57 protein-coding genes and 2 tRNA genes (2 of these 59 only partly in view) are annotated in these 55,157 nt (G+C 59.9%); 28 read left to right on the plus strand and 31 right to left on the minus strand.

Annotated features, from left to right (window positions below):
- From LAB08_RS05600 to recX, 6 genes are all read left to right on the plus strand, one after another.
- Positions 1 to 42, plus strand: the 3' end of a protein-coding gene (locus LAB08_RS05600) for a putidacin L1 family lectin-like bacteriocin (RefSeq protein ID WP_096513141.1). 789 nt of this gene lie to the left of the window's left edge; 42 of the gene's 831 nt are visible here — the last part of the coding sequence; the start codon falls outside the window, past its left edge; it ends in the stop codon at positions 40 to 42.
- Positions 43 to 209: 167 nt separating this feature from the next.
- Positions 210 to 557, plus strand: a complete 348-nt coding sequence (locus LAB08_RS05605) for a phage holin family protein (RefSeq protein ID WP_096513140.1) — start codon at positions 210 to 212, stop codon at positions 555 to 557.
- Positions 558 to 737: 180 nt separating this feature from the next.
- On the plus strand, positions 738 to 1,307 hold the full coding sequence (locus LAB08_RS05610) for a glycoside hydrolase family 19 protein (protein ID WP_096513139.1): 570 nt from the start codon (positions 738 to 740) through the stop codon (positions 1,305 to 1,307).
- Between the two features lie 80 nt (positions 1,308 to 1,387).
- Complete coding sequence (locus tag LAB08_RS05615; protein ID WP_096515546.1) at positions 1,388 to 1,888, plus strand: CinA family protein; 501 nt, start codon at positions 1,388 to 1,390, stop codon at positions 1,886 to 1,888.
- An 83-nt stretch (positions 1,889 to 1,971) separates the two neighbouring features.
- Positions 1,972 to 3,030 carry a recombinase RecA gene (recA, locus tag LAB08_RS05620; RefSeq protein WP_096513138.1) on the plus strand — a complete coding sequence of 353 codons (1,059 nt, stop codon included), beginning with the start codon at positions 1,972 to 1,974 and terminating at the stop codon, positions 3,028 to 3,030.
- Positions 3,031 to 3,038: 8 nt separating this feature from the next.
- Positions 3,039 to 3,506, plus strand: coding sequence for a recombination regulator RecX (gene recX, locus LAB08_RS05625; protein ID WP_096513137.1), 468 nt, complete (start codon positions 3,039 to 3,041; stop codon positions 3,504 to 3,506).
- A 42-nt stretch (positions 3,507 to 3,548) separates the two neighbouring features.
- On the opposite strand, the gene LAB08_RS05630 is transcribed toward recX, so the two are convergent.
- Entirely contained in the window at positions 3,549 to 4,667 is a 1,119-nt protein-coding gene (locus LAB08_RS05630) for an LOG family protein (protein ID WP_096513136.1), read from the minus strand.
- 489 nt (positions 4,668 to 5,156) lie between these two features.
- Between LAB08_RS05630 and LAB08_RS05635 the strand changes: the two genes are divergently transcribed.
- Positions 5,157 to 5,357, plus strand: coding sequence for a hypothetical protein (locus tag LAB08_RS05635; protein WP_096513135.1), 201 nt, complete (start codon positions 5,157 to 5,159; stop codon positions 5,355 to 5,357).
- Here LAB08_RS05635 and LAB08_RS05640 read toward each other — a convergent pair whose 3' ends face one another.
- Positions 5,358 to 5,783: a PA3611 family quorum-sensing-regulated virulence factor gene (locus LAB08_RS05640; protein ID WP_096513134.1), complete on the minus strand. Its 426-nt coding sequence runs from the start codon at positions 5,781 to 5,783 to the stop codon at positions 5,358 to 5,360.
- A 186-nt stretch (positions 5,784 to 5,969) separates the two neighbouring features.
- Between LAB08_RS05640 and LAB08_RS05645 the strand changes: the two genes are divergently transcribed.
- The 3 genes from LAB08_RS05645 (at position 5,970) to LAB08_RS05655 (ending at position 7,991) form a co-directional block, all read left to right on the plus strand.
- Positions 5,970 to 6,713 carry a tRNA-uridine aminocarboxypropyltransferase gene (locus LAB08_RS05645; RefSeq protein ID WP_096515544.1) on the plus strand — a complete coding sequence of 248 codons (744 nt, stop codon included), beginning with the start codon at positions 5,970 to 5,972 and terminating at the stop codon, positions 6,711 to 6,713.
- 190 nt (positions 6,714 to 6,903) lie between these two features.
- Entirely contained in the window at positions 6,904 to 7,554 is a 651-nt protein-coding gene (gene erdR / locus LAB08_RS05650) for a response regulator transcription factor ErdR (RefSeq protein ID WP_096513133.1), read from the plus strand.
- 74 nt (positions 7,555 to 7,628) lie between these two features.
- Positions 7,629 to 7,991, plus strand: coding sequence for a diacylglycerol kinase (locus tag LAB08_RS05655; RefSeq protein WP_095197038.1), 363 nt, complete (start codon positions 7,629 to 7,631; stop codon positions 7,989 to 7,991).
- Here the strand turns inward: LAB08_RS05655 and LAB08_RS05660 are convergent.
- Entirely contained in the window at positions 7,988 to 8,914 is a 927-nt protein-coding gene (locus LAB08_RS05660; protein ID WP_096513132.1) for a LysR family transcriptional regulator, read from the minus strand. The genes LAB08_RS05655 and LAB08_RS05660 overlap by 4 nt on opposite strands.
- 133 nt (positions 8,915 to 9,047) lie before the next feature.
- Here LAB08_RS05660 and fpr point away from each other — a divergent pair, with 133 nt between their 5' ends.
- Complete coding sequence (gene fpr, locus LAB08_RS05665) at positions 9,048 to 9,827, plus strand: ferredoxin-NADP reductase (protein ID WP_003443014.1); 780 nt, start codon at positions 9,048 to 9,050, stop codon at positions 9,825 to 9,827.
- A gap of 131 nt (positions 9,828 to 9,958) precedes the next feature.
- Here the strand turns inward: fpr and tsaA are convergent, their stop codons facing one another.
- The 6 genes from tsaA to rimO form a co-directional block, all read right to left on the minus strand.
- Complete coding sequence (gene tsaA, locus LAB08_RS05670; protein ID WP_096513131.1) at positions 9,959 to 10,657, minus strand: tRNA (N6-threonylcarbamoyladenosine(37)-N6)-methyltransferase TrmO; 699 nt, start codon at positions 10,655 to 10,657, stop codon at positions 9,959 to 9,961.
- A gap of 185 nt (positions 10,658 to 10,842) precedes the next feature.
- Positions 10,843 to 11,613 carry an SDR family oxidoreductase gene (locus LAB08_RS05675; RefSeq protein WP_096513130.1) on the minus strand — a complete coding sequence of 257 codons (771 nt, stop codon included), beginning with the start codon at positions 11,611 to 11,613 and terminating at the stop codon, positions 10,843 to 10,845.
- Between the two features lie 177 nt (positions 11,614 to 11,790).
- The gene (locus LAB08_RS05680) at positions 11,791 to 12,261 is read right to left on the minus strand and encodes a YehS family protein (protein WP_096513129.1); all 471 of its coding nucleotides are present in this window, start codon (positions 12,259 to 12,261) and stop codon (positions 11,791 to 11,793) included.
- A 75-nt stretch (positions 12,262 to 12,336) separates the two neighbouring features.
- On the minus strand, positions 12,337 to 13,047 hold the full coding sequence (locus LAB08_RS05685; protein ID WP_096513128.1) for an rRNA pseudouridine synthase: 711 nt from the start codon (positions 13,045 to 13,047) through the stop codon (positions 12,337 to 12,339).
- A gap of 185 nt (positions 13,048 to 13,232) precedes the next feature.
- Positions 13,233 to 13,706, minus strand: a complete 474-nt coding sequence (locus tag LAB08_RS05690; RefSeq protein WP_096515541.1) for a GNAT family N-acetyltransferase — start codon at positions 13,704 to 13,706, stop codon at positions 13,233 to 13,235.
- A gap of 127 nt (positions 13,707 to 13,833) precedes the next feature.
- On the minus strand, positions 13,834 to 15,171 hold the full coding sequence (rimO, locus tag LAB08_RS05695; RefSeq protein ID WP_096513127.1) for a 30S ribosomal protein S12 methylthiotransferase RimO: 1,338 nt from the start codon (positions 15,169 to 15,171) through the stop codon (positions 13,834 to 13,836).
- Between the two features lie 289 nt (positions 15,172 to 15,460).
- Between rimO and LAB08_RS05700 the strand changes: the two genes are divergently transcribed.
- A complete protein-coding gene (locus LAB08_RS05700) occupies positions 15,461 to 17,362 on the plus strand; it encodes a potassium transporter Kup (RefSeq protein WP_096513125.1) in 1,902 nt (633 codons plus the stop codon).
- Positions 17,363 to 17,615: 253 nt separating this feature from the next.
- Here the strand turns inward: LAB08_RS05700 and LAB08_RS05705 are convergent, their stop codons facing one another.
- The 4 genes from LAB08_RS05705 to LAB08_RS05720 form a co-directional block, all read right to left on the minus strand.
- Complete coding sequence (locus LAB08_RS05705; RefSeq protein WP_096513124.1) at positions 17,616 to 18,911, minus strand: virulence factor family protein; 1,296 nt, start codon at positions 18,909 to 18,911, stop codon at positions 17,616 to 17,618.
- Positions 18,911 to 21,553, minus strand: a complete 2,643-nt coding sequence (gene mprF / locus LAB08_RS05710) for a bifunctional lysylphosphatidylglycerol flippase/synthetase MprF (protein ID WP_096513123.1) — start codon at positions 21,551 to 21,553, stop codon at positions 18,911 to 18,913. The genes LAB08_RS05705 and mprF overlap by 1 nt, the downstream gene beginning before the upstream one ends.
- Positions 21,554 to 21,831: 278 nt before the next feature.
- A tRNA-Met gene (locus LAB08_RS05715) sits at positions 21,832 to 21,908 on the minus strand.
- A gap of 219 nt (positions 21,909 to 22,127) precedes the next feature.
- A tRNA-Met gene (locus LAB08_RS05720) sits at positions 22,128 to 22,204 on the minus strand.
- Between the two features lie 301 nt (positions 22,205 to 22,505).
- Between LAB08_RS05720 and dinB the strand changes: the two genes are divergently transcribed.
- A complete protein-coding gene (gene dinB, locus LAB08_RS05725) occupies positions 22,506 to 23,570 on the plus strand; it encodes a DNA polymerase IV (RefSeq protein WP_096513122.1) in 1,065 nt (354 codons plus the stop codon).
- Between the two features lie 84 nt (positions 23,571 to 23,654).
- Here the strand turns inward: dinB and LAB08_RS05730 are convergent, their stop codons facing one another.
- The 4 genes from LAB08_RS05730 to LAB08_RS05745 all read right to left on the minus strand — a co-directional run bounded on the left by LAB08_RS05730 (position 23,655) and on the right by LAB08_RS05745 (position 28,442).
- On the minus strand, positions 23,655 to 24,608 hold the full coding sequence (locus tag LAB08_RS05730; protein WP_096513121.1) for a hypothetical protein: 954 nt from the start codon (positions 24,606 to 24,608) through the stop codon (positions 23,655 to 23,657).
- Between the two features lie 17 nt (positions 24,609 to 24,625).
- A complete protein-coding gene (locus LAB08_RS05735) occupies positions 24,626 to 26,341 on the minus strand; it encodes a proline--tRNA ligase (protein ID WP_096513120.1) in 1,716 nt (571 codons plus the stop codon).
- Between the two features lie 143 nt (positions 26,342 to 26,484).
- Positions 26,485 to 28,044 (minus strand): AmpG family muropeptide MFS transporter, encoded by a 1,560-nt coding sequence (locus tag LAB08_RS05740; protein WP_096513119.1) that lies wholly within the window; start codon positions 28,042 to 28,044, stop codon positions 26,485 to 26,487.
- 44 nt (positions 28,045 to 28,088) lie between these two features.
- The gene (locus LAB08_RS05745; RefSeq protein ID WP_096513118.1) at positions 28,089 to 28,442 is read right to left on the minus strand and encodes an MGMT family protein; all 354 of its coding nucleotides are present in this window, start codon (positions 28,440 to 28,442) and stop codon (positions 28,089 to 28,091) included.
- A gap of 189 nt (positions 28,443 to 28,631) precedes the next feature.
- Between LAB08_RS05745 and LAB08_RS05750 the strand changes: the two genes are divergently transcribed.
- A complete protein-coding gene (locus LAB08_RS05750; RefSeq protein ID WP_096513117.1) occupies positions 28,632 to 29,639 on the plus strand; it encodes a DUF481 domain-containing protein in 1,008 nt (335 codons plus the stop codon).
- A 187-nt stretch (positions 29,640 to 29,826) separates the two neighbouring features.
- On the opposite strand, the gene LAB08_RS05755 is transcribed toward LAB08_RS05750, so the two are convergent.
- Positions 29,827 to 30,036 carry a cold-shock protein gene (locus LAB08_RS05755; RefSeq protein WP_002554837.1) on the minus strand — a complete coding sequence of 70 codons (210 nt, stop codon included), beginning with the start codon at positions 30,034 to 30,036 and terminating at the stop codon, positions 29,827 to 29,829.
- Positions 30,037 to 30,388: 352 nt separating this feature from the next.
- Between LAB08_RS05755 and dcd the strand changes: the two genes are divergently transcribed.
- Positions 30,389 to 30,955, plus strand: coding sequence for a dCTP deaminase (dcd, locus tag LAB08_RS05760; RefSeq protein WP_007940589.1), 567 nt, complete (start codon positions 30,389 to 30,391; stop codon positions 30,953 to 30,955).
- Between the two features lie 108 nt (positions 30,956 to 31,063).
- A complete protein-coding gene (locus LAB08_RS05765) occupies positions 31,064 to 31,273 on the plus strand; it encodes a hypothetical protein (RefSeq protein ID WP_095197445.1) in 210 nt (69 codons plus the stop codon).
- Positions 31,274 to 31,388: 115 nt separating this feature from the next.
- Here LAB08_RS05765 and LAB08_RS05770 read toward each other — a convergent pair whose 3' ends face one another.
- The 6 genes from LAB08_RS05770 to LAB08_RS05795 form a co-directional block, all read right to left on the minus strand.
- Complete coding sequence (locus LAB08_RS05770) at positions 31,389 to 32,153, minus strand: ABC transporter ATP-binding protein (RefSeq protein ID WP_096513116.1); 765 nt, start codon at positions 32,151 to 32,153, stop codon at positions 31,389 to 31,391.
- A gap of 13 nt (positions 32,154 to 32,166) precedes the next feature.
- On the minus strand, positions 32,167 to 33,303 hold the full coding sequence (locus tag LAB08_RS05775; RefSeq protein WP_096513115.1) for a succinylglutamate desuccinylase/aspartoacylase family protein: 1,137 nt from the start codon (positions 33,301 to 33,303) through the stop codon (positions 32,167 to 32,169).
- 27 nt (positions 33,304 to 33,330) lie between these two features.
- Positions 33,331 to 34,041: an ABC transporter permease gene (locus LAB08_RS05780; protein ID WP_096513114.1), complete on the minus strand. Its 711-nt coding sequence runs from the start codon at positions 34,039 to 34,041 to the stop codon at positions 33,331 to 33,333.
- The gene (locus LAB08_RS05785) at positions 34,038 to 34,766 is read right to left on the minus strand and encodes an ABC transporter permease (protein ID WP_096513113.1); all 729 of its coding nucleotides are present in this window, start codon (positions 34,764 to 34,766) and stop codon (positions 34,038 to 34,040) included. The genes LAB08_RS05780 and LAB08_RS05785 overlap by 4 nt, the downstream gene beginning before the upstream one ends.
- Before the next feature lie 56 nt (positions 34,767 to 34,822).
- Positions 34,823 to 35,605 carry a transporter substrate-binding domain-containing protein gene (locus tag LAB08_RS05790; protein WP_096513112.1) on the minus strand — a complete coding sequence of 261 codons (783 nt, stop codon included), beginning with the start codon at positions 35,603 to 35,605 and terminating at the stop codon, positions 34,823 to 34,825.
- Between the two features lie 330 nt (positions 35,606 to 35,935).
- Positions 35,936 to 38,386, minus strand: coding sequence for a penicillin acylase family protein (locus LAB08_RS05795; protein WP_096513111.1), 2,451 nt, complete (start codon positions 38,384 to 38,386; stop codon positions 35,936 to 35,938).
- 220 nt (positions 38,387 to 38,606) lie between these two features.
- On the opposite strand from LAB08_RS05795, the gene LAB08_RS05800 reads away from it, so the two are divergent.
- Positions 38,607 to 39,158, plus strand: coding sequence for a cysteine hydrolase family protein (locus LAB08_RS05800; RefSeq protein WP_096513110.1), 552 nt, complete (start codon positions 38,607 to 38,609; stop codon positions 39,156 to 39,158).
- 133 nt (positions 39,159 to 39,291) lie between these two features.
- Here the strand turns inward: LAB08_RS05800 and LAB08_RS05805 are convergent, their stop codons facing one another.
- The 4 genes from LAB08_RS05805 to LAB08_RS05820 form a co-directional block, all read right to left on the minus strand.
- Complete coding sequence (locus tag LAB08_RS05805) at positions 39,292 to 39,492, minus strand: SEC-C metal-binding domain-containing protein (protein ID WP_034146774.1); 201 nt, start codon at positions 39,490 to 39,492, stop codon at positions 39,292 to 39,294.
- Positions 39,493 to 39,497: 5 nt separating this feature from the next.
- Positions 39,498 to 39,983, minus strand: a complete 486-nt coding sequence (locus LAB08_RS05810) for an LEA/WHy family protein (RefSeq protein WP_096513109.1) — start codon at positions 39,981 to 39,983, stop codon at positions 39,498 to 39,500.
- 122 nt (positions 39,984 to 40,105) lie between these two features.
- Entirely contained in the window at positions 40,106 to 40,582 is a 477-nt protein-coding gene (locus tag LAB08_RS05815) for a YchJ family protein (protein WP_096513108.1), read from the minus strand.
- Between the two features lie 4 nt (positions 40,583 to 40,586).
- Entirely contained in the window at positions 40,587 to 41,084 is a 498-nt protein-coding gene (locus LAB08_RS05820) for a DUF6231 family protein (RefSeq protein WP_096513107.1), read from the minus strand.
- Positions 41,085 to 41,274: 190 nt separating this feature from the next.
- Between LAB08_RS05820 and LAB08_RS05825 the strand changes: the two genes are divergently transcribed.
- From LAB08_RS05825 to LAB08_RS05840, 4 genes are all read left to right on the plus strand, one after another.
- Positions 41,275 to 41,970: a PA1041 family peptidoglycan-binding anchor lipoprotein gene (locus LAB08_RS05825; protein WP_096513106.1), complete on the plus strand. Its 696-nt coding sequence runs from the start codon at positions 41,275 to 41,277 to the stop codon at positions 41,968 to 41,970.
- A gap of 89 nt (positions 41,971 to 42,059) precedes the next feature.
- Complete coding sequence (locus LAB08_RS05830; RefSeq protein ID WP_096513105.1) at positions 42,060 to 42,773, plus strand: PA1041 family peptidoglycan-binding anchor lipoprotein; 714 nt, start codon at positions 42,060 to 42,062, stop codon at positions 42,771 to 42,773.
- Between the two features lie 147 nt (positions 42,774 to 42,920).
- Positions 42,921 to 43,199, plus strand: a complete 279-nt coding sequence (locus LAB08_RS05835; protein WP_096513104.1) for a DUF1145 domain-containing protein — start codon at positions 42,921 to 42,923, stop codon at positions 43,197 to 43,199.
- The gene (locus tag LAB08_RS05840) at positions 43,192 to 43,950 is read left to right on the plus strand and encodes a hypothetical protein (RefSeq protein ID WP_096513103.1); all 759 of its coding nucleotides are present in this window, start codon (positions 43,192 to 43,194) and stop codon (positions 43,948 to 43,950) included. The genes LAB08_RS05835 and LAB08_RS05840 overlap by 8 nt, the downstream gene beginning before the upstream one ends.
- Before the next feature lie 51 nt (positions 43,951 to 44,001).
- Here the strand turns inward: LAB08_RS05840 and LAB08_RS05845 are convergent, their stop codons facing one another.
- Positions 44,002 to 44,466 (minus strand): CopD family protein, encoded by a 465-nt coding sequence (locus LAB08_RS05845; RefSeq protein WP_096513102.1) that lies wholly within the window; start codon positions 44,464 to 44,466, stop codon positions 44,002 to 44,004.
- A 99-nt stretch (positions 44,467 to 44,565) separates the two neighbouring features.
- Between LAB08_RS05845 and dinG the strand changes: the two genes are divergently transcribed.
- The 5 genes from dinG (at position 44,566) to pdxH (ending at position 52,467) form a co-directional block, all read left to right on the plus strand.
- The gene (gene dinG / locus LAB08_RS05850) at positions 44,566 to 46,710 is read left to right on the plus strand and encodes an ATP-dependent DNA helicase DinG (protein WP_096513101.1); all 2,145 of its coding nucleotides are present in this window, start codon (positions 44,566 to 44,568) and stop codon (positions 46,708 to 46,710) included.
- Between the two features lie 95 nt (positions 46,711 to 46,805).
- Complete coding sequence (locus LAB08_RS05855) at positions 46,806 to 49,319, plus strand: beta-galactosidase (protein WP_096513100.1); 2,514 nt, start codon at positions 46,806 to 46,808, stop codon at positions 49,317 to 49,319.
- Positions 49,320 to 49,544: 225 nt separating this feature from the next.
- Positions 49,545 to 50,690, plus strand: coding sequence for a serine hydrolase domain-containing protein (locus LAB08_RS05860; RefSeq protein WP_096513099.1), 1,146 nt, complete (start codon positions 49,545 to 49,547; stop codon positions 50,688 to 50,690).
- A 115-nt stretch (positions 50,691 to 50,805) separates the two neighbouring features.
- The gene (locus tag LAB08_RS05865) at positions 50,806 to 51,795 is read left to right on the plus strand and encodes an OmpA family protein (RefSeq protein WP_096513098.1); all 990 of its coding nucleotides are present in this window, start codon (positions 50,806 to 50,808) and stop codon (positions 51,793 to 51,795) included.
- A 24-nt stretch (positions 51,796 to 51,819) separates the two neighbouring features.
- Complete coding sequence (gene pdxH / locus LAB08_RS05870) at positions 51,820 to 52,467, plus strand: pyridoxamine 5'-phosphate oxidase (protein WP_096513097.1); 648 nt, start codon at positions 51,820 to 51,822, stop codon at positions 52,465 to 52,467.
- 6 nt (positions 52,468 to 52,473) lie between these two features.
- Here pdxH and LAB08_RS05875 read toward each other — a convergent pair whose 3' ends face one another.
- Positions 52,474 to 52,710: a hypothetical protein gene (locus LAB08_RS05875; protein WP_096513096.1), complete on the minus strand. Its 237-nt coding sequence runs from the start codon at positions 52,708 to 52,710 to the stop codon at positions 52,474 to 52,476.
- Between the two features lie 174 nt (positions 52,711 to 52,884).
- Here LAB08_RS05875 and LAB08_RS05880 point away from each other — a divergent pair, with 174 nt between their 5' ends.
- A complete protein-coding gene (locus LAB08_RS05880) occupies positions 52,885 to 53,349 on the plus strand; it encodes an outer membrane lipoprotein (protein WP_096513095.1) in 465 nt (154 codons plus the stop codon).
- A 119-nt stretch (positions 53,350 to 53,468) separates the two neighbouring features.
- Here LAB08_RS05880 and nhaA read toward each other — a convergent pair whose 3' ends face one another.
- Positions 53,469 to 54,656: a Na+/H+ antiporter NhaA gene (nhaA, locus tag LAB08_RS05885; RefSeq protein WP_096513094.1), complete on the minus strand. Its 1,188-nt coding sequence runs from the start codon at positions 54,654 to 54,656 to the stop codon at positions 53,469 to 53,471.
- A 240-nt stretch (positions 54,657 to 54,896) separates the two neighbouring features.
- Here nhaA and LAB08_RS05890 point away from each other — a divergent pair, with 240 nt between their 5' ends.
- Positions 54,897 to 55,157: the beginning of a PLP-dependent cysteine synthase family protein gene (locus tag LAB08_RS05890; protein ID WP_096513093.1), read on the plus strand. 834 nt of this gene lie beyond the right edge of the window; 261 of the gene's 1,095 nt are visible here — the first part of the coding sequence; its start codon is at positions 54,897 to 54,899; its stop codon lies beyond the right edge, outside the window.

Raw genomic sequence — 55,157 nt, forward strand, 5'->3', positions numbered from 1 at the left:
ACTTCTTTCAAGACCTTTGATATCTGGACATGGGCAGTTTGAGCCGCATGGCTCAGCAAGTCGCTCCAGCGTTCGATTAAAAGTGACTGATACGTCCAGCTCTGCCGTCGGTGGGGCTGGATGCGCTTGCTGTTGGAGAATGTATCGACAACGCGTGTGTTGCGCGTTGTTTAAGGTCACTGATCAATCACCCCACCAGGAGACGGGACATGACAAACGAGCTACAGGCGTTGCTGGACATGCCGATCTGGCTGGTCATCGTGCTCGCCTTGATGGGCGGGGTGTCTGGCGAAATGTGGCGCGCCGACAAGGAGGGCGCCCGCGGCTGGTCCTTGCTGCGACGCCTGGCCCTGCGTTCCGGAGCCTGCATGATTTGCGGGGTCTCGGCCATCATGCTGCTGTATGCCGCCGGCATGTCGATCTGGGCGGCGGGCGCGTTCGGTTGCCTTACAGCGATGGCCGGCGCGGATGTCGCCATTGGCCTTTATGAGCGCTGGGCGGCCAGGCGAATTGGCGTATGCGAAGTACCGTCGCGTGATTCTCGTCCGGATCAATAGTTGCCGTACGGCAACGTGCCTGGGCCCGACGACATAACACGACGCAACAATTGAAGCGGTCGCCCTCGACGGTCGAGCCTGTAATCTTGAGTTCAACAGGATCGGCGAGCCGTTGGAGACAGTGCAGGTGTTTTTACGGAGAAGCCTGTGAAACTCACCTCTTAACCAGTGGAGCAAACGATGCTTCTGACCGAGCAGCAGTTACTGAAGATCTTCCCCAACGCCCGCTCCCAAGCGGGCGTTTTCATATCAGTCCTCGACAGCGCCATGGCTCACCGCAACATCAATACGCCCATGCGCATTGCAGCGTTCCTGGCACAAGTCGGTCACGAGTCGGGGCAGTTGCAATACGTGCGTGAATTGGGCAGCGATCAATATCTGAACAAGTACGACACCGGTGCGTTGGCTGCGCGTCTGGGCAACACCCCGGAACCCGACGGCGATGGCCAACGCTATCGCGGTCGAGGACTTATCCAGATCACGGGTCGGCACAACTATCGCGAATGCAGCCGCGGGCTGTTTGGCGACGAGCGTCTGCTTGACGTGCCTGAACTGCTGGAGCAACCCCGGTGGGCAGCCGAATCCGCAGCGTGGTTCTGGGAGCAAAACGGTCTTAATGAACTGGCCGACCGCGACCAGTTCAACAGCATTACCCGTCGCATCAATGGTGGCTTGAACGGACTGCAGGATCGTTTGCAGCTCTGGGCGCGGGCGAGGGCGGTGTTATGCCAGCCTTCGCCAGCCCGCTAACATTTTGATCGATGCTGTAACTTGCAAGCGCGATCCGCTCGTGTACGGTAGTCCTCATTCCGCTCGATCAGGAGATGACCGTGAAAGAAATCACCCAATTGGCCGCTGAACTTGGCAGACGCCTGCAGGTTCTCAATGCCCACGTCACCACCGCGGAGTCTTGCACCGGTGGCGGGATCGCCGAGGCAATTACCCGTATTCCGGGAAGTTCGGCGTGGTTCGAAGCCGGTTATGTCACCTACTCCAATCGACAGAAAACGCTGCAACTGGATGTTCCGGTGGGATTGTTCACCACGGTGGGGGCGGTCAGTCGCGAGGTGGTGGAGGCGATGGCAAGGGGCGCCCAGGAAAAAAGCCGTGCGTATTTTTCGGTGGCGGTCAGTGGCGTGGCAGGACCGGACGGCGGCTCCCCGAGCAAGCCGGTAGGCACTGTCTGGCTGGCCTGGGGTGTGGGTGAGCAGCGATTCAGTGAGGTGCAGCACTTCTCCGGCAACCGCGACGAGGTCCGCCGACAAACGGTGAAGGCCGCGCTAGAGGGGCTGCTGCGGTATGCCGCGGCAGAAATCTCAAATCAGGGGTAGGCGATCCTTAAACCCTGTGGAATAATACTGGCTACTTATACAGGTGTTGGCCGTCAGGCCTTATTGATTACGTGAGGACTTTAATGGACGACAACAAGAAGAAAGCCTTGGCTGCGGCCCTGGGTCAGATCGAACGTCAATTCGGCAAGGGTGCCGTAATGCGTATGGGCGATCAGGACCGTCAGGCGATCCCGGCCATCTCCACTGGCTCTCTGGGTCTGGACATCGCACTGGGCATTGGCGGTCTGCCAAAAGGCCGTATTGTTGAAATCTATGGTCCTGAATCTTCCGGTAAAACCACACTGACATTGTCTGTAATCGCCCAGGCTCAAAAAGCCGGCGCGACCTGCGCATTCGTCGATGCCGAACACGCCCTCGACCCTGAGTACGCCGGCAAGCTCGGCGTCAACGTTGACGACCTGCTGGTTTCCCAGCCGGACACCGGTGAACAGGCCCTGGAAATCACCGACATGCTGGTGCGTTCCAACGCGGTTGACGTGATCATCGTCGACTCCGTGGCGGCACTGGTACCAAAGGCTGAAATCGAAGGCGAAATGGGTGACATGCACGTGGGCCTGCAAGCCCGTCTGATGTCCCAGGCGCTGCGTAAAATCACCGGTAACATCAAGAACGCCAACTGCCTGGTGATCTTCATCAACCAGATCCGTATGAAGATCGGTGTGATGTTCGGCAGCCCGGAAACCACCACCGGTGGTAACGCGCTGAAGTTCTATGCATCGGTTCGTCTGGACATCCGCCGTACTGGCGCGGTGAAAGAGGGTGATGAAGTTGTCGGTAGCGAAACCCGCGTCAAGGTTGTGAAGAACAAGGTGGCTTCGCCGTTCCGTCAGGCCGAGTTCCAGATTCTTTACGGCAAGGGCATCTACCTCAATGGTGAGATGATCGATCTGGGTGTTCTGCACGGCTTCGTCGAAAAATCCGGTGCCTGGTATGCCTACGAAGGCACCAAGATCGGTCAGGGCAAGGCTAACTCGGCCAAGTTCCTGGCGGATAACCCGGAAGTCGCAGCAAAACTCGAGAAGCAACTGCGTGACAAATTGCTCTCTCCAGCAGCCGTAGCGGACTCCAAGGCATCTGCGGTCAAAGAGACCGAAGATGATCTGGCTGACGCTGATATCTGATTGATCCGATGATCGCCGTACTCGATACACTCGTCGCGGTGCGGCGAACCGCCATGGACCTGCTCGCGCGACGCGAGCATGGTCGAGTCGAGCTGACGCGTAAACTGCGTCAGCGCGGCGCTCTCCCCGAAATGATCGAAACAGCACTCGACCGGTTGACGGAAGAGGGCTTGCTCTCCGAATCCCGTTACCTCGAAAGTTTCGTTTCCTACCGTGCCCGTTCCGGCTATGGGCCTTTGCGCATTCGTGAAGAGTTAAGCCAGCGCGGTCTGCAACGAAGCGATGTCGAACTGGCCTTGCGCGAGAGTGGTATCGATTGGCAGGTTCAACTGGAAGATACCTGGCGACGCAAGTTCTCCGGGCACTTACCGATAGACGCCCGGGAACGTGCCAAGCAAGGCAGGTTCCTGGCATATCGGGGATATTCCATGGAAATGATCAGCCGCTTGTTCAGCGGCCGGGGTATGGACGATTGACTGAAACGGCTCGCTATTTCGATAGCGGGCCGTTTTTGTACCTTACGTAACCTTTGAAGATTCCCGCGCGCGCTGTTGTGCCTGTGGCTGGAGTTGTGCCCAGTTTTCCGGCAGGTTGATATAGTCCACCAGCTCCCGTAACCGGCCATGATCGCGGGCGTTGAAGGAGAAGGCCAGTCGAGCCAGATGGCTGAACTGCGCTTCATCGTGTTCTTCGCCGCTGTAGGCATGCTGGTGGAAATGATCGCTCAGGCACAGGTCAGCGAACGCTTCCTGCATGTGTTCGAGTGCCCGGTCACTGAGCTTGTGGTTCATGCGAATCACGAACTGATGCTTGAGCCAGCGGCTGGAGTGGAAGTTGCTGTAGAACTGGTTGATGTGTTCGACAGCTTCCTCGGCGCTGTAGACCAGTCTCACCAGTTTCATGTCGGTGGGCAGGATGTAGCGATTTTCCTCCAGTTGCTGGTGGATGAAGTCCAGCGCCCCTTGCCAGAATTTGCCACCCGGCGCGTCCAGCAGCACCACCGGCACCAGTGGGCTCTTGCCGGTCTGGATCAGTGTCAGCACTTCGAGCGCTTCATCCAGGGTACCGAAACCGCCAGGGCACAGCACCAGTGCATCGGCCTCCTTGACGAAGAACAGCTTGCGGGTGAAGAAGAAGTGGAAGGGCAGCAGGTTGGTTGTGCCGTTGACGGTGGGGTTGGCATGCTGTTCGAAGGGCAGGGTGATGTTGAAGCCCAGGCTGTGTGCCAGTCCGGATCCTTCGTGGGCTGCGGCCATGATGCCGCCACCGGCACCGGTGATGACCATCATGTCCGAGCGTGCCAGCGCGGCACCGAGCTCCCGGGCCAGTGCGTACAACGGGTGTTCCATGGGGGTGCGGGCCGAGCCGAACACCGTGACCTTGCGTCGGCCCTTGAACTGTTCCAGCACACGGAATGCGTGCTCCAGTTCGCGCAGGGCCTGCAGGGTGATCTTGGCATTCCAGCGATTGTGGTCTTCCTGGGCCATGCGCAGCACGGTCAGGATCATGTCGCGGTAGATGGGGGTGTTCGGGCTGTTGGGTGAAACAAGGTTGAGTTGTTCTTCGACCTTGCTGATGAGGTCGTGGCCGCTTTCTTCAAAATGACGGCTCAAGAGGTCATTCGGTTGGTAAGGCATTCAACTTCTCCTTCTGCACAGAACCCTCGGCCCCGACAAAACAAGTATCGACGCCACGACAACTCCTGTGTCGCTGTCTGCCCAAGCCCATGCCTGGGCGATCCACTTGACCCGGATGGTCATCGGGTCATCCAAACAGGCTCTGTTTTTCCCTTGGATGAAAGAAATATTCGCATAACGCAATACGTATCGGGCGGGCCCCTTTTCCTGCCCTGAACAAGTGAGCGTGGATACCTTGAATCTAGACCCTTGGAGTGATTTGCGCTGCTTTGATCATTGCCCCACAAAGTCTTTCCTGGCAACCGCTTGCTGACGATTTGCAAGGAGGTTTCGCCGCTCGTCCGAACGTGCGCCGCCTGTTCTGTACTCTGATTTACTAAGTTACAGGTATCACACGACAACTTCGCGTCAACGGCAGGACGCACGTAACAAGAGGTTTAAGGATATATCGCTCAACAGGAGCGAAGAGCAAGGAGGCGGGAGCCAGTCATGGCCAGAGTCGTTCTGGAAATAGAGATCGATACGCAACTGTATCGATTGCTGAAGTCATCAGCCGAGACCAATCATTTGAGTCTTGAAGAGGAGTGCTGCCGAAGACTGGAGGGAGCAGAACGGCGCTCGCGTTACCTGCAGGCATTGTTGGCAGATCTGCGCGCCGAAGATGAACAGCGGCGCGCCAAATCCAGATAGTTACTTCTTCTTCGTCGGTGTGGCTTTCGGGCAATCGGATTCCTGGAAACTGGCGGAGCCAATCGCGCGATTGGTCTTCACCTCGGTGAAGTCGTAACGCATGATTGCGCCCTTCTTCATCAGCTTGCGGTAGCCGTCGTTTCTGCACACGGAGGCGCCAAGCTGGAAGTACACCGCTTTCGGGTCAGCCCGCATCTTGTCGGCGTGGCTGCTTTGCACGCTCAAGTGGTTGATCAGTGTATTGCCTTCGACGGTGTAGCCCTGATCGAGAATGTCTTCGTTGATCGCCCGTGGCGTGCCGACGCTGCTTTGTTCGGCGACGTTTCGCAGCTCTCTGTTCAGATTCTGCTCACTCAGGGATGCAGCCTGAGCGTTGATGGACGACGCTAACAGAATGGCAGCGGTGGGAACGATAAGGCGCAGCATGAAACTCTCCTGGTTCAGTGACTGGTGGTTCGACCCGCCACGTGACTGTGCGTTCAATGGCGGCGAATTATAGGGGAGCCCGTCTGGACGGTACAGGCTTGTGCCGGCAGCTCTGGTAAACTGCGCGCCTTTATTGCCCTGAGAGCTATTCGTGTCGAGTTTCCCAGTATGCCGGCGTTGCCCACGATGAAACATGCCCCCAACGCCGTAGCCCGCCTGCGCGATCAACGCGAAGATGAAGGCATCAAGCCGATTCAGGCCCGTGGCTGGCGCGCAACCCGTTGCCGCGCATGTCGTGTGATCGAGAGTCATTGCCTGTGCGCCTGGCGTCCGCAGGTCGAGACCCGCTCCGGGGTGTGCCTGATCATGACCAGCAAGGAAGTGTTCAAGCCGAGCAATACCGGTTGGCTGATCGCGGATGTGGTGCGCGATAACCACGCGTTCATCTGGTCGCGAACCGAAGTCGATCAGCAATTGCTTGCGCTGTTATCCGACCCGCAATGGCAGCCTTATCTGGTGTTTCCGGGCGAGTATGTCGAGCCCGAGCGTGTAACCCACAGTGTGACGGTGGATAGCGCCAGGCGACCGTTGTTCATTCTGTTGGACGCGACCTGGACCGAAGCCCGGAAGATTTTCCGCAAAAGCCCTTATTTTGATGGGTTGCCGATCCTTAGCCTGCTGCCTGAAAAACTCTCACGCTATCAATTGCGTCGGTCTACCCGCAGCGAGCACCTGTGCACCGCGGAAGTCGCGGCGCTGTGCCTTGACCTGGCGGGTGATGTGCAGGCGGCATCAGCTCTGGACGCCTATTTTGATGTGTTCAGTCAGCATTACCTCGATGCAAAACGGCAGCTTGAGATGAATGTTGAAACACCGGCGCATGCCGAGTTGCTGCCGTTTGTGCAGAACGACGTCTCTGTCATGTGCTGATTGTCGCCCATACTGCAAAAGACTGTGCTGGCCATGTGGCTTGACCACCCTGGCTTCGCTGGGCATGCTTGGCGCCGATTGGGGCGCGGCCTGAGTTAGATACACCGTAGACATTGGTGTTGAACGTGCCCTGTTGGTACAGCTTCGTGGCTGCACCTCGAGTTGTTTGAAAAACAGGATCATTTGAAAAATGGCCACATACGAAATCCTGATTGCCGATGACCACCCGCTTTTTCGTTCCGCCTTGCATCAAGCGTTGACCCTGGGGCTTGGCCCCGATGTCCGTCTGGTGGAAGTGGCGAGCATTGCCGAACTGGAAATTCGATTGACCGAAAAGGCCGACTGGGATCTGGTGCTGCTGGATCTGAATATGCCGGGGGCGTATGGTTTTTCCGGGTTGGTGCTGTTGCGCGGCCAGTACCCGCAGATTCCCGTGGTGATGGTTTCCGCCCAGGAAGAAGCGTCGGTGATGGTCAAGTCCCGTGAATTTGGCGCCAGCGGTTTTATTCCCAAGTCCAGTGACTTGAGCGTGATCCAGAAAGCCGTGCGTGCAGTACTCGATGGCGACGTTTACTGGCCACCCCAGGCATTTGAAGCGGTCAGCGTTTCCGATGAGGCCAAAGCGGCCAGTGAGGGCCTTGCCAGCCTGACCCCACAGCAGTTCCGGGTGTTGACCATGGTCTGCGAAGGCCTGCTCAACAAGCAGATTGCTTACGAGCTGGGCGTTTCCGAAGCGACTATCAAGGCCCACGTCACCGCGATTTTCCGTAAACTGAATGTGCGAACCCGAACCCAGGCGGCATTGCTCCTGCAACAACTTGAGTCAATTTCGAGCCACTAAGGGTTGGCAACTTCACGCTTTTTTGACTTTGGTTAATCTAGTTTTTCCCACTCCATTTTTGGTCAGCTACCTACATGTCCCCTTTTAAAGGCCAGACCGGCCTGAAACGCATCCTCAATGCTTCTGGATATTCCTTTGACGGCTTGCGCGCCGCCTTCACCGGCGAAGCGGCCTTCAGGCAGCTGGTATTGCTCAACGTCATCCTGATCCCCTTGTCGTTCTTCTTGAACGTCAGTCGCGTTGAGCAGGCGTTGCTGATTGCGGTCTGCCTGCTGGCCTTGATTGTCGAGTTGCTCAACTCGGCAGTGGAAGCGGCCATCGACCGCATTTCCCTTGAGCGGCACCCGCTGTCGAAAAACGCCAAGGACATGGGCAGCGCCGCGCAACTGGTGGCGTTGACCATGATCGCCCTGGTGTGGGCGGTGATTCTGCTTTAAGCAATCGTTGGCAGCACGATCTCGTCGCTGCGCTGGACCCCTGCGGTGAAAGCGCGGCACAGATCGAGGAACTCGCGCATGGCCGACGTCTGGTATTTCTGCTTGTGCCAGATGAAGTAGAACTGCCGCGCCAGGTCCAGATCCGGTGTTTCCACCGGGACCAGGCTGCCTCGACGGAACGCATCGCGCAGTGCCAGTCGTGAAATGCAGCCAATCCCCAACCCAGACTCCACCGCGCGCTTGATCGCTTCGGTATGTTCCAGTTCCAGGCGAATGTTCAGCGCGCTGTGGTGATGACGCATGGCCTGATCGAACGTCAGCCGCGTGCCGGAGCCTTGTTCGCGCAGAATCCAGGCTTCATGGCTCAATTCGTCCATGGTCGCGATGCCGCGTTGCGCCAGCGGATGTTGAGGGGCGCAAAACACCACCAATTCATCTTCGACCCAGCTCTGCACTTCGATGTCCGGGTGGCTGCAGTCGCCTTCGATCAGACCCAGATCAATTTCGTAGTGGGCCACCTGCTGCACAATATTGGCGGTGTTCTGCACATGAAGCTTCACCTGGCTTTCAGGGTGGCGCTGCATGAAGCCGCCAATCAGCAGCGTAGCCAGGTAATTGCCGATGGTCAGGGTCGCGCCCACCGCCAACGAGCCAAAACCGGACTTGCCGTTGAGCAGGTCTTCGATCTCCTTGGCCTGGTCGAGCATCGCCACCGCTTGCGGCAGCAGCTGTTTGCCGAGGGCGTTGAGGCTCAGCCGTTTGCCGGCACGGTCGAACAGCTGGCAGCTGGACTGGCGCTCCAGTTCGGTGATCGAGGTGCTCGCCGCCGATTGCGAAAGATTAAGCAGGCCCGCAGCACGGGACACGCTTTCCTGCTGGGCAACGGCGACAAATACTTGAAGTTGACGGAGAGTAAATCGCATATCGATATAACCGATAACCCTTATCTTAATAATCCATTTAACAGATATTGTCACTGCTATTAGAATGCGATGCAATTGCGCGCCGCTCATAGAATGCGGAGCATGCGCCGACAATCTCCAGGAGTCCCCGTACATGAGCAACATGAACCACGAGCGTGTCCTCAGTGTTCATCACTGGAACGACACTCTGTTCAGCTTCAAGTGCACCCGTGATCCGGGCCTGCGCTTCGAGAACGGTCAGTTCGTGATGATCGGCCTGCAACAACCCAATGGCCGCCCGCTTATGCGCGCTTACTCGATTGCCAGCCCGAACTGGGAAGAACATCTCGAGTTCTTCAGCATCAAGGTGCCTGATGGTCCGCTGACTTCCCAATTGCAGCATCTGAAGGAAGGCGACGAGATCATCATCAGCAAGAAGCCTACGGGCACGCTGGTGCTGGATGACTTGAAGCCTGGCAAGCATCTGTACCTGCTCAGCACCGGCACTGGTCTGGCGCCGTTCATGAGCGTCATTCAGGACCCGGAAACCTACGAGCGTTTCGAAAAAGTGATCCTGTGCCACGGCGTGCGTTACGTCAACGAAGTCGCCTACCGTGAGTTCATCACCGAGCACCTGCCGCAGAACGAGTTCTTCGGCGAAGCCCTGCGTGACAAGTTGATCTACTACCCGACCGTGACCCGCGAGCCGTTCGAGAACGAAGGGCGCCTGACCGACCTGATGCGCAGCGGCAAGCTGTTCAGCGACATCGGTCTGCCACCGATCAACCCGCAGGACGACCGCGCCATGCTGTGCGGCAGCCCGAGCATGCTCGACGAGACCAGTGAAGTGCTGAACAGCTTCGGCCTGAAAGTCTCGCCGCGGATGCGCGAGCCGGGTGATTACCTGATCGAGCGTGCATTCGTCGAGAAGTAAGAACACCGCTCAACTGCTTGCTTTACCTGTGGGAGCGAGCCTGCTCGCGAAGAGGATGTCATGGTCAACATTGATGTTGACTGATGCGCCCACTTCGCGAGCAGGCTCGCTCCCACAGTTGTTTCTGGCGTTTACACCTTTACGGGGATGACTTCGAGCACACGGATCAGCTCCGGGGTCGGGTAATGCCAACGCACATCCACATCCCAGAACTGCGCGCCATATTCCCGTTCCGGCGCGGGTGTCTGGTACGCCGGGCGCGGATCCTGCGCCAAACATTGCTCGATCAACGCCACCAAGGGCTCTGCAAGGCGCTGAGCGTGTTCGTGGGCCTGTTCCAGGGCGCTGTCTGTCCACTGCACGGGAATAAGGTGCGGCGCGGCGCTGGCGATGCTGTTGGAGGCGTTAACGATGATGTCGGCGTAGGGCACATAAGGCTTGATGTCCAGAATCGGCGTGCCATCCAGCAGATCGATGCCGGAAATCCACAGGCGATTGGCTTCGACCTTGTCCAGTTTGACCACTGATTGACCAATGCCGTTGGGGCGGTGGGTGGCGCGGGTGGCAAACACGCCCATGGATTTGTTGCCACCCAGGCGAGGAGGGCGGACTTTCAGCCGTGGTTTTTCTTCGAGTGCCTGATGAAACAGGAACAGTAGCCAGACATGGCTGACCTGTTCCAGGCCCTGTACTGCATCGCCCTGATCGAAGGGCGTCACCAGTTCCAGAACACCGCGTGCGGCCGGGGCCAGTTGCGGTTGACGCGGGATGGCGAACTTCTCCTTGAAGCAGGAGCGCACGAAGCCGATGGGGGAAACGCTGTAGGTCATGGATTGCGGTCGAGGCGGGGAAGAGGCGGGCATGATAACCCGTTCGATCTGGATTCAGTTGTGCCTGTCAGTCCGCTATCGCGAGCAGGCTCGCTCCCACAGTAGATCTCTGTCGATCACAAAATGTGTGAACACGGAAAATCCCTGTGGGAACGAGCCCGCTCGCGAAGGCCGCACAGCCGATCTCAGAGGCTGAACCCACCATCCAGCGGAATGATATTCCCGGTCATGTAGGCCCCGGCGGTACTCGCCAGGCTGATTGCCAGCGCTGCCATCTCTTCTTCCCGACCCCAACGCTTCATGGGAATCAACGCCGTATCTTCCGCCAGTGCCTGTTCATCATTGCCGATGTGTTGGGTCATCTTGCTGGGAAAGCGCCCCGGGGCGATCACGTTGACGTTGATATGCTGGCTCACCAGCTCCCGCGCCAGAATCCGCGACAGTTGATGCAGCGCCGCTTTGCTGGGTCCGTAGGCATAGGCCTGCTCGCCAAAGGATGAAATCCCGGCGACCGAGCCGATGTTGATGACCCGGGCGGGATTGGCCGCTGAGCCGGCCTTGCGCAGTAGCGGCAGGAATTGCTGGATACAGTTGAATACCGACGTCACATTGAGCTGCATGACCTTTTCCCAGCCCTTGATCGGGTAACTCTCCAACGGAGCGCCCCAAGTGGTGCCGGCGTTATTGACCAGGATGTCGAGGTGGGTGATCTGCTCGCCCAGGCGCGTAGCCAATTGCAGGACACCGTCTTCCGTGGCCAGGTTGGCCGCTACGCCGTGGCAGCGTCCGAATGCACCGAGTTCGTCAGCCGTTTGCCGGCAGGCTTCGGCATCGCGGGCGCAGACGTACACGGTGGCGCCCGCCTCGACATAAGCCTTGGCGATCATCTTGCCGATACCGCGGGTGCCGCCGGTCACCAGGGCGGTGCGGCCTTGCAGGGAAAAGTAGGGATGCATGGCAAATCCTGAGGGCTGAGGGTCTTTACACCCTAGTCGTCAGCCGCCGGAAGCGGAGCCACTATTTTTGTGCGGAATGGGGGGCTATGCAGCTTTGTGGGAGCACAGCTTGCTGGCGATGGCGATTTCAAGGACGCCATCGCCAGCAAGCTGTGCTCCCACAGAATGCGGTGGCGATTACTGCGGGCGTACGCGCAGGGTCAGACCCTTGAGGAAGTTGCGCAGCAACTGGTCGCCGCACGGACGATAGTTGGTGTGGCCGAACTTGCGGAACAGGGCGCTCAGCTCAGGCTTGGACACCGGGAACTCGGCGGCCTTGAGGATCGCGTGCATGTCGTCTTCCTTGAGTTCGAAGGCCACGCGCAGTTTTTTCAGGATGATGTTGTTGGTCACCGGCACTTCAATCGGCATTGGCGGACGGCTTTCGTCCTTGCCGCGCTTGAAGATCACCAGGCCGTCGAGGAAGTGCGCCATGACTTCGTCCGGGCAGCGAACGAAGCCTTCCTCGTCTTCTTCTTTCTTGTCCAGGTATGTCAGAAGATCTGCCAGGCTCACGTCCATGCCGCCGAGCTTGATGATCTCGATGACTTTCTTGTCGCTGATGTCGAGCATGTAGCGCACGCTGCGCAGTACGTCGTTATGAATCATGTGTGCAGTCCTGATATTCAGCTGTGGGCGTCGCGGCCAGGCGCGGCGCCGAAATGTGTGGCGGCGTGAAAAGTCTTAGAACTTCTCTTTGCCGGACAGGTAGCGCCATTGCCCCAGGGGCACTTTGCCGATGGATACGCCGCCGATGCGAATGCGGCGGATGGCCACGACCTTCAGGCCGACAGCCTGGCAGAACAGGGCGATCACACCCGATTGCGGGTTCTTCATGGCGAAGCGCAGGCGGTTTTCGTTCTGCCAGCTGGCCTTGACCGGCGGCAGTTCCTTGCCCTTCCAGGTCAGGCCGTGCTGCAGACGGTTGAGGCCATGCTCGACCATATCGCCTTCGACCTCGACCACGTATTCCTGCTCGATCTTGCTCGCATCAGCAGTCAGTTTGCGCAGGATCTTCCAGTCCTGGGTGAACACCAGCAAACCGCTGGCATTGGCCTGCAGGTCGGTGCTGGCGGTCAGGCGCTGGAAGTGGCCCTTGAGTGGGCGTTTGCCGTAGCGGTGTTCTTCGCTCAGGGTTTCGGCGCTGAGGGTCGCCATGGCGGTGTCCGCGTCCATGCCGGCGGGCACGTTGAGCAGGATAGTCACCGGCTCCGGCGCAGTGGCCTTGGCGTCCTTGTCGAGTTCGACTTTCTGGGTGCCGACCTTGAACTGCGGCTCGTCGATGACTTCGCCGTCGACAGTGACCCAGCCGCCCTCGATGAACAGCTCAGCCTCCCGACGGGAGCAACCGACGAGTTCGATGAGGCGTTTGGAAAGTCGAATCGGGTCAGTCATGACAAGGCCGTAACAAAAAAGGGGGGAGGCATTGTACCTGCCTGGCGCCGGTTAATCCCGGAACCATTTTGCCGCAGGGGCTTTTTGTAGGGGTTGGCTTGCCAGCGAAGAGGCCCGAGAGCCTTGCGACGATCAATCGGCCGCCTTCGCTGGCAAGCCAGCTCCTACAATTGTTCCGGGGTGTGTCAGCCATTGCGCGTCAGTTGATGCGCCTGGCGAAAGCGCATGTGCAACAGCGGATAGGGCTGCCCCATGCCGTCGACTTCCGAGCGGCCGATCACCTCGAAGCCCTGCTTGAAATAAAACCCCAGGGCCTGCGGGTTCTGTTCATTGACGTCCAGTTCGTCGGCGTTCAGGTGTTCCATGGCATAGCGCAACAACTGTTTGCCCAGGCCCTGGCCGCGGTGTGCGGGGTCGATGAAGAGCATTTCGATCTTGCCCGCTGCGACCCCGGCGAACCCGGTGATGCGCTGGCGCGAGTCTTTTGTGCAGATCAGCATCACGGCATCGAGGTAGCGGGTCAGTACCAGGTTCCTCAGCAGTTCGATGTAGCTGTCCGGCAGAAAATCATGAGTGGCGCGCACTGACGCTTCCCATAGCCGTGTCAGTTCTTCGTAGTCGCTCAGTTTCGGTGTATGGATGACCGAATGTTGGCGCATGGCCGGCTTCTCCCTGGTTTCAATCGCAATCGCTTTCAAGTAGGCGAGTTCCTTCTCCCACAAAACGATAGCCGTAAAAAAGCCCCGCATCTCGTCAAGAGAGCAGGGCTTTTCATATTTTTTGCGTTTAGATCTGCTCGGCCCAGAGGTCGTACTCGTCGGCGTCAGTCACTTTGCACCAGACCTTGTCGCCCGGCTTGAGGTTGCTGCCGTTGTCGATGAACACGTTACCGTCGATTTCCGGGGCATCGAAGAAGCAGCGGCCGACCGCGCCTTGCTCGTCGACTTCATCGACCAGCACTTCGATTTCACGGCCAATGCGCATTTGCAGGCGCGCCGAGCTGATGGCCTGCTGGTGCGCCATGAAACGCTCCCAGCGGTCCTGCTTGACGTCATCGGGCACAACTTCCAGATCGAGGTCGTTGGCCGGGGCGCCTTCGACAGGTGAGTACTGGAAGCAGCCGACGCGGTCGAGCTGGGCTTCGGTCAGCCAGTTCAGCAGGTATTGGAAGTCTTCTTCGGTTTCGCCGGGGAAACCGACGATGAAGGTCGAACGGATGATCAGGTCCGGGCAGATCTCGCGCCAGTTCTTGATGCGCGCCAGGGTCTTGTCTTCGAATGCCGGGCGTTTCATCGACTTCAGCACTTTCGGGCTGGCGTGCTGGAACGGGATGTCCAGGTACGGCAGGATCTTGCCGGCGGCCATCAGCGGGATCAGCTCGTCGACGTGCGGGTACGGGTAAACGTAGTGCAGGCGGACCCAGACACCGAGGGTGCTCAGGGCTTCACAGAGTTCGGTCATGCGGGTTTTCACCGGCGCGCCGTTCCAGAAGCCGGTGCGGTATTTCACGTCGACACCGTAGGCGCTGGTGTCCTGGGAGATTACCAGCAGCTCCTTGACGCCGGATTTGACCAGGCGCTGGGCCTCGTCGAGCACATCACCCACCGGACGGCTGACCAGTTTGCCGCGCATCGAAGGGATGATGCAGAAGCTGCAGCTGTGGTTGCAGCCCTCGGAAATCTTCAGGTAGGCATAGTGGCGCGGGGTCAGTTTGATCCCTTGTGGCGGCACCAGGTCGATCAGCGGGTTGTGATCCTGACGCGGCGGCACGACTTCGTGCACGGCGTTGACCACTTGCTCGTACTGCTGCGGACCGGTAACGGCCAGCACGCTCGGGTGTACGTTGCGGATGTTGCCTTCTTCGACGCCCATGCAGCCGGTCACGATGACCTTGCCGTTTTCCTTGATCGCTTCGCCGATCACTTCCAGGGATTCTGCCTTGGCCGAATCGATGAAGCCGCAGGTGTTCACCACCACGACATCGGCGTCCTGATAGGTGGACACGACGTCATAGCCTTCCATGCGCAGCTGGGTGAGGATGCGCTCGGAGTCGACCAGTGCTTTCGGGCAACCCAGGGATACGAAGCCAACCTTTGGATTGGCCGGCGCAGAAGTGGTGGACATGTCTAACCTCGGTATTTGTGACGCCTCCAGCCGCAAATGGGCAAGGCGACAATCGGGCGCTTTTTTGCGCCTCTGATCAAAAAGTGCGCAATTCTAGCGATGGCAGGCGCTCTTGACCAGCTTTATGCAGGGAAATACGACGAGTGCTGCGCTATGCTTCGCGCCGTTGGGCTTTACGAATTCCTTACAGTCAACAAAACGTCTGTATCAACAGGTAAAACAGCGCATGCTGCATCACAAAGCATAGTGCTTCGTATAAAGAAGCCGGTCTGGGAATCAGGAGTGTTGGATGGGTCAGGCAAGTAGTCACGCGGCGGGCGCCGGGCATTCGGTGGCCAAGCCGATCGGCATGCTGGTCGCGGCTGTCGGGGTGGTTTATGGCGATATTGGCACGAGCCCGCTGTACACCCTCAAAGAAGTGTTCTCGGGTGGCTATGGCGTGCCGGTCAACCATGACGGCGTGTTGGGGATTCTGGCGCTGATCTTCTGGTCGCTGATCTGGGTCGTGTCGATCAAGTACATGATGTTCGTGCTGCGCGCCGACAACCAGGGCGAGGGCGGGATCATGGCCCTGACTGCGCTGGCGCGGCGAGCGGCGGCGGGGCACGCCAAATTGCGCACTTTGCTGGTGGTCTGCGGGCTGATCGGCGCGGCGCTGTTCTATGGTGACAGCATGATCACCCCGGCGATCTCCGTGCTATCGGCCATTGAAGGCCTGGGGCTGGCATTCGAGGGTATCGACCACTGGGTGGTGCCGCTGTCCCTTGTGGTGCTGGTCGGGCTGTTTCTGATTCAAAGTCACGGCACCGCGCGCATCGGCATTTTGTTCGGGCCGATCATGGTCACCTGGTTTGTGGTGCTTGGGGCGCTGGGCGTCTACGGCATCCTGCAGCACCCCGAAGTGTTGCAAGCAGTGAATCCTGTGTGGGGTGTGCGTTTCTTCATCGTGCACCCGGGCATGGGCGTGGCGATCCTCGGTGCGGTGGTGCTGGCATTGACCGGTGCCGAAGCGCTGTATGCCGACATGGGCCACTTCGGTCGCAAGCCGATCGCCCGTGCGTGGTTCATCCTGGTGCTGCCGGCGCTGGTGCTGAACTACTTTGGCCAGGGCGCGCTGCTGCTCGGTGATCCGGAAGCTGCACGCAACCCGTTTTACCTGCTGGCGCCAAGCTGGGCGTTGATTCCGCTGGTCGGCTTGTCGACCCTTGCCACTGTGATCGCCTCCCAGGCGGTGATTTCGGGAGCCTTCTCCCTGACCCGTCAGGCGATCCAGCTCGGTTACATTCCACGCATGCACATCCGGCACACGTCCAGCGCCGAACAGGGCCAGATCTATATCGGTGCGGTGAACTGGGCGTTGATGGTCGGCGTGATCCTGTTGGTGATTGGTTTCGAATCCTCCAATGCCCTGGCTTCGGCCTACGGTGTGGCGGTAACCGGCACCATGTTGATGACCACTATTCTGGTGTCGGCAGTGATGTTGCTGTTGTGGAAGTGGCCACCGATCTTCGCGGTGCCGGTATTGCTCGGCTTCCTGTTGGTCGACGGTCTGTACTTCGCCGCCAACGTGCCGAAAATCGTGCAGGGCGGGGCATTTCCGGTGATCGCCGGTCTCGCCTTGTTTGTGCTGATGACCACCTGGAAACGTGGCAAGCAGTTGTTGGTGGATCGTATTGACGAGGGTGGATTGCCGCTGCCGATTTTCATCAGCAGTATCGCCGTACAGCCGCCGCATCGTGTGCAGGGCACCGCGGTGTTCCTCACCGCGCGTCCGGACGCCGTGCCTCACGCGCTACTGCATAACCTGCTGCATAATCAGGTGCTGCACGAACAGGTGGTGCTGCTGACGGTGGTGTACGAGGACATCCCGCGGGTGCCGCCGAATCGGCGCTTCGAGGTCGATTCCTACGGTGAAGGTTTCTTCCGGGTGATCCTGCATTTCGGCTTTACCGACGAACCGGACGTGCCGCAGGCATTGAAACTGTGTCATCTCGACGAATTGAATTTCAGCCCGATGCGCACCACGTACTTCCTCAGCCGCGAGACGGTCATCGCCTCCAAGCTCGAAGGCATGTCCCGCTGGCGCGAGGCGCTGTTCGCCTTCATGTTGCAGAACGCCAACGGCAACCTGCGCTTCTTCAATCTGCCACTGAACCGGGTGATTGAGTTGGGGACGCAGGTGGAGATGTAAGGCTGCATCACCAAAAAGCCCCCGACGGCCTTGCGGCTGCGGGGGCTTTTTTGTGGCCGCTATTTATGCACCACCGCCAATCTCTTGTGGGAGCGAGCCTGCTCGCGAAAGCGGACTTTCAGACAACTCAGATGCTGAATGTCAGTCCGTCTTCGCGAGCAGGCTCGCTCCCACAATGGATCTGCGGTGCCTGCAAGGCAATAAAAAGCCCCCGTAACCCAAAGGCTGCGGGGGCTTTTTTGAGGGGCTCAGATCACTCCTGAGCCTGCTCCTCTTTGGCTTGGCGCTTCTCGATGATGGTCACCAGGCGCTTGGCCAGTGCTGGGTAGTTCTCGTCGAAGTGGTGGCCACCTGGCAACTTGATCGCTTCGCCCACGGCTGTCTTGTCGGTGCAGCCGCTTTCGTCGACTTCTTCTTCACCATAGATGCACACCACTTTAGCGGCCGGCAGCTTGGCCATTTCCGGTCCGGTGGCGGCTTCCTTGCCGGCGTTGCCGAGCCAGCCTTCGACTTCGATTTCGAAACTGCCGGTGCGGGCGAAAGCCAGCAGGATGATTGCGTCGACGCGTTGCTGTTCCGATTCGGGCAGGCGGTTGTAGATCGCCGGCAGGACATCGGCGCCGAACGAGTAACCGGTGAGGATGAAGCGTTTGGTGCCCCATTTCTGCCGGTAGTGCTGCATCAGTTCGGTGAGGTCCAGGGCGCTTTGCTCGGGGCTCTTGTGCTGCCAGTAGTAACGCAGGGTGTCGATGCCGACTACGGGATAGCCGATCTTGGCCATTTCGCCCGCGACATCGCGGTCCAGGTCGCGCCAGCCGCCATCGCCGGACAGGAACAGGGTCACGGTGTCCTTGGCTTGGCCCGCTGGCACTTCGACCACCGGAATCTGCAGGCCGCCCGCCGCTTTGTCGCCACCGACGAGGATCTTGCGCAGTTCGTTGTTCAGCACTTGCGGCAGGTTGATGTCGTAGTCGCTGATGCTGGTTTCGGCGTTCGGTTGGTCACGCACGAAGCCGGCGCTGGTGTCGTCCGGATTGTCGTTCCACGCCACGAGCCAGCGGCCGTGGGCGGCACTTTTTGGCAGCAGGTGCGTGCAGCCGGGTTTTTCCAGGGCCAGGTCCACCGAAACGGCCTGGGATTTGTCGTCTTTCTGCTCGGACAACCAGCGCCAGGCCAGCACCGCACCTGGGCCGATACCGCTGACCAGGGTCGCCGGGCCTTTGAGTTCTCTCAGCCCCGATTGCAGCGCACGGCTTTGCAGCAGGCAGTCCTTGGGCAGGATCACCTGAACGATCTGCGCCGAGCCACTGCGGCTCAGGGTCAGCAATTGTTTGTCGCTGAGTTTCTGCTCTTCGTTGACCGCCACCAGCACCTGGGCGCGTGGCGTGTTGCCGGGGATGACGCGGGTCATCGCGGCGCCGTCGACCGGGTTCAGCTGTTCGAGGGTCGGTTCCGGAGCTGGCCGTTTGAGGTACCAGTAGCCACCACCGAGAATCAGGGCCAGCACAACCAGCGTGCCCAGTACGTAGCGCAAGGAGCGTTGAATCATCAGCGTTTCACCAATCCAGTCAAGCCGCCCGCGATCAGGGCAGCAGTGTCGGCCAGGGCAACCAGCGGATCGAGTCCGGCGGGTACGGCCATATAACGGGGTTCCCAGTCAGGCTGGAATTTGTCTTTGAAGCGGCGCAAGCCTTGGAAGTTGTAAAGCTGCTCACCACGGCGGAATACCATCGAGCCCAGGCGCTGGGTCAATGGCGCGCCGCGACGGGGTTGCAACCCCGACAACGGCACCATGCCCAGGCTGAAGCGCGCGTATCCGTGACTCTTATAGTGTTGGATCAGGCCGACCATCATGAATTCCATGGTCAGCTTGGGGGCGTCCGGGTGCGCGCGCATCAGGTCGAGGCTGGCCAGGTCATGGCTGTAGGTCTCGAGCAGATTGGCGAACGCCACCGGGCGCCCTTCGAAACGGATCACCGCAATGCGGAAGTACTTGAGGTAGTCATCACTGAAGCGGCCGAGGGAGAAGCCTTTCTCGCGCACGTTCTTGCCGGTCAGCCAGGCATCGGAAATCACCTTGAGCTCATCCATGGGCGCCTGACCCGGCTCGAAGACCTCCAGCGACAGGCCGTCGCGGGTGCCCCGGTTCCAGGTGTAGCGCAGGTCCTTCATCTCCTTGCCCTTGGCTTCGAGATCAAAGCGCTTGAGATCGACCCGGGCTTCTTCGCCAAGCTTGATCGCGGTCAGGCCAATGTCCATGTAATACGGCAGGTTCTCCGCACGCACCTGATAGAACACGGGCCGGGCATGGTGGATGTCGCACAGGTCACGGAACTGCCAGATCATTTCCGCCCGCTGCTGGCCCGGGCCGATCGGGTCGTACAGCGCCACGAGGCTGCGGCCACGGCGGGCATACATCAGGTACGCTTCGTCGTTGGTGTGAAACAGCAGCGCCTTGTCGCCGGTCAGGGCCAGGCCGCCATCCGGCTGTGCCGATGCCATGAGGATTTTGCTTGCGCGCTCCAGTTCATCGGGTGTCGGCAGGTGGATAATCGGGCGCGCGGTACGCAGTAGCCAGGTCAGGGACACCACCACCAGCAGGACCGCCGCACCCAGCAGCGAACGCAGGCCGCGGGGCGCATCGGCGTCGAGGGTGAACTGCCACCAGAGCTGATGGCTGTAGGGGACGTCCTGGTAGGCAAACAACAGCAGCCACATCGAGGCGCCGAGTACGCACAGGCTCGCCACCAGATACAGCGGCGAAAACGGCACTTCAGTCAAGCGGCTCGGACGATAGAACGAACGGCGGAAAACCCCCAGCAGGCTTGCGGTCAGGGTCATCAGGCAGGCTTCTTCCCAGTCGAAGCCCTTGAGCAGGGAGAGCAGGGCGCCGACCAGCAACAGAATGGTGGTCAGCATCCACGCCGCCGACAGTCGGCGACGCAGGCCCTGGGCCAGCAGCAGGCACAGCACGCCGATCAGACTGGCACCAAAGTGCGAGGCGTCAACCAGGCGGTGCGGAATCAGGAAGCCGATGTGTTCCAGTCGGGTGTCGATCTCCGGAGTAGCACCGGAGAACAGCAGCACCACGCCGGACAGGAACACCAGCACCGCCAGTATGGGCGCGGCCAGGCCCGATGCGGCCCGCAAGGACTGGCGTGTCTGGAACAAGCGCTGACCTTCGTTGATCAACAACAGCAGGCACGCCACCAACAACGGCAGGACCACGTAAATCAAACGATAGAGCAGAAGTGCAGCGGCCAGTGGGGCGGCGCCGAGGGTGTCGGAGAAGGCGGCGAGCAATATGGCTTCGAACACGCCGACACCGCCGGGCACATGGCTGAGCACCCCGGCGGCCAACGCCAGCAGATAAACCAGGAGAAACGCACCAAAGGGCGGCGCCTCCGGCAGCAGCAGGTAAAGCACGGTTGCAGCGGCGGCCACGTCCAGTGCGGTAATCACCAGTTGCAGAAAGGTCAGGCGGCGCCCTGGCAGACGCAAGGTGCGACGACCGACCTTTACCATCAGGTTATCGGCGTAGGGTTGTTCCGGCAGGCGGCGGCGGTAGATGCCGATAGCCAGCACGGCAAACAACAACAGCACGGCAGCTGCGATGGCGCCCAGCAAGGTTTCCGAGAGCCCCAATGCCGCAGAGGCGCCAGGCAGGTTGCTCAGGGTCGCCAGCGCGGCGAGTGGCGGCAGCGCGCAGCCGAGCGATAGGCTGGCGAACAGCGTCATGTGGGCGACTTCAGTGGCACCGAGACCGTGACGTGCATATAGACGGTAGCGAACCGAGCCGCCCGACAGCATCGAAAGACCGATGGCATTACCGATGGCGAAAGCGGTGAAGCCACCCAGTGCCAGGGTTCGCGGGGCCAGATGTACGCCTGCGTAGCGACTGGCCGACCATTCGTAACCGAGTAAAATGATGAAACCTGCCACGGTGGCGCCCAGCGCGCCGAGCAAGGACGGTTTGGGGACTTCGAGAATCGAGTCGTGCAGCGCGTCCAGGTCGAGTTCGCTCAACAGGTGGCGACAAGCAATCAGCGCGATGGCAAACAACAGCAAAGTGACCGCCAGACCAATGGGCTGACGGTATTTGCTGACGCGCTCAAGCAAACGCAACCGTTCGGGCTTGATCGGTTGTGTTGCTGTAACGGTGTCTTGTGAGTCAGACGAATCGGCGCGCATCAATCACCTCGTGGATTGTGCGCGACAGGATGGGGGTATCCAGCCAAGTTACCAATCCCTGTAGAAAAAAATAATCACAAATAATAACGCCTGACACTGAGTGTCGGCGATGGAGAATCATCAGTCGTAGAGCGCTCAGGTCGAAATTCAGCATAGTCTGAACTCCGTGCTTTGGTGGTCGCGAATGACTTACGACAGCGTGACAGATCATTGTTGCGAAAGGACTTTTTCAACAGATACAAAAAAGGCCACTCTTTCGAGTAGCCTTTTTTGATGTTTGGTTGCGGGAGCCGGATTTGAACCGACGACCTTCGGGTTATGAGCCCGACGAGCTACCAGACTGCTCCATCCCGCGTCTGTGTGGCGGCATTCTATAGAGATACGCCAGCGTGTCAACCGTTAATCCCGATCCGGGTCAAATAAACGTAAAAGCGCGGCAAGCGGTCGCAGGACGGTCTTAAGTTTCGGAATCTGAACGAATTCTCATTCCGGCATCCTGCCGATGAATGGTCGGATAGGCGAAAACACGCGCGCACAAAAAAGGCCACTCTTTCGAGTAGCCTTTTTTGATGTTTGGTTGCGGGAGCCGGATTTGAACCGACGACCTTCGGGTTATGAGCCCGACGAGCTACCAGACTGCTCCATCCCGCGTCTGTGTGTCGGCATTCTACAGAGGATCGACAGGCTGTCAACCGCCAATCTCGGTAAAACCTCTTCAGGTTCAATCGCTTAGCTTGCTGGTGAAGGTGTTGATCGGCCTGAGAGTCAGGCCTGGCAAGGGTTTCGGCTCTATTAGCCAGCGCTGTGCGATTGAGAAAATAAATTCATAAAGTGCTTTTCCTACGGCCGGCGAAGAACATTCAGACTACTGGTGCTATATACAGGTGTCGGTGAGATACTGCCTATCCGACACGGCAATCCGCCATTTCTTCACTCTGAACACCGCGTTGATATGACCCAGCGAAAAATCATCCACGTCGATTGTGACTGCTTCTACGCCGCCATCGAGATGCGTGACGACCCGCGCCTGGCTGGAAAGCCGCTGGCGGTAGGTGGGGCGGCGGATCGGCGTGGAGTGATTGCTACCTGCAATTATGAGGCTCGGGCCTACGGCGTGCGTTCGGCCATGTCGTCCGGGCATGCGTTGAAGCTGTGCCCGGACCTGACCATCGTCAAGCCGCGTATGGACGCCTATAGAGAAGCGTCGAAGGAAATTCATACGATCTTCCGCGATTACACCGACATCATCGAGCCGCTTTCCCTAGATGAGGCCTACCTTGATGTGTCGGACAGCGCGCATTTCGGCGGCAGTGCCACGCGTATCGCCCAGGACATCCGTCGGCGGGTGTCGAATCAGCTGCACATCACCGTCTCGGCAGGGGTGGCGCCAAACAAGTTTCTGGCCAAGATCGCCAGCGACTGGAAAAAGCCCAACGGCTTGTTCGTCATCACGCCGGATCAGGTCGAGGACTTTGTCAGCGGCTTGCCGGTGAGCAAGCTGCACGGAGTCGGCAAGGTAACCGCCGACAAGTTGGGCAAGTTTGGCATCCTCGATTGCGCGCAATTGCGCGAGTGGGACAAATTGGCGCTGGTGCGCGAATTCGGCAGCTTTGGCGAGCGCCTGTGGAGCCTGGCCCGCGGGATCGATGATCGCCAGGTGCACAACGACAGTCGCCGACAGTCGATCAGTGTCGAAAACACCTACGATGTCGACCTGCCGGACCTGGTGAGTTGCCTGGATAAGCTACCCGAGCTGCTGGATACCCTGGCCGGTCGCATCGCGCGTATAGACAGTAGCTACAGGCCGGGCAAACCATTCGTCAAAGTGAAATTCCACGATTTCACCCAGACCACCCTGGAGCAGGCCGGGGCAGGGCGGGATTTGGGCAGTTATCAGTTGTTGCTGACCCAGGCCTTCAATCGAGGCGGAAAACCGGTGCGGTTGTTGGGGGTGGGGGTGAGGCTGGAGGATTTGCGCGGCGGGTTCGAGCAGATGGAGTTGTTTGAGCGGTTGTAGGAGCGAGCCTGCTCGCGATGGTGTGTCAGTCAACAGCTATGTGCCTGATAGTCCATCGCGAGCAAGCTCGCTCCTACAAAAATCTTAATTCGGCCCCGGATCTGCCACCAAGCGCCCGGCATCCTTCGTCAGGGACTTGAGGAATTCCGTCTGCAGTTCCGGATCGTTGCGGGTCAATTCGATCAGGCTTTGTTCCAGCTCGCTGGCTTCTTCTTCCAGACCCAGTTCCGACAGGCGTTTGACCCGGTGTACCCACTGGCTCACTTCGTCGTCTTCGAGGTCTTCGTAAATCAGCTCGTGGGCTTCGAGCAGTTTGCCGCGCAGGGTGCTGCTCAGCGCCAGGGACGAGTCGGTGCGCACGTCACCCTTGGCGTCCTCGACGCTGATCTGCAACTTGCCCAGATGGTTCAGGTCCTGCTCGGCGAACGGGGTATCCAGCAGGTTCAGGCGCAAGACACCGTTTTTGTCGGTGCTCAGCTCGAAGGTCTCCTTGCCGGCCCTGACTTCGACCGGGCGCTCGCTCCACGGCAGGCTCGAATACTCGGTTCGCTTGTCGAGCTGGACTTCGTCGATACCGGCCAGGTTCTGTTGCGCGCGACCGTGAGATTGCACGTTCATGAACGGATTGAGGCCGGCGAAGCCGTAGCTGATCCAGTCCTTGGTCATGCTGTCCGGCAGGGTGCCGAAGGCGAACACGTTGACCACGTTGGCGCCGATACCGGCTACAACGGCTACCGCGCCCAGCGGGATCTCGTAGATCTCCCGCCAGGGTTGGTACGGTGTGTAGCGGTCGTAGTGGCGCGTGACTTCGAACTCGGTGACTTCGAAAGTCTTCTGCTCGTGGATTTTCACCCGGCGTTGCGGCAGCTCAAGCACCTTGGGCTCACCGACATCGATCTGCAGGCTGTGATCGAGCAGTTTGCGCTCGACACGCTCCTCGTGCTCGCTGCGTTGTGACATGTGATTGGCACAGCCGCTGACCAGCAGGGTGCCGCACAGGGCGGCACCACCGAGGCCTAAGGTGTTTCGCTTGAACATGACGTCTCTATCTGGTTTCAGCGGCGGATGCGGGCCTGAAGGAACGGCAGTACGTCAGCGACCGGCAGCGCTTGCGGCTCGGCCTCGGTACGGCTCTTGTATTCCAGGTTGCCTTCGGCGAGGCCGCGGTCACTGACCACGATCCGGTGAGGAATGCCGATCAGCTCCATGTCCGCGAACTTGATGCCCGGGCTGGTTTTCTTGTCGCGGTCGTCCAGCAGCACTTCGAAGCCGGCTGCGGTCAGTTCCGCATACAGCTTGTCGGTGGCTTCGCGCACCAGCTCGGTTTCGTAGCGCAACGGCACCAGGGCGATCTGGAATGGCGCCAGGGTGTCGCTCCAGATAATCCCTTTCTCGTCGTTGTTCTGTTCGATGGCGGCCGCGACCACGCGGGAAACGCCGATGCCGTAGCAGCCCATTTCCAGGGTGACCGGCTTGCCGTTCTCGCCCAGCACTTCGCACTTCATTGCCTTGCTGTACTTGTTGCCCAGCTGGAAGATGTGCCCGACTTCGATGCCACGTTTGATTTCCAGGGTGCCCTTGCCATCCGGGCTTGGGTCGCCGCTGACCACGTTACGCAGGTCGGCAACGGTCGGAACCGGCAGGTCGCGTTCCCAGTTCACGCCGAAGTAGTGCTTGTCGTCGATGTTGGCACCGATGCCGAAGTCGCTCATCAGCTCGACGGAGCGGTCGATGATGATTGGCAGTGGCAGGTTCAGCGGGCCAAGGGAGCCGGCGCCGGCGCCGATGGCGTCGCGCAGTTCGGCTTCGGAAGCCATGACCAGCGGGCTGGCAACGCCTGGCTGGTTGGCGGCCTTGATTTCGTTCAGCTCGTGGTCGCCACGTATGATCAGGGCAATCAGCTTGCCTTTCTCTTCAGCGTGCACCACCAGGGTTTTGATGGTCTTTTCAATCGGCAGATTGAATTTTTCCACCAGCGCAGCGATGGTCTTGGTCTCTGGCGTGTCGACCAGGCGCAGATCTTCAGCCGGTGCAGGACGTGAGGTTTCACGCGGCACGGCTTCGGCTTTCTCTATGTTCGCGGCGTAGTCGGAACCGTTGCTGAAGACGATATCGTCTTCGCCGGATTCGGCCAGTACGTGGAACTCGTGGGAGCCGGCACCGCCGATGGAGCCGTTGTCGGCTTCAACCGGACGGAATTTCAGGCCCAGGCGGGTGAATACGTTGCAGTACGCCTGGTGCATGCGGTCGTAGGTGACTTGCAGCGATGGCTGGTCAGCGTGGAAGGAATAGGCGTCCTTCATGATGAATTCGCGGCCGCGCATCAAACCGAAGCGTGGGCGGATTTCATCGCGGAATTTGGTCTGGATCTGGTACAGGTTGATCGGCAGCTGTTTGTAGCTGCTCAGCTCGTTGCGCATCAGATCGGTGATGACTTCTTCGTGGGTCGGGCCGGCGCAGAAATCGCGACCGTGGCGATCCTTGAAGCGCAGCAATTCAGGGCCGTACTCTTCCCAGCGACCGGATTCCTGCCACAGTTCGGCCGGTTGAGTGCTCGGCATCAACACTTCGAGCGAGCCGGCGGCGTTCATTTCTTCGCGAACGACGGCTTCGACCTTGCGCATGACTCGCAAGCCCATCGGCAGCCAGGTGTACAGGCCCGAAGCGAGTTTGCGGATCATGCCGGCGCGCAGCATCAGCTGATGGCTGATCACGACCGCGTCGGAAGGCGTTTCTTTCTGTGTGGCGAGCAAAAATTGACTGGTGCGCATGGTTGGCCGTTATCGATTGCTGATGACGAGAAATGACGGAGCATTGTACGGGCGAGATCCGCTGTCGTACAGGCGTGCGGTCGGTGGTGTGGCAGCAGGGCGGCAATCTCGCCGCCCTTTGCCAAGTGTCTTGCAGATATTTCCTACGATTCTTCTGCGACCTGGGTCGGTACCGGTTCCGGCGTCGGTGTCGGGCCTTCACGGCGGCTCTCCTGGAACCAGTGCAAGGCGATCAGCAGCAACGTCGGAATGCCCAGCAGGGCGGTGATCAGGAAGAACGTGTGGTAACCGAACTTCTCGACCATCACCCCGGAGTAACCGCCGATCAGGCGCGGCAGCAACAGCATGATCGAGCTGAGCAGGGCGTATTGGGTGGCGGAGAACTTGAGGTTGGTCAGGCTCGACAGGTAAGCGACGAATGCCGAGGTCGCCAGGCCTGAACTGAAGTTGTCCAGGGAGATGGTGACAATCAGCATCTGCAGGTTTGGCCCCATGTCCGCCAGCATCAGGAACAGTATGTTGGTGGCTGCTGACGCGGCGCCGCCGATAAACAGGATCGGCAAGATGCCGAAGCGCACGATCAGCAGGCCGCCCATGCCGGCGCCGACCAGGGTCATGATCAGGCCGAAGATTTTACTGACGCTGGCGATCTGGTCCTTGGTGAAGCCCTGGTCGATGTAGAACACGTTGGCCATGACGCCCATGACCGTATCGGACATCCGGTAGGTGGCGATCAGGCCGAGTAACAGCAACGCTTGCCAGCGATAGCGCAGAATGAAGTCGTTGACCGGCGTCAGCACCGGCGCCAGACCGCGTCGGCCTATGGCTGAAAGGCACAGCGCGGTCAGGGTGGTGTAGAGGATTGCCCGCAGAAACGCGCGGTCTTCCAGAAGCAGATCGAGCAGGCTCACGCCGTTGAACAGCACACTGGCAAAATCAGTGTTGTAGAGCTGGGTGAACATGGCCGGCACGGAAACCAGCAATACGATCAGCACGAACACCGAGGCCAGTTGGTGCATGAAACTGTAGCGCCCGGCCTGTAACTGCGTGCGAAGTGGGACCGGTGGTTCACGCATGAAAATGCTGGTCAAAAGTGCCGGGACCATCAGGGCTCCGAACAATATGTAGGTGCCGGCCCATGCAGAATGCTTGTAGTTGAAGCCGGTAGAACCAAACCCTTCGGCGAAATACAGAGCACCAGCGGTCGCCAGCAATGCGGCGACCCGATAGCCGGACATGTAACTGGCCGCCAGGGCTGCCTGACGACTGTCTTCGGCGATTTCCAGGCGGTAGGCGTCCACCGCAATATCCTGCGTCGCCGAGGCGAAAGCGACGATCACCGCGATAGCGATCAGCCAGGACAAATGTTTTTGCGGGTCGCAGAACCCCATGCCGATCAGGCCGAGGATCACCAGTGCCTGGGACAGCACCAGCCAGGAACGTCGTCGACCCAGCTTGCCGAGAAACGGCAGGCGCCATTGGTCGAGCAGCGGTGACCAGACCCATTTAAAGGCGTAGGCCAGGCCGATCAGGCTTGCATAGCCGATGGTTTCGCGAGCCACACCGGCTTCGCGCAGCCAGACCGAAAGTGTCGAGAACACCAGCATGTAGGGCAGGCCGGCGGCGAAACCCAGCAGCAACAGTACAAGCGTCGAGGGGCTGGCATAGGCAGCGAGCGCGGCGCGCCAGGTTTTACGGGGCATGGGCTGGAGTCTGCCTCAAGAAATACGGAAACAAAGCGCGCACTCTAACCGCTGTGCTCTACCGGACGCCAGCCATGGCGCCGAATATCAACACGATTGTTCAGGATACTGATGCCCTCCATGCGCAATCGCGCCCGTTGTTCGTCCCCGGATGGACTGCCCGCGGGCAGGCTGATACGTCCGCCTGCACCGAGTACGCGGTGCCAGGGCAATTTACTGTCGCCGGGCAGTTGACTCAATGTCCGTCCAACCCAGCGGGCGGCGCGGCCGAGGCCGGCGAGTTCCGCTAATTGACCATAGCTCACCACTTTGCCCTCGGGCACTTGCGCGAGGGTCAGATAGAGCGCCGTGCGTCGGATTTGTGCCGCACTCTCGGATTCAGTGGTGGGTTCGTTCACGTCCCATGTTCCTGAAAAAGTTTGCCTGGGAAAGTGTTCCTGAAATCTCACAGTACCGCTCGTAGAGTAAATCGTGGATCGCGTATTGAGAAATGAACTCAATAGAAATAGTCGTGTCACTCCTTGTCAGGGCCTTATTCCCAAGGATAATGCCGACTTTTTTTCGCAATCTTGAGTCTGTGTTTGCTTATGTTGTCCAGAACACTGCTATGCCTCGCCGTTGTCAGCGTCTCCACTCCCTTGCTTGCCGATACCGTGTGGTTGAAGAACGGCGACAAGTTGAGCGGCAAAATCATCCTGTTCGATGGTGGCAAGCTGTTGGTCCAGACCGAGTACGCCGGTGCGGTTCCGATTGACTGGAAACAGGTCAAAACCCTGGAAAGCGATCAAGAGTTGCTGGTCAAGCAGGATGCCTATACCGGCGAGAAGGCCAAATCCCTGCACGCCGCAGAGGATGGCAAGGTCATCCTGGCCAATGGTGAGGCGCCCAAGACGGTCGAGCTGGCGAGCGTCCAGCAGATCCTCAAGCCCAGGCCGGTGGTCGAGGACCTGGTGTGGAAGGGCAATATCGACGCGGCGCTGGACTACGAACGGGCCGAGAAGGATACCGATGATTACAATATCGACTTCAAGACCACTGCACGTCATGGTCGCTGGCGGCACATCGCGGAAGGCGAATACAACCGCCAATTCCAGGATGACGTGGTCACCACGGACAATTGGCGGGCAGAGTACTCACTTGACCGTTTCCTGACGGATAAATGGTTCTGGCAAGGTCGCCTGGTCTACAAGCGCGACAAGGTCGAGGAGCTGTCTCGTCAGCGTACCGTCGGTACGGGGCCCGGTTATCAGTTCTGGGATGACGAGTTGGGTGCTTTCTCCCTCGGATCGCTGGTCAACCGTACGGATTATGAATTCGCCGATGGCAGCAAGGAAAACTTCTATTCCGTGGCGATGAAGTGGGACTACAACCGCTACCTGATCGGCAAGAAAGTGGAGTTCTTCACCAATGGCGAGGTGGGCAAGCCGCTGTCGGGCGTGGCCGATTATGCGCTGGATTCAGAGATGGGCTTGCGCTACAAGGTGACTGACTGGGCTTCGCTTAACCTCAAGGCCGAACGCGACATCATCAGTGGCACCGACGATGCGGATCTGGACAAGACCCGGTATACCGCTGGATTTGGTGTGACCTGGTAAATGTTTGTCGCCCATAAGGTCGCCTTCGCGGGCAAGCCTTGCTCCTACAGGTATTTCGAGATTCTGTAGGAGCGAGGCTTGCCCGCGAAGGCGTCAGCACAATCGAAAGCGATCGATCGGCAAAACCATACGGGCACAAAAAAGCCCCGCTGTTGAGGGCGGGGCTTTTTACTAAAGCAAGTACAAGTTAGATAACTTGAACTTCTTCAGCTTGCATGCCTTTCTGACCGCGGGTAGCGATGAAAGAAACCTGTTGGCCTTCTTTCAGGCTTTTGAAGCCGTCGGATTGGATAGCTTTGAAGTGAACGAACAGGTCGTCACCGGATTGTGGAGTGATGAAGCCGAAGCCTTTTTCATCGTTGAACCACTTAACGGTACCGGTTTGGCGATTAGACATGGTGTAACTCCTTGAACAAAGATAACTGCGACTCAGGAAGAACCCTGGCCGAGACTGAGTGCAAAGAGCAGGAAAAATTCTTGTAGATGGTTGGATCGAAATTCAACATATCGTGTAGAGATTCTCAGTGACACAAGCAGCACAGTGGCGCCACCTTAACCCTTTTTCCGGGACGTGCCAATGCTTCTTGCGAAGGTTTCTCGGTTTTCATGATCGACGGTGCTCCGTATTGTTTCGAAGGTCCGTCAATATCGCCGGATCGTCGAGAATTGTGCCCAGCGCTTTGAACCCGGCGGCGCGCCCCGGTAAGATGCCGGACAGTTTTTTCCACCTCGCTATTCAGGACACCGCCATGAGCATCAAATCGGACAAGTGGATTCGCCGCATGGCGCAGGAACACGGCATGATCGAGCCGTTCGTCGAGCGCCAGATGCGCGGCAGCGACGATAGCCGTGTGATCTCCTACGGCGTGTCGAGTTACGGCTACGACGTTCGTTGCACCAATCATTTCAAGGTGTTCACCAACATCAATTCGGCCATCGTCGACCCGAAAAACTTCGATGCCGGCAGCTTCGTCGATATCCACAGCGACGTCTGCATCATCCCGCCGAACTCCTTTGCCCTGGCCAGCACCGTCGAATACTTCCGTATTCCGCGCAACGTATTGACCATCTGCCTGGGCAAGAGCACCTACGCCCGCTGCGGCATCATCGTCAACGTCACCCCGCTTGAGCCGGAGTGGGAAGGCCATGTGACCCTGGAATTCTCGAACACCACCAACCTGCCGGCGAAAATCTATGCCAACGAAGGTGTGGCGCAGATGTTGTTCCTTGAGTCCGACGAAGAGTGCGAAGTGTCTTACAAGGACCGTGGTGGCAAGTACCAGGGCCAGCGTGGCGTGACCCTGCCGCGGACCTGAGTCAATCCGTCTGACAAACCGTGGGAATTCCTGAGCGAGCGTACACTCTATGGAGTGTACTGCTCCGGTCCGCGCAAGGCGGTCCGGGTCTTCGCTCAGGAGTGCTTTATGAAGATCGACCCGAAAATAAGTGCCGAACTGGCAAGGCTTGAGCCCAATCAGGTTGGCGTTTTGGCCTGGTCGTTGCTGGCACACCCGCCCATCAGCATGGCAGGGGGCATCCCTGGTCAGCCTGATCCCGATACCCCCAACGAACAACCCACCGAGCCAGGTGAGCCTACCTTGCCGGATGAGCCGCCTCCCGCGCCCGTTGCCTGATTATTACGCGATGCCTGATCTGTAGGGGCGAGCCTGCTCGCGATGGTGGGTCAGGCAACGGTGTGTCGACTGACATACCATCGCGAGCAGGCTCGCTCCTACAGGGGGTTGGTGTTTACTTGAGGTTACCGCTCAGGAATTGCTTGAGCCGTTCGCTCTTCGGATTACCCAGCACGTCTTCCGGCGCACCTTCCTCTTCCACCAGGCCCTGGTGCAGAAACAACACCTGGCTCGACACTTTGCGCGCGAAGCTCATTTCGTGGGTGACCATGATCATGGTCCGGCCTTCTTCGGCCAGGCCCTGGATCACCTTGAGCACTTCACCCACCAGCTCCGGGTCCAGCGCCGAGGTCGGTTCGTCGAACAGCATGACTTCCGGTTCCATGGCCAGGGCCCGGGCAATCGCCACGCGCTGTTGCTGACCGCCGGAGAGGAACGCCGGGTATTGGTCCGCCACACGGGAGGCCAACCCCACCTTGTCGAGGTAGCGCCGGGCGCGGTCCTCGGCTTCTTTTCGGTCGCACCCCAGCACCCGGCGCGGGGCCATGGTGATGTTCTCCAGCACGGTCATGTGGCTCCACAGGTTGAAGTGCTGGAACACCATGGCCAGGCGGGTGCGGATCCGTTGCAGTTCATCGGCATCGGCGACATGCATGCCGTGACGGTCCTTGACCATGCGGATCGACTGGCCGTCGAGGCTCATGGCACCGTCGTTGGGTTGTTCGAGGAAGTTGATGCAGCGCAGGAAGGTACTTTTGCCCGAGCCGCTGGCGCCGATCAGGCTGATGACGTCGCCAGTGTTGGCCTTGAGCGAAACGCCTTTGAGCACCTCATGATCGCCATAGCTTTTATGCAGGCCTTCAATGGTCAATTTGTACATGGAACAAGCATCCTCAAGGCGAAAGTAGGTAGCCGCTGCGATAGGCTTCGGCGCCCGCGACGTGGGCGATCACCATGCCCGCGGTGGCCATGCGGCGCAGCGAGCGGGCGTACATCAACCCGGCGGCGGTGCAATGGACCGGGGTCACGCGGTCGGAAATGGGGTCGATGATTTCGGCGATCAATTGTCCGGCTTCCAGGTATTCCCCTGGCAGCGCGCAGAACACCAGCAGGCCACCCACCGGCGTGGCGACAGGTTCCACCCCGGCAAGCGGTGTAGCCGGGTAGGGCAGGTCGGGCAGCGGTGTCGGTTCGCCGGCAATCGCGCCGAAGTGAATCAGGTAGTCGATCAGCGCCTGGCAGTCGAGACTGGCCAGCGGGTGATTGACGTCGCCCTGGCCTCGCAGTTCGACGGTGACGGAAAAACTCCCCGGCGGAATATCGAAATGCTCGCCGAAGCGCTCCTTCAGCTGCCACCAGAGCAGCGTGAAGCATTCGTCGAACGACTGACCACCGGAATCAGTGGCCAGCAGGCTGGCTTCGGAACCGATGTAACGGGCCAGCGGCTCGACCTGCGGCCAGGCCTCGGGCGTGGTGTACAGGTGCGCGACGGCTTCGAAATCGCAATGCAGGTCCAGCACCATGTCGGCGTCGCAGGCCAGCCGTTGCAGGGTCAGGCGCTGGGATTGCAATTGGGTGCTGGCGGTTTGCCGCGCCAGCGCATTGCGCAGGCTGTTGCGGATCAGCTGCAGGTTGTGTTGCGGGTCGTCACCGAGTTGGCCTTCGATGTCGTTGCCGACCTCTTCGCTCAAATCGACGAACCAGCGATTGAAGTTTTGCCCGCTCTCCAGCTCATAGCGGCCCAGCGGCACATCCATCAGCACCTGTTCCAGGCCGACCGGGTTGGCCACCGGGACCAGGACGATTTCGCTGCGCAGGCGGCCGGCGGCCTCCAGTTCGGCCAGGCGTTGCTTGAGGTGCCAGGCCACCAGCATGCCGGGCATTTCATCGGCATGAAGGGACGACTGGATGTAGATCTTGCCTCGGGCGCTTGTAACAGTAGGCGCCGAGGTCAGACCGAAGTGGAAGCTGTGGATCTGTCGTGCGGTCCCCGGCAGCGGGGCCAGCAGGTCATGTATCTGGTGGCGCATCTCTTGTTCCCTGAAGCAGGATAAGTCCTAGTGGGTCGGCCCGAGGAAGGCCAGCCATCGGCGTTCGGCGAGGCGGAACAGGCCGACCAGCGCAAAGGTGACAGTCAGGTAGATCAGCGCGGCGATGCCGAACGACTGGAAGGTCAGGAAGGTCGCCGAGTTGGCGTCCCGCGCGACTTTCAGAATGTCCGGGATGGTCGCGGTGAACGCCACTGTGGTCGAGTGCAGCATCAGAATCACTTCGTTGCTGTAATACGGCAACGAGCGACGCAGGGCCGAAGGCATGATCACGTAGGCATACAGCTTCCAGCCGGTCAGACCGTAAGCCTTGGCCGCTTCGACTTCACCATGGGCCATGCTGCGAATCGCCCCGGCGAAAATCTCCGTGGTGTAGGCGCAGGTGTTCAGGGCGAACGCCAGGATGGTGCAGTTCATCGCATCGCGAAAGAAGCTGTCGAGCAGCGGTTGCGCACGTACGGCGGCCAGGCTGTAGATCCCGGTGTAACAAATCAGCAGCTGGATATACAGCGGTGTGCCACGGAACAGGTAGGTGTAGAACTGCACCGGCCAGCGAATGTAGAAGTGTGGCGAAACCCGTGCGATGGACAGCGGAATCGATACCAGGAACCCGAAAAAAATCGAAGCGCTGAGCAGCCACATGGTCATGGCCAGGCCGGTGATGTTCTGACCGTCGGTGTAAAGGAAGGCTTTCCAATATTCCTGCAGGAGTTCGATCATCGTACGGCCTCCCGTGTGCCGGCGGCGTAGCGGCGTTCAAGCCATCGCAGAATGAAGTTGGAGGCACTGGTGATCATCAGGTAGATCAAGGCGGCGACTACCAGGAAGTAAAACAATTGATAACTGCTTTTGCCGGCATCCTGGGCAGCCTTGACCAGGTCGGCGAGGCCGATGATCGACACCAGCGCGGTAGCCTTGAGCATCACCATCCAGTTATTACCAATACCCGGCAGGGCAAAACGCATCATCTGCGGGAACACCACGATCCGGAACCGCTGGCCGCGTTTGAGACCGTAGGCGGTGGCCGCTTCAACCTGACCGCGAGGCACGGCGAGGATGGCGCCGCGGAAGGTTTCAGTGAAGTACGCGCCGTAAATGAATCCCAGGGTAATGACGCCGGCGCTGAACGGGTTGATCTCAATGTATTCCCATTCCATGTAGTCGGTGAGCGACGTCAGCCAGGTTTGCAGGCTGTAGAAGATCAGCAGCATCAGCACCAGGTCCGGCACCCCGCGAATCAGCGTGGTGTAGCACTGGGCTGGCAGGCGCAGCAATTTGAGTTTTGACAGCTTGGCACTGGCGCCGAGCAAGCCGAGCAACACGGCTACCAGCAGCGACATCGCCGACAATTTGATGGTCATCCAGGTGCCTTCCATCAGCAAAGGACCGAAGCCCTTGAGGCTGAAGGCTGAGAGCCCCAGATTTTGTAAGAGGTTTTCGAACATAAATCAGCAACCTGATCGGAAGAAAAAAGCGCCCATCGCGAGATGGGCGCCGGGCATTATTTGCCGCTGTACAGGTTCAGGTCGCCAAAGTGTTTCTTCTGAATGGTGGCGTAGGTGCCATCATCGTGTAACGCTTTGATACCTTTATCCAAAAGGGCTTTCAGCTCGGTGTTACCTTTCTTAATGCCGACTGCGGTTTTGGCTGGCAACAGAGGGTCATCAACCGGCTTGCTGACTTCGAAATCGGCACCCTGTGGCGACTTCAGGAAACCCAGTTCGGCTTGCAGCATGTCCTGGATGCCCGCGTCGAGACGACCGGAAGTCAGGTCGGCGTAAACCTGGTCCTGGTTGGCGTAGGCCTGGGTTTTCACGCCGGCCTTGTCCAGGATGGCCTTGGCGTAGGCTTCCTGAATGGTGCCTTGCTCGTAACCGACGGTCTTGCCTTTGAGGGAAGCGGGGTCGGTCGTGATGCCGGAGCCTTTCTTGTACACCAGAGCGGTCGGGCCGGAGAACAGTTCGCTGGAGAAGTCGATGACCTTCTGGCGAGCTTCGGTGACGGTCATCGAAGAGATCACACCGTCGAATTTATTGGCCTTCAGGCCAGGAATCATGCCGTCGAAATCACTTTCGACCCATTTGCACTTGACCTTCAGCTCGGCGCAGATCGCGTTGCCCAGATCGATGTCGAAGCCCACCAGGCTGCCGTCGGCCGCTTTCGACTCGAACGGTGCGTAGGAAGGGTCAACGCCGAAACGCAATTCCTTGTATTCCTTTGCCAGCGCAGAGCCAGCAGCTACGCACAATGCCAGTGCAGACAGGGTCAGCAATGCTTTTTTCATTATTCAATCCCTAAGAACCAATATGAGCGCTTGTGGCGCAGAATTATTGTTACTGGTAAGCGTAAGACCTAATGAAAGTAGCAATTTCCGAACCAGAGTGCCGAACAAGCGTTTAAAAGGTGTTCGGGAAATTGCCGGATGGGATTAGTGCACGAAAATGGGCGCCGTGGAAAGCCTGCACTGTTTTGGGTGGTGATGCTTGAAGGCAAGAGGGGGTTGCCCCTGACCTGTAGAAGCCGGCTTGCTGGCGAAAGCGCTGCGTCAGACGTCATCAATGTTGATTGATGCGCCGCCTTCGCCAGCAAGCCGGCTCCTACCTGTTGGCCGGCGTTATTTGCCCGGTGTCAGGGTCAACCGCTTGGTGCCGTACACCTTGTCAAAGTTCTGCGGCTGCATCGGCAAGCTCATGTATTGCCCCTTGAGCCAAGGATCGATGCTGTTCAGGTAGTTCGGGCTGGCCGGGTTGCCGGACTGGCCGGTGGCGAGCTGCGCCATCAGCGGCTCGGCCTGGCCGAAGTCGACGATAAAGCGCATGGCCGGTGCCAGCGTCGTGTTGAAATCCCGGCCCCAGGCGAATGCTGCCGTGTTGAGCGTGGTGTGATCGCCGCCGGCCGGCAACGGTCCGCGCACGGTCTGGCCGCTGCTGCTCTTCCATTCGTAGCGGTGCAATTTGCCCCACTGCCAGGCTTTGTGATCGCCGCCCAACTGGCTGTCGCCGGTGCTGATCGCCGCGGCCAGGCTGCGGGCGAGGATCGCCGGTTTGTCTTCTTTCTGCGGGGTGCGCACGTCATCCCAGAACGGACTGTCTTCGCGCCCGAGCAGGTGGTCGGCTTGCGCGGCGTAGGACAACTGGCCGTTGGCGATAAAGGCTTTCCACGCCGGGCTGCTTTCCGGCCCCAGTTCGTCGAGGAAAATCTGCCGGGTGCTTTCTTGCAGGAACAGTTCGTAGATGGCGGCGTCGGCAGAGGTCGGGCTGAGTTTGCCGTCGAAGGCCATCAAGCGTGCGAGCGCCTCGCGTGCCTTGCCGCGTTCGGCAATCGGCAGCGCCTCAATAGCCTGCTTGAGCGGCTGAGCCATGCCCGGTGCTTCAAACATTTTCTTCAGTTTGGCGGCGAAGGTGGTGGTCTGGTCGTACTGCATGGCGATCAGGCTGCGGGTGTCATGTTTTCCCGCCCCGGCCAGTTCGGCCAGGCGCTCGCCGCGCTCCGGCGCCGCCCAGGAGTTGGACAGTTGCATGCCATAGCCATGGGGAATGACCCGCTGGTTGGCGGTGCCGAGCCAGCCCTGTGCCGGGTCCTGATCGTAGGGGTGCAGCATTGGGTCGGCGTATCCGTCCCAATCGTAGCGACCTTCCCAACCGGGCGATGGCAGCAGCCCTTCGCCTTCGCGGCGGTTCGGGTAGCGGCCGGTGACCTGCCAGCCGATGTTGCTGGCATCGGCAAACACCAGGTTCAAGGCGATGGCCCGGATCTCGCGGCTGGCGTCCGAGGCCCTCTCGACGTTCTGCGCACGGGACAGGTCGAAAAACGCATCCAGGGTTTTGTCGTCGGTGAAGTTCGGCGTTTGCAAGGCCAGGCCGAAACCGCTGCCCTGGGCCAGGCTTTGGGCGCTGTTGAGCAATGGGCCGTGGCGGGTTTCGTACACCGCTTCGCGAATCGGCCGCTGGCCTTTGACGAAATAGGTTTCGTTGCGCACGATCGCCGGCGTCCATTTACCGTTGGATTCGTAGGTCAGGCCATTACCCTGGCGTTTGATTTTTTCCAGGAACAGGTCCTGGTTGTCGCCCATGACCGTGGTTGTGCTCCAGGCCACTTTGCCGTTGAAGCCACCCAAGACCATCGGCAGACCGGCGATGGTTACGCCGGACGCCTGATATTTCGTCGTGCGAATTTGTACATAGGTGAACAGCGACGGCACGCCCATTGGCCCATGGCTGTCACTGGCCAGCAGGCTTTTGCCGCTGCGGCTGCGTTGCGGGGCGATGGCCCAGTTGTTCGACGACGTGGCGCCCAACAGATTCAGGTCAGACAGCTGCGCCGTGGCTTTGCTGATCTCCGCCAGCCCCGGCACTTGCCCGTTGAGCTTGATGCCTTGCAGCTTTTCGCTTTCGGCCAACGGTAGTTTTTCGTCGGGGGCGGATGGGGTCAGCCACGGGAGTTTGTCGGTGGTGACGGTCTGGGCCAGCACCAGCGAGGAAATTTCTTCGGGCAGGTTGGCCGATTGGCTGAAGTTCAACAGGCAGAAAATCAGCGCCGAATCTTCCGGTTGCCAGTATTCAGGCTTGTAACCGCTGGCGGCGAGGTCCGCCGGCAGTTTGTCGCGGTAGCGGAACAGGTAGGCGTTGACCCCGCGGGCATAGACTTCGAAGAATCGCTTGAGGCGGGGCGAAGACGCCTTGTACAGCTCGCCGGCGCTTTTCTTCAGATTGACTGCGCGCATGTACCGGTCGGCATCCAGCAGGTCCGAACCGTGCATCTCGGCCAGACGCCCCTGAGCCAGCAAACGCAGGGTAACCATTTGCGTTATACGGTCGCTGGCGTGCACGTAGCCGAGGGTGAACAGCGCGTCGTGAAAGGTGCTGCTTTCGATCAACGGCATGCCCATGGCATTGCGGCGCACCGAAACGTTCTGCGCCAGCCCCTTGAGCGGCTGTACGCCGGAGGTGGGAGGCAGGGTGTCCTGGGCATTGAAGCTCTGACAACCGGTCAGGCTCAAAACCCCCGCCACTGCTGCGGCAACGCCGAACCGGGGTAGAAAATGTGTAAGGGCTGGCGAGGCCATGGCAAAGCTCCTGCGGGGGTAGGGTGCAAATAAAGGCGCTACGTTAGTGAGCGGCAGGGGGCCGCGCAAGCGGGGGGCAAAGTTATTTCAGGATTTGTCCGATAAACCAAAAAGATCGCAGCCTTCGGCAGCTCCTACATTGATTGGCGGACATCTTGTAGGCGCTGTCGAAGGCTGCGATCTTTTCAGCTTTCAAACAAGGTGACGGAGAAACGCTGGCATGGAGCTCAAGACAAACGCAGCACTGATCATCATCGATCAACAGAAAGGCATCCTGCATCCCAGGCTCGGTCGCAGGAATAATCCTCAGGCCGAGGAGCGCATGCTGGCGTTGCTGGGTCATTGGCGCCGCAGCGGGCGGCCGATCGTTCACGTTCAGCACTTGTCGCGCTCGGAAGACTCGGTGTTCTGGCCGCAGCAATCAGGGGTGGAGTTTCAGGAGCGGTTTGAACCATTGCCTGGCGAGCAATTGATTCAGAAGCAGGTGCCGGATGCGTTTTGTTCGACAGCGTTGGAGACATGTTTGCGCGGGGCGGGAATCGAGCAGTTGATCATCGTCGGTGTGGCGACCCACAACTCGGTGGAGTCCACCGCACGAACGGCGGGCAATCTGGGGTTCGATACGTGGGTGGTGGAGGATGCGTGCTTTACCTTCGACAAGGCTGATTTCTTTGGAAATGCCCGTTCAGCCGAGGAGGTGCATGGGATGTCGTTGGGGAATTTGCAGGGGGAGTATGCGACGGTGGTCAGCACTGCGCAGATTCTGAATTGATAGTGACTTTGAGGGCCTCTTCGCGAGCAGGCTCGCTTCCACATTGGTGTTGTGTACGACACAAGGTCAAATGTGGGAGCGAGCCTGCTCGCGAAGGCGATTCAACAGGCGAAGCAGATCTTCACCCGAAGCATCAAGCGCCGTGGCACTTCTTGAATTTCTTGCCGTTGCCGCATGGGCAAGGGTCGTTGCGGCCGACGTCTTTCAAGGCGTTGCGCACCGGTTCCTGGTGGGCATGGCCGCAGTTCGGGCCGTGGACATGGCCATGGTCGTGATCATGGTGGTCATGATCGTGGTTGCAGTCAGGGCCATGGACATGGGGTTGCTGGGTCATCGGGGTTACTCCGGAATTAGATCGGCGGGGATTATTACGCCATTACGCGCCAGGTGCACGTAGTGGGCGATGAATAAACCGGTTTCCATCTCGCCTTCCAGTCGATAGGGAATGGACTGTCCAGGGTTTTTCAGTTGTTTGACCAGGTCTTTGACCTTCGGCCACAGGTTGGTGCGGATCGGCACCTTATAGAAACGGCTGGTCTTGGGGCCGACGGTGATCCAGTGTTCATGCTCGCCTTCGGCCAGCAGGACATTGCCCAGGTGAATGCGGTATTCCAGACCTCGCACGGTCAGGTCGCTGTCCCTACGGTTGTCAATGCGAAAGTGCAGCATGAACCGCTGTTCCATCAGCTTGGCACGCACCACTTCCACCCTGACCAGGTGCACCTCGGGGTCCGGTTCATCCGTGTCGAACCAGGACGCGCAGCCACCAAGCGCCAGAAACAGGAGTGGAGTGAGCAGGTAAAGTACGAATCGCTGGGTGATCATCGTCGTGGTTCTCCCTTGAACCCCAGTCTAGCCGTTAAAAGATCGCAGCCTTCGACAGCGCCTACAGGTGTGCGTCGAGCCCATGTAGGCGCTGCCGAAGGCTGCGATCCTTTGACCCAGCGTCAACCGCCGAAATACCCCGAACAGCACTTCTTGAGCTTCTGCCCACTGGCGCAAGGGCAGGCGTCGTTGCGCCCGATATCGAGTGGCACGGTTGGGTCGATGAAGAACCAGCGGCCGGCGCTCTGCACAAACGACGAGCGCTCACGGTGACTGTGCTCACCACTGCCGTCGTGCCAGCGTGCGGTGAAGGTGACAAAGGCGTGCTCCGGCTGGCCGCCGAGCACTTCGGAACTTTCCACCTCAAGGCCCAGCCAGGTGCTTTGAGCGCTCCAGTCACTGATCGACTGCCGATCGAGCCCGGCCTGCTGGGCGGGCAGGGTAGTGGCCACCAGGTAATCGATCAGGCCCAGCACGTAGGCGCTGTAGCGCGAACGCATCAAGGCTTCGGCGCAAGGGGCCGGGTGGCCGGCATGGAAATGACCGCAGCAGGCGTCCAGCAGGGTGCCGCTGCCGCAAGGGCAAATGGATGTACTCATTGCGTTACCACCAGTATTTCCCGAAGTTTTCCGGATTGGCCCAGAACCGCGAGTTGAGCCAGTCGGGCACCTGTTTGTAGTCAAGCAGATCATAGGTGAACAGGGTCAGTACCTGATCGTCGCGCTGGAAGCGTTCACTGGCTTGCAGGGCCAGGGAGAAAAAATCCGTCTCCTGCCAGCCGCTGGCCGGCAAATCGGCCAGTACCGCGATACGGCTGGCGTTGAGATTGCGGATGCCACCCAGCAAATTCAGGCCATCGCGCTTGGGCAGGTGTTCGAGACAATCGACCACCAGCGCCAGGTCAAACCGGCGCGCCGCCAATTCGGCAGGCAACGCCCCGGGTGCCGCGTGCGCCACGTCGCTGTCCGGGTGCGCGAGCTTGAAAGCTTCGAGCGCGGGGAATTCGCTGGCGCCAATCAGCAACAGGCGCGAAGGGGCGTAACGATCCAGCAAAGCGGCCAGCGCCTGTTGCGGCGTACGCGAAGAAATACCTGCAATCATTGAAGATCCTCACTCAGATCTGCCAAGACTAGCCTGCCCGCAAGTTCGAGCCTAGAGCGGGTTTGCCGTAAAAGTGACGATCTCCCGTGAACACGGGATAAAACAGCAATGGCCTATTGCTGGCGGAGATTAAAACTCGGGTCTTTACTCCCTGAATCGGTTCTAAGCCGATCCTTCAGGAGATAACTAGATGAGCATAGTTCGGACAGCATTACCCCTGGTACTGCTAACCAGTGTGTTGACTGGTTGCGCAGGCTTGCAGAAAACCGACTGGCCGACCTGTGCGGCGGTCGGTGGTGTCGTAGGTGCGGGTCTCGGTGCAACCGAGAGTTCGTCATGGGCAGGGTATGGTGCGCTACTGGTTGGCGGTACCGCGGCGGCCTATTGCTGGGTTCACGGTGATGGCGACGAAGACGGCGATGGCGTTCCGGATAGCCGCGACAAGTGTCCTGGCACGCCTAGAGGCGTGAGGGTCGATGCCGACGGTTGCCCACCACCGGCACCTGCTCCAGTGGTTGAAGAAGCCGTGGTGGTCAAGGAAGAAACCATCGTCATCCGCGATGTTCACTTCCAGTTCGACAAGGCGACACTCACGGCGTCTGATAAACAGGTACTCGATAAGATCGCCACGCGTTTGAAAGCGGAAGCCCCTACTGCCCGGTTGAGCGTTACCGGTCATACCGACAGCGTGGGCAGCGATACCTACAACCAGAAACTGTCGGATAAACGCGCTCACTCGGTGGTTGAATATCTCATTCAACAGGGCGTTCCACGCAGCAGCTTCGTTTCGGTCGTCGGCGCGGGTGAAAGCCAGCCGGTTGCCGATAACAAAACCGCTGACGGCCGCGCGATGAACCGTCGCACGGAAATCAAAATCAACCGCTAGATCCCTCGCATCCGCGGCTTGTGCAGTCGCGGATGCAGGTCTTTACTCCTGTGTAACCGGCATTGGCCGGTGACACAGGAGCTTTCAAAATGAGCAATCTCACACGGACCGTCTTGCCGGTTCTGCTGCTTGGCAGCCTGTTGACCGGTTGCGCTACTCACAGTGATGGCACTGCCCCCCTCAATCAACGTACCTGGCCGATCTGCAGCGTCATTGGCGGACTGGTCGGCGGAGGCCTGGGCGCTATCGAAAGTGGTGGCTGGGCGGCCGGTGGAGCGGCGCTTGGTATCTTGACCGGCGGTTTGATCTGTTACGCCCAGGACGGTGACGAAGACGGCGATGGCGTTTTCGACCGTCGCGATCGTTGCCCCGACACCCCGGCCAATACCCCTGTGGAACATCACGGTTGCCCGCTGCCGCAATACCCGGCCAGCGAGAAACCTGCGGAGCCCGCACAGCCTGAAGTCATCACGTTGAGCAATGACGTGTTTTTTGGCTTCAATCAATCCGACCTGACCCCGGCCGCGCAGAGTCAGCTCGATTCCATCATGGGCAAACTGCTGGATGCCAGCGTGGTGAGCATCAAGGTGGTCGGGCATACCGACAGCGTCGGGGCGGATGCCTACAATCAGGCGCTGTCGGAGCGACGGGCCAGCAGCGTTGCGCAGTACCTGTTGAGCCAGGGTGTCGCACCCGGCAAGCTCACCAGCGAAGGTAGAGGTGAAAGCCAGCCGGTGGCCGATAACGAAACAGAAGAAGGTCGTGCGAAAAACCGTCGCGTGGAGCTGCACATCAATCGCTGAGCCGCGAAATAGAGCCGTCGGGTGAAAAAATGTATCACTGCGACGGCCGTTCGGCGGCCTTCATGAAGAATTTTCGTTTGCCCTCTGGCTTATCCCGCGTGGAAGCCGTTACTGTGCGCGCAAACAATAATTCTCATCGGGGGGCGTATGAAGGTGCTATGGGGGCTGGGCAAGCTGTTGACCCTGCTGTTCTGGTCGGTGGTGCTGGTCAATCTGCTCACGCCGTTCGTCTATCCGCTTTATCTGCTGGTCAACCTGGCCGGCGGCCTGTTGGTGGTTCTCCATCTTCTTGAAGCGCTGCTGAGTTTTCGCACCCTCCGGGGTCGCGCCCACCCTTGGCTCGATCGCCTGAAGATCGTGATTTTCGGCGTTTTCCACCTGCAAACCATTCCGGCTCCCACCGCACCGAAGGCTTCCCATGCGTAAACTCTGTCTGCTCGCCGCACTCATCAGCCCATTGGCCTTCGCTCAGGTGGTGAGTGTTGAAACCAACTCGCTGATGCGTCTGCCAAACACTGCCAGCACATTGCAGCTGGACCGCCTGGAAGTGGCTGATTACGGCACATTGCTGATTCCCTCGAACGTGACTGAAGTCACCGTCGCCGAACTGCGCCTGGGGCGTGATGCGCGGATCGCGATCGTACCCGGTGAACAGGCGCTGGAGCTGAAAATCAGCCGTGCCCAGTTGTCCGAGGGCAGCCAGATTACCGCTCGCGGTGCACCGGGCACTTATCAGAAGGCCGCCCGCTCCGGGCGCAATCTGAATCTTCAGATCAAGGCCCTGAACGCACCGCAATTGCTGGTGGACGCTCGCGGCGGTGCGGGGGCGCCGGGTTTTGTCGGCCTCGATGGGGCCAACGGCCAGGCACCGGGTTGCACCTGGGGCCAGGCGGGGCACGGTGCCGATGGCAGCGACGGCAGTGACGGCCAGCCAGGGGCACCGGGGGCCTTGGTCAAACTGGCAGTGCCGCGCGACTACCCGGCAGAACAGATCAAGGTCCAAGTGGCCGGCGGTGCCGGTGGCCTGGCCGGGCCTGGCGGCAAGCCGGGGGCGGGCGGTAAGGCCAAGGGCTGCATTATCTATAAAGCCGATGGCGGCAAGAGCGGTAAACCTGGCGCCGATGGGCAACCGGGGCCTGCTGGGGCAGCGGGTTCGGTGACGGTGCAGCGGTTGTAAGCATTATCTGAATTGTGTGGCGCCTGATCGAATGTCTTCGCGGGCAAGCTTTTAGAAGGTCGGCCGAACCGCAGCAACTACCACAACCACCAACCCCACCAGCAAATTAATCCCCACCACCCTGCGAATCCTCCCCAGCACCGCCGCTCCCACCGGCCAATCCTGCGCATCCACGGCTGTGCGCAATTCCGGCAGCATCAACGCTTGTATCCGGATGAACAGCGCCGTCATCACCACATACAACCCCATCATCACTTCCACATAACGCGGCGCGTTCTCAAAGCCGGTGAAGTGCAGATTCAGCATGCCTACACCGCTGACGGGCAAGAGCACCACTGCCACCCACACCCAGCGGAAAAAACCTTGAAACACTTCCAGCCACAGCTTCAGTCGAGCGGGGCCCTCCAATGCCTTCAAGGCCGCGGGGCGTAAGACCATCCAGGCGAAAAACATGCCGCCCACCCATACGAGCGCGGCGAGGACATGCAGGCTATAAACAAGACTGAAAGCGGTCATTGAGGTACTCCGTTCTGCGCGGGATTCATTAGCGGGGTATGATAGCGACCCATCCGAACTACTGAAAATTTATCCAGCGTTTTTTGCGCCCGACAATCCATGATCAGCACTGAACTCAAAACCACGATCCAGGGCGCCTACTCGCGTTTTCTCGAAGCCAAGAGCCTCAAGCCGCGCTACGGCCAACGCCTGATGATCGCCGAAGTCGCCAAGGTCCTCGGTGATATCGACACCGACGATGAAGGCCGGCGCAGTGGCGAGCCCGCGATTGTCGCGGTAGAGGCGGGCACCGGTACCGGCAAGACCGTGGCCTACAGCCTGGCGGCCATCCCCACCGCCAAGGCTGCCGGCAAGCGCCTGGTGATCGCCACGGCCACCGTCGCCCTGCAAGAGCAGATCGTCTACAAGGATCTGCCCGACCTGATGCGCAACAGCGGGCTGAATTTCAGTTTCGCCCTGGCCAAGGGGCGTGGGCGCTACATGTGCCTGTCCAAGCTCGACATGCTGCTTCAGGAAGGCCACGCACAAACCGCTACGGCGCAGCTGTTCGAAGAAGAAGGTTTCAAGATCGAGGTCGACGAGGCCAGTCAGAAGCTGTTTACCAGCATGATCGAGAAACTCGCCGGCAATAAATGGGACGGCGACCGCGACAGTTGGTCCACTGCCCTGGAGGACGCTGACTGGGCGCGCCTGACCACCGATCACAGCCAGTGCACCAACCGCCATTGCCCGAACTTCGGTCAGTGCGCCTTCTACAAGGCCCGCGAGGGCATGGGCAAGGTCGACGTGATTGTCACCAACCATGACATGGTCCTGGCCGACCTGGCCCTGGGCGGCGGTGCGGTGCTGCCGGATCCGCGCGACACCATCTATGTGTTCGACGAAGGCCATCACCTGCCGGACAAGGCCATTGGCCACTTCGCCCATTACACGCGCCTGCGTTCCACCGCCGACTGGCTGGAAACCACCGCCAAGAACCTCACCAAGCTGCTGGCCCAGCACCCGCTGCCAGGGGATCTGGGCAAGCTGATCGAGCAGGTGCCGGAGCTGGCGCGGGAGATCAAGACCCAGCAGCAGTTCATGTTCACCGCTTGCGAGCAGATCGCCGATTTCAAGCCCGGCGAAGACGTTGAGGGACGGGAACGCCCACGTCATCGTTTCGTCGGCGGCGTGATCCCCGAGCACATGCGCGAAATGGGCATCGAACTGAAGAAAGGCTTTGCCCGCCTGACCGACCTGTTCACCCGGCTCACCGACCTGCTCAAGGAAGGCATGGACGGCGAGGTCAACATCGGCATCGCCAGCAACCAGGCCGAAGAGTGGTATCCGTTGTTCGGCAGCCTGTTGTCCCGCTCTTCGGGCAACTGGGAGTTGTGGACCGCCTTCACCGTCGAAGACCCGGAAGACAACCCGCCCATGGCGCGCTGGCTGACCCTGGCCGAAAGCGGCTCGCTGTTCGACATCGAGGTCAATGCCAGCCCGATCCTCGCGGCGGAAATGCTGCGACGCAACCTGTGGAATGTCGCGTATGGCTGCCTGGTGACTTCGGCGACATTGACCGCCCTCGGCACCTTCGACCGCTTCCGCATGCGTGCCGGCCTGCCGAAAAAAGCCGTGACCGCCGTGGTCCCGAGCCCCTTCCATCACGCCGACGCCGGTGTGTTGCGGGTGCCGAACCTCAATGCCGACCCCCGGGATGCGGCAGCGCACACGGCGGCGATCATCCGCGATCTGCCGGAACTGGTCGAAGGCTCGCGGGGCACGCTGGTGCTGTTCTCTTCGCGCAAACAAATGCAGGACGTGTTCGACGGCCTCGACCGCGACTGGCGCAAGCAGGTGTTCATTCAAGGCAACCTGTCGAAACAGGAAACCCTGAACAAGCACAAGGCGCGGGTCGATGGCGGCGATTCGAGCGTGTTGTTCGGCCTGGCGAGTTTTGCCGAAGGGGTCGACTTGCCTGGTGCGTATTGCGAGCACGTGGTGATCGCCAAGATCCCGTTCTCGGTGCCCGATGATCCGGTCGAAGCGGCGCTGGCCGAGTGGATCGAGGCTCGCGGAGGCAATCCGTTCATGGAAATCTCCGTGCCGGACGCCTCGCTGAAGCTGGTCCAGGCCTGTGGTCGCTTGCTGCGGACCGAAGAGGACCGCGGCACCATCACCTTGCTCGACCGACGCCTGGTGACCCAGCGCTATGGCAAGGCGATCCTCAATGCGTTGCCTCCCTTCCGCCGAGAAATTTCCTGATACACCGGTGGGCAAATCTGCCCACCGCGTTGTCTATCTCTCTGCCATCGCTTTTCCACTGGCCCATTGAGGTCGTTAGGGAGAATTTCGTTCTCATGATTCGCCGTTCGCTGCGCCGTTCGTTACCTGCCGTTTTCGCCCTGTTGTCCGCAACGCCCTTGCTGGCTGCCCCCGCAGCCCAGCAGACGCTGTTCAACTTTGTGCGCCCCGCCGATGTGGTCCAGGTGGCGACACAAGATGCCAGCCTGCCGCAATCCAACGCCGAGCAAACCCCGGAAGGCGAAGTGCTGCGTCGGGTGACGTTCAACCCGGTCGCCCGGCCGACGCTGCGCCTGAGCCCGCAGACCGGGGTCTGGGACTGGTCGCAATCGGGTGTCATGAGCCTGCGGATCCAGAGTGCCATGAACTGGGCCGTGACCTTGTACGTGACCCTCCAGAGCAACGATGGCAAGACACTGGTCAGTCGTGTCGACCTGCCGGCCGGCCCCGCGCAAACCCTGCTGGTGCCGTTGCAACCGACCTCACCGCTGAGCCAGGGGATGAAGGCCGGGCCACCGATGCCGATGACGGTCGATGGCCAACGCATCCTGCTGGCCAGCAGCGCCGGTGAGCTGGACCGCAGCCAGGTGGTGTCGGTCAGCGTGTGGATGGATCAGCCGAAGGCCGCCCAGAGCATTTTGCTGGAGCGATTCGGCGTGCAGGACGGCGAAGCTGTGACCCACGCCGTTTACGGCGGGTTGATGGATGCGTACGGGCAATCGGCCCGGGCCAAATGGCCGGAAAAAGTCAGCAGTGATGAACAACTGAAAGGCGCGGCGGCCAAGGAGCAGCAACAGCTCAAAGCCTGGCTGGCCGAGCGCGAGAAGTCGTCGCTGGACAGGTTCGGTGGCTGGACGCAAGGCCCGGCGTTCAAGGCCAGTGGTTTTTTCCGTACGGAAAAACGCGATGGCCGTTGGTATCTGGTCACACCGCAAGGGCACCCGTTCTATTCGCTGGGGATCAACACGGTCGCTGCGGACGTCAATCAGACCTATACCGCCGGACGCGAATGGATGTTCGAATCCCTGCCCAAGGCCGACGAGCCGCTGGCCAATCACTTCGGTGAAGGGGATAACCGGGGCGGCAACGGCGTCGATCTGGGACGGGGTTTCAATTTCGGTCGTTGGTACGACTTCTATGGCGCTAATCTGCAGCGTCTGTACGGTGACCCTTGTGCGCTGGGCAGCAATACAAAGGCCGGTGTTGCCGAGGCAGCCAAGGCTGACGCGGTACAGGCAACGGCAGAGAAGGCCGCCGAGCAACCGATCGTGCCTTCGACTGCCGAATCCGGTGTCGCCGAAGCGGCGAAGACCGGCGCGGTCGATGCGACGGTGGCGAAAGCGGCTGAGCAAACGCCGGCAGCACCCTGCAAGGCAACCTTCGATGAGCAACGCTGGGCCAGCCACACCCTCGACCGCCTGCAAGCGTGGGGTTTCAACACGGTCGGCAACTGGAGCGCCCCGGCACTGGGCGACGCCGAGCGCGTGCCGTACACCTTGCCGCTGTCGATCGTCGGCGATTACGCCAGCATCAGTACCGGCAACGACTGGTGGGGCGCCATGCCCGATCCGTTCGACCCGCGTTTCGCCATGGCCACCGAACGCGCCGTGGCCATCGCCGCCCGCGACCATCGCGACGATCCTTGGCTGATCGGTTATTTCGCCGACAACGAGCTGGCCTGGGCCGGCCCCGGCGACGATCCGAAAGCCCGCTATGCCCTGGCCTACGGCACGTTGAAAATGACCACCGACGTACCGGCCAAACGCGCGTTCCTCAAGCAGTTGCGTGACAAATACCGTAACCAGGCGGGTCTTTCCAAAGCCTGGGGTATCGATCTGCCTGCCTGGGAGTTGATGGAAGACCCCGGTTTCGTGCCGCCGCTGCCAAGCGCTGAACACCCGGAAATCGAAGCCGACTTCAAATACTTCCAGAAGGTCTTCGCCGACACCTACTTCAAAACCATTTCCGATTCGCTCAAGTGGCACGCGCCGAACCAATTGCTGCTCGGTGGCCGCTTTGCCGTCAGTACCCCGGAAGCCGTTGAGTCCTGCGCCCAGTATTGCGATGTGTTGAGCTTCAACATGTACACCTTGCAACCCCAGGACGGTTATGACTTCGCCCAATTGCGCAGCCTCGATAAACCGGTGCTGATCACCGAGTTCAATTTCGGCTCGACCGATCGCGGTCCGTTCTGGGGCGGCGTGACGCAACTGCCGAAGGAAGAAGACCGTGGCCCGGCCTATGCGAACTTCCTCAAACAAGCGCTGAGCGAACCGTCGATCGTCGGCGTGCACTGGTTCCAATACCTCGATCAACCGGTGACCGGACGCCTGCAGGATGGCGAAAACGGCCACTTCGGTCTGGTGGGCATAACCGATCTGCCATTCCAGGGCTTTGTCGACAGCGTGCGCAAGAGCAACCTGGCAGCCGTCGATCAGTTGAGCAAAGAGGCGCAGAAGGCGGGCGCTGAAACCAGTCACAACACCGAGGGCGGTCGCAAGGCCGAGGCCGGCAAAGGCCCGGGGAAAGGCACCGGAAATGCGGGTGGGCATTCCGGTAAAGGCCATTAAGAACTAATACCGCGTCATCGTTCTTCGCGAGCAGGCTCGCTCCCACAGGCTTTACGCCGAACCATTGTGGGAGCGAGCCCGCTCGCGAAAGCGTCGGTACAGACACCCAAAAAAACTGATCATTTCCGAGGGCGATTTACCGCCCGGCCCGCCCCTGTTCCCAAAACCCTCAAGGGCTGGAACAATGCGGGCCACTTTGTCGAGCGTTTATCCGGGGAGTTGCGGGTGCAGATTCAGGGTCATTACGAGCTTAGATTCGAGGCTGTGCGTGAGGCGTTTGCGGCGCTGTTCGACGACCCTCAGGAGCGTGGCGCGGCGTTGTGCATCCGCATCGGCGGCGAAACCGTACTCGACTTGTGGTCCGGCACCGCCGACAAGGACGGCGCCGAGGCCTGGCATAGCGATACCATCGCCAACCTGTTCTCCTGCACCAAGACCTTCACCGCCGTCACCGCCCTGCAACTGGTGGCCGAAGGCAAGCTGCAACTGGATGCCCCGGTTGCCCGCTACTGGCCAGAGTTCGCCGCGGCCGGTAAAGAATCCGTGACCCTGCGCCAACTGCTCTGCCATCAGGCCGGTCTGCCGGCGTTGCGCGAGTTGCTGGCTCCCGAGGCGCTTTACGACTGGCAAACCATGGTCGACGCCCTGGCGGCCGAAGCCCCCTGGTGGACGCCGGGTGAAGGCCACGGCTATGCGGCAATTACCTATGGCTGGCTGATCGGCGAGTTGCTGCGGCGTGCCGACGGTCGCGGGCCGGGTGAATCCATCGTGGCCCGGGTGGCCAAGCCTTTGGGGCTGGATTTCCACGTCGGCCTGGCCGATGAAGAATTTTATCGTGTGGCGCACATCGCCCGCGGCAAGGGCAACGTCGGCGATGCCGCGGCTCAACGCTTGCTGCAAGTGACAATGCGCGAGCCGACCGCCATGACCACCCGCGCCTTCACCAACCCCCCATCGGTGCTGACCAGCACCAACAAACCGGAATGGCGGCGCATGCAGCAACCGGCGGCCAATGGCCACGGCAATGCCCGCAGCCTGGCCGGGTTTTACGCCGGCCTGCTCGATGGCAGCCTGCTGGAAGGGGAAATGCTCGACGAGCTGACCCGCGAGCACAGCCTGGGCGAGGACAAGACCTTGCTGACCCGGACCCGATTCGGTCTGGGCTGCATGCTCGATCAGCCAGATGTGCCCAATGCGACTTTCGGCCTTGGCCCGCGCGCATTCGGTCATCCGGGCGCAGGTGGCTCTATCGGTTTTGCTGACCCTGAGCACGATGTGGCTTTCGGTTTTGTGACAAATACACTGGGGCCGTACGTCTTGATGGATCCGCGCGCACAAAAGCTTGTGCGGGTACTGGCCACTTGTCTGTAAATCCCGCTTAAAGGTCCCAGGTCCGGAACCCGAAAGCCTTTTCAGTTTCAAATCATCTGTTTATGCAGGCCTGACCGGCCTGTTTATTTTTTGACTTCATTTTTGTGGATATCCCATGTCAACCAAACCAACCCTCGCCTTGGCACTGTGCTTCGCTATCACCGGTTGCGCGCAGAATCCGAAAAGTGATGCGGACGGCGGCAGCTGGTGGCCGTTCAGTTCCTCCGACAAAGTCGCGACCAAGGAGCCCGCTCCGGCACCTTTGAAGCCAGCGGCGACCGCTCCGGTGGCCAAGGCTGACGCCGAGAGCGGCGGCAAGTGGTGGTGGCCGTTCGGCGGCAAAGATCAACCCGCTGCCAAAGCTGTACCGATGCCGGACCCGAAAGTGACCCAGGCTTGGCTCGATGACTACGAACCACGTCTGCGCACGGCGATCAAGGACAGCAACCTGCAACTGGAACGCCGTGAAAACGTGCTGGTGGTGACGGCGCCCGTCGAAGGTTCGTTCAACCCGGATCGCCCGGCCATGCTGCTGCCGGTCACTCTCGGCCCGTTCACCCGCGTGGCGAAAATCCTCGAAGCCGACCCTAAAACTGCAGTGCTGGTGCTCGGCCATAGCGATACCTCGGGTTCCGCACCGGCCAACGTGAAGCTGAGTCAGGAGCGTGCACAAGCCGTGGCGGCGATCTTCCGTCTCAGCGGTCTGCAACGCGATCGCCTGATGCTGCGCGGTATGGGCGGTGAAGCCCCGCGTGCCGCCAACGACAGCGTTGAAGGGCGTGCATTGAATCGTCGCGTGGAACTGTTGGTGACCCCGCAAAACACCATGGTCGCATTGCTGAGCAAGTACAACATGCCGGCCCCGGCGCCTGTGCACATGGTCGCAGCCCAGGATGCCAAGCCGGTTGCCAAGCCTGTGACCCCGGCACCAGCCGATGCGAAGAAAGCGGCAGCTCCGGTGGCGAAAAAAGCGCCGGCCAAGAAAGCGGCCAAGGCTCCAGCCAAGAAAACGCCGGCTAAAACCGCGACGCCAGCGAAAAAGACTGCACCGGCCAAAGCCGCTGTCGACACCAAAAAAGTCGCCGCCGATACTGTAAAGCAGTGATTCGTTAACCAAAAGGAATGCGTCATGACCAAGGCACTGGCCGATATGCGCCGCGATTACACCCGTGACGGCCTGACCGAGGCGCAAGCCCCGGCCGAACCGTTCGCGCTGTTCCACCAATGGTTCGCCGACGCGGTGAAAACCGAACAGGCACCCGTGGAAGCCAACGCCATGACCTTGGCCACTGTCGATCAGGACGGTCGACCGCATTGCCGCATCCTGCTGCTCAAGGGCCTGGATGCCCAGGGCTTTACCTTCTTCACCAACTACGACAGCGCCAAGGGGCAGCAACTGGCCGCGAATCCCTTCGCGGCCATGACCTTTTTCTGGCCGACCCTGGAACGCCAGGTGCGCATCGAAGGGAAGGTGGTGAGGGTAACGCCTGAAGAGTCTGACGCTTACTATCAGGTTCGCCCGCTGGGCAGTCGGATCGGTGCCTGGGCTTCACCGCAGAGCCGGGTAATTGCCGATCGCGCCGAGCTGGAAAGTCTGCTCAAGGATACCGAGCAACGTTTCAGCGATTCCCAGCCTCACTGCCCTGAACACTGGGGTGGTTATCGCCTGTTGCCGGAGCGCATCGAGTTCTGGCAAGGCCGTCCGAGCCGCCTGCATGATCGCCTTAACTATCGTTTGCAGGGTGCCGACTGGATTCTTGAGCGTCTGGCACCCTGAAACAGCCTACCGGTCGGGATAACCTGCCGCAGCGGCTTCCAGCCATTGCGGCAAATCTCGACGCTTGATCTTCTGCGCTCGAGCGTTTTCCAGTTGCTGGAGCATGAACGCTTTTTTGCATTCATCGCCCCCGGCCAGCGCCAACGCCAGGTCTCGATCCATCCAGCGTCTGATCCGCACGTACAGCCATCCGTGAAAATACAGACCGGCAACAGTCGTGACGACAATGATAAAGTAATCCATGAAATTCCTGTGCCAGCAGCGCAAATTGCATGATTTGCCGCTACCGTGTGATGAATTCGTGAAGGGACCTGTACCCTGTACAAGCCCTGAATCAAAGCAATTTTATCCGGGCGACGCCGTGACAGGCGTCAAGCTGCGGAGTTTAATGATTACTTGTCCTTTGGAGTTGATGCTATGCGTAAGTCTGTTCTGCTGGTTGCTTCCTTTTCCACGATGGCGATGTTGCTCACCGGCTGCCAATCGAGCCTGACCGGTGACTCCTACTCCCGTGACGAAGCGCGTCGCGTGCAGACCGTTCGCATGGGCACCATCGAAGCATTGCGCCCAGTGAAAATCGAAGGCACCAAAACCCCAATCGGCGGCGCAGCGGGTGCTGTCGTCGGCGGTGTCGGCGGTAGCGCCATCGGTGGCGGTAAAGGTAGCATCGTCGCCGCGGTCATCGGCGCAGTCGCCGGCGGCCTGGTGGGCTCGGCGGCCGAAGAAGGCCTGACCCGTACCCAAGGTGTGGAAATTACCGTACGCGAAGACGACGGCAGCATGCGTGCCTACGTGCAACAAGTGCAGCCAAACGAAGTGTTCCGTGTGGGTGAGCGTGTGCGGATCTCCTCTGTTGATGGGACCAGCCGCGTTTCGCACTAAGCGGGAACACGGGTAAAAGAAAACCCCGATCAGGTGACTGGTCGGGTTTTTTTTCGCCTGTAGAAAAAGAGGGAGCCTTGGCTCCCTCTCTTCTGAACGATGGGCAAACTCGCTTGTGACTATGTGGCTTGAAGCGCGCTTTTGCGACTCGCCGCCGCCGTCACCGCATAACCGATCAGCGCCGCCAGTATCGAACCGGTCAGAATCCCCATCCGGTCCATCCCGGCGTATTCGCTGGCGCCCGGGACGAAGGCCAGGGAACCGACGAACAGGCTCATGGTGAACCCGATGCCGCAGAGAATCGCCACGCCCAGTACCTGACCCCAGTTGGCGCCTTGGGGCAGGGCGGCGATGCCAGTTTTTACCGCCAGCCAGGTCAGGCCGAACACGCCGAGGGTCTTGCCCAGCAGCAGGCCGACTGCAATGCCCATCGGCACGTGATGGGTAAAGCTTTCGACGGTCACGCCGCTCAGGGACAGGCCGGCGTTGGCGAAGGCAAACAGCGGCAGAATGCCGTAGGCCACCCATGGATGGAGGGCGTGTTCCAGGGTTAGCAAGGGCGACGGTTCGGCGTTTTTCGTGCGTAGCGGAATGCAGAAAGCCAGGGTCACGCCCGCCAGCGTGGCGTGCACACCGCTCTTGAGTACGCAGACCCAGAGGATCAGGCCAATGATCATGTACGGCCCGAGCTTGACCACACCGAGCCGGTTCATGCCGATCAGCGCCGCGATGCAGGCCGCGGCCAGCACCAGGGAAAGGGTCGACAGCGCACCGGAATAGAAGATCGCGATGATGATGATCGCGCCGAGGTCGTCGATGATCGCCAGGGTCATCAGGAACAGCTTCAGCGACACGGGAACCCGTTTACCCAGCAGCGCCAGCACACCGAGCGCGAAGGCGATGTCGGTGGCGGTCGGGATCGCCCAGCCGCTCAGGGCCGGCGGGTTGTCACGGTTGAGGAACCAGTAGATCAGTGCCGGTACCACCATGCCACCAATGGCGGCGGCGCCGGGCAGGACGATTTGCGAAGGCTTGGACAGCTGTCCGTCGAGGACTTCGCGCTTCACTTCCAGGCCGATCAACAGAAAGAACAAGGCCATCAGACCGTCGTTGATCCACAGCAGCAGCGGCTTGGCGATCTTCAATGCACCGATCTGGGCCACCACGGGCGTGTCCAGCAGGCCGTTGTACAGCCACGACAACGAGGAATTATTGATGATCAAAGCCAGAATGGCCGCGGCGATCAATAACAGACCGCTGGCAGCTTCCAACTGAAAGAAACGCGTGAAAGTGCTACGCAGAGGCAAAGTCGCTCTCCATCGATGAGTTCAAAAAGGTGGGACACCCTAACCCGTACCCTTAGAAGTTAAAACAAAAGTTATATTCTTTTTTGTTATATGTCGTTACAAGCCGCTTTCCACGAACGGACCTGAGCCTAGCAGTTGCCGGGCGTATTGGACCGTAGCTGTACCTGTGCGCGATGTAGGATTTTTCCTAAGCTTGTTGATTGAGCCAGACTCCTGCCCGATTCAACGAGATCATCAACTATGAGCGACAACCGACAGTGGGCCCGCGAAGCCATCCGGATCATCGAAGCCGACTTTCAGCGCAGCGCCGACACCCACCTGATCCCCTTGCCGCTGCCGGGTTTCCCGGGCATCGAGTTGTACTTCAAGGATGAATCCAGCCATCCCACCGGCAGCCTCAAGCACCGTTTGGCCCGTTCGTTGTTCCTGTATGCGTTGTGTAACGGCTGGCTCAAACCCGGTGCGCCGGTGATCGAAGCCTCCAGCGGTTCGACGGCGATT

The sequence above is a fragment of the Pseudomonas izuensis genome, from assembly GCF_002356535.2.
In the GTDB taxonomy this organism is placed as follows: domain Bacteria; phylum Pseudomonadota; class Gammaproteobacteria; order Pseudomonadales; family Pseudomonadaceae; genus Aquipseudomonas; species Aquipseudomonas izuensis.

Coding starts and splice junctions, on each gene's coding strand:
- LAB08_RS05855 (WP_096513100.1), top strand. CDS start 46,806: ATGATTCGCCGTTCGCTGCGCCGTTCGTTACCTGCCGTTTTCGCCCTG.
- LAB08_RS05730 (WP_096513121.1), bottom strand. CDS start 24,608: ATGTTCAAGCGAAACACCTTAGGCCTCGGTGGTGCCGCCCTGTGCGGC.
- LAB08_RS05685 (WP_096513128.1), bottom strand. CDS start 13,047: ATGACTGACCCGATTCGACTTTCCAAACGCCTCATCGAACTCGTCGGT.
- LAB08_RS05880 (WP_096513095.1), top strand. CDS start 52,885: ATGCGTAAGTCTGTTCTGCTGGTTGCTTCCTTTTCCACGATGGCGATG.
- LAB08_RS05845 (WP_096513102.1), bottom strand. CDS start 44,466: ATGACCGCTTTCAGTCTTGTTTATAGCCTGCATGTCCTCGCCGCGCTC.
- LAB08_RS05690 (WP_096515541.1), bottom strand. CDS start 13,706: ATGCGCCAACATTCGGTCATCCATACACCGAAACTGAGCGACTACGAA.
- LAB08_RS05740 (WP_096513119.1), bottom strand. CDS start 28,044: ATGCCCCGTAAAACCTGGCGCGCCGCGCTCGCTGCCTATGCCAGCCCC.
- LAB08_RS05700 (WP_096513125.1), top strand. CDS start 15,461: ATGGGTCAGGCAAGTAGTCACGCGGCGGGCGCCGGGCATTCGGTGGCC.
- dcd (WP_007940589.1), top strand. CDS start 30,389: ATGAGCATCAAATCGGACAAGTGGATTCGCCGCATGGCGCAGGAACAC.
- LAB08_RS05770 (WP_096513116.1), bottom strand. CDS start 32,153: ATGTACAAATTGACCATTGAAGGCCTGCATAAAAGCTATGGCGATCAT.
- LAB08_RS05810 (WP_096513109.1), bottom strand. CDS start 39,983: ATGATCACCCAGCGATTCGTACTTTACCTGCTCACTCCACTCCTGTTT.
- pdxH (WP_096513097.1), top strand. CDS start 51,820: ATGACCAAGGCACTGGCCGATATGCGCCGCGATTACACCCGTGACGGC.
- LAB08_RS05805 (WP_034146774.1), bottom strand. CDS start 39,492: ATGACCCAGCAACCCCATGTCCATGGCCCTGACTGCAACCACGATCAT.
- LAB08_RS05635 (WP_096513135.1), top strand. CDS start 5,157: ATGGCCAGAGTCGTTCTGGAAATAGAGATCGATACGCAACTGTATCGA.
- rimO (WP_096513127.1), bottom strand. CDS start 15,171: ATGTCCACCACTTCTGCGCCGGCCAATCCAAAGGTTGGCTTCGTATCC.
- recA (WP_096513138.1), top strand. CDS start 1,972: ATGGACGACAACAAGAAGAAAGCCTTGGCTGCGGCCCTGGGTCAGATC.
- LAB08_RS05680 (WP_096513129.1), bottom strand. CDS start 12,261: ATGATTCATAACGACGTACTGCGCAGCGTGCGCTACATGCTCGACATC.
- LAB08_RS05840 (WP_096513103.1), top strand. CDS start 43,192: ATGCGTAAACTCTGTCTGCTCGCCGCACTCATCAGCCCATTGGCCTTC.
- LAB08_RS05795 (WP_096513111.1), bottom strand. CDS start 38,386: ATGGCCTCGCCAGCCCTTACACATTTTCTACCCCGGTTCGGCGTTGCC.
- LAB08_RS05790 (WP_096513112.1), bottom strand. CDS start 35,605: ATGAAAAAAGCATTGCTGACCCTGTCTGCACTGGCATTGTGCGTAGCT.
- LAB08_RS05830 (WP_096513105.1), top strand. CDS start 42,060: ATGAGCAATCTCACACGGACCGTCTTGCCGGTTCTGCTGCTTGGCAGC.
- LAB08_RS05675 (WP_096513130.1), bottom strand. CDS start 11,613: ATGCATCCCTACTTTTCCCTGCAAGGCCGCACCGCCCTGGTGACCGGC.
- LAB08_RS05815 (WP_096513108.1), bottom strand. CDS start 40,582: ATGAGTACATCCATTTGCCCTTGCGGCAGCGGCACCCTGCTGGACGCC.
- LAB08_RS05780 (WP_096513114.1), bottom strand. CDS start 34,041: ATGATCGAACTCCTGCAGGAATATTGGAAAGCCTTCCTTTACACCGAC.
- LAB08_RS05645 (WP_096515544.1), top strand. CDS start 5,970: ATGAAACATGCCCCCAACGCCGTAGCCCGCCTGCGCGATCAACGCGAA.
- fpr (WP_003443014.1), top strand. CDS start 9,048: ATGAGCAACATGAACCACGAGCGTGTCCTCAGTGTTCATCACTGGAAC.
- LAB08_RS05775 (WP_096513115.1), bottom strand. CDS start 33,303: ATGCGCCACCAGATACATGACCTGCTGGCCCCGCTGCCGGGGACCGCA.
- LAB08_RS05825 (WP_096513106.1), top strand. CDS start 41,275: ATGAGCATAGTTCGGACAGCATTACCCCTGGTACTGCTAACCAGTGTG.
- LAB08_RS05630 (WP_096513136.1), bottom strand. CDS start 4,667: ATGCCTTACCAACCGAATGACCTCTTGAGCCGTCATTTTGAAGAAAGC.
- LAB08_RS05875 (WP_096513096.1), bottom strand. CDS start 52,710: ATGGATTACTTTATCATTGTCGTCACGACTGTTGCCGGTCTGTATTTT.
- LAB08_RS05735 (WP_096513120.1), bottom strand. CDS start 26,341: ATGCGCACCAGTCAATTTTTGCTCGCCACACAGAAAGAAACGCCTTCC.
- mprF (WP_096513123.1), bottom strand. CDS start 21,553: ATGCGCGCCGATTCGTCTGACTCACAAGACACCGTTACAGCAACACAA.
- LAB08_RS05750 (WP_096513117.1), top strand. CDS start 28,632: ATGTTGTCCAGAACACTGCTATGCCTCGCCGTTGTCAGCGTCTCCACT.
- LAB08_RS05865 (WP_096513098.1), top strand. CDS start 50,806: ATGTCAACCAAACCAACCCTCGCCTTGGCACTGTGCTTCGCTATCACC.
- dinB (WP_096513122.1), top strand. CDS start 22,506: ATGACCCAGCGAAAAATCATCCACGTCGATTGTGACTGCTTCTACGCC.
- erdR (WP_096513133.1), top strand. CDS start 6,904: ATGGCCACATACGAAATCCTGATTGCCGATGACCACCCGCTTTTTCGT.
- LAB08_RS05660 (WP_096513132.1), bottom strand. CDS start 8,914: ATGCGATTTACTCTCCGTCAACTTCAAGTATTTGTCGCCGTTGCCCAG.
- LAB08_RS05765 (WP_095197445.1), top strand. CDS start 31,064: ATGAAGATCGACCCGAAAATAAGTGCCGAACTGGCAAGGCTTGAGCCC.
- dinG (WP_096513101.1), top strand. CDS start 44,566: ATGATCAGCACTGAACTCAAAACCACGATCCAGGGCGCCTACTCGCGT.
- LAB08_RS05785 (WP_096513113.1), bottom strand. CDS start 34,766: ATGTTCGAAAACCTCTTACAAAATCTGGGGCTCTCAGCCTTCAGCCTC.
- LAB08_RS05640 (WP_096513134.1), bottom strand. CDS start 5,783: ATGCTGCGCCTTATCGTTCCCACCGCTGCCATTCTGTTAGCGTCGTCC.
- LAB08_RS05610 (WP_096513139.1), top strand. CDS start 738: ATGCTTCTGACCGAGCAGCAGTTACTGAAGATCTTCCCCAACGCCCGC.
- LAB08_RS05835 (WP_096513104.1), top strand. CDS start 42,921: ATGAAGGTGCTATGGGGGCTGGGCAAGCTGTTGACCCTGCTGTTCTGG.
- tsaA (WP_096513131.1), bottom strand. CDS start 10,657: ATGACCTACAGCGTTTCCCCCATCGGCTTCGTGCGCTCCTGCTTCAAG.
- LAB08_RS05605 (WP_096513140.1), top strand. CDS start 210: ATGACAAACGAGCTACAGGCGTTGCTGGACATGCCGATCTGGCTGGTC.
- LAB08_RS05755 (WP_002554837.1), bottom strand. CDS start 30,036: ATGTCTAATCGCCAAACCGGTACCGTTAAGTGGTTCAACGATGAAAAA.
- LAB08_RS05705 (WP_096513124.1), bottom strand. CDS start 18,911: ATGATTCAACGCTCCTTGCGCTACGTACTGGGCACGCTGGTTGTGCTG.
- LAB08_RS05820 (WP_096513107.1), bottom strand. CDS start 41,084: ATGATTGCAGGTATTTCTTCGCGTACGCCGCAACAGGCGCTGGCCGCT.
- LAB08_RS05655 (WP_095197038.1), top strand. CDS start 7,629: ATGTCCCCTTTTAAAGGCCAGACCGGCCTGAAACGCATCCTCAATGCT.
- recX (WP_096513137.1), top strand. CDS start 3,039: ATGATCGCCGTACTCGATACACTCGTCGCGGTGCGGCGAACCGCCATG.
- LAB08_RS05800 (WP_096513110.1), top strand. CDS start 38,607: ATGGAGCTCAAGACAAACGCAGCACTGATCATCATCGATCAACAGAAA.